The sequence below is a fragment of the Samsonia erythrinae genome (assembly GCF_004342665.1).
Taxonomy (GTDB): domain Bacteria; phylum Pseudomonadota; class Gammaproteobacteria; order Enterobacterales; family Enterobacteriaceae; genus Samsonia; species Samsonia erythrinae.
Window position 1 is genome coordinate 761,306 of the sequence record NZ_SMBY01000001.1, and the last position, 57,671, is coordinate 818,976.

Annotated in this window: 47 protein-coding genes and 1 other annotated feature (2 of these 48 running past the window's edge); of the genes, 23 read left to right on the forward strand and 24 right to left on the reverse strand. The window is 52.8% G+C overall.

Annotation, left to right across the window (positions count from 1 at the left end; all coding sequences use genetic code 11):
* From hcr to EDC54_RS03425, 3 genes are all read right to left on the reverse strand, one after another.
* Positions 1–402: the 5' portion of an NADH oxidoreductase gene (gene hcr / locus EDC54_RS03415; RefSeq protein ID WP_132453205.1), read on the reverse strand. 624 nt of this gene lie to the left of the window's left edge; 402 of the gene's 1,026 nt are visible here — the first part of the coding sequence; its start codon is at positions 400–402; its stop codon lies off the left edge, out of view.
* A gap of 134 nt (positions 403–536) precedes the next feature.
* Entirely contained in the window at positions 537–2,189 is a 1,653-nt protein-coding gene (gene hcp, locus EDC54_RS03420; RefSeq protein ID WP_132453207.1) for a hydroxylamine reductase, read from the reverse strand.
* Positions 2,190–2,379: 190 nt separating this feature from the next.
* Positions 2,380–3,279 (reverse strand): lysine exporter LysO family protein, encoded by a 900-nt coding sequence (locus EDC54_RS03425; RefSeq protein WP_132453209.1) that lies wholly within the window; start codon positions 3,277–3,279, stop codon positions 2,380–2,382.
* A gap of 284 nt (positions 3,280–3,563) precedes the next feature.
* Between EDC54_RS03425 and EDC54_RS03430 the strand changes: the two genes are divergently transcribed.
* Complete coding sequence (locus EDC54_RS03430; protein WP_132453211.1) at positions 3,564–5,228, forward strand: ATP-dependent endonuclease; 1,665 nt, start codon at positions 3,564–3,566, stop codon at positions 5,226–5,228.
* Between the two features lie 140 nt (positions 5,229–5,368).
* Here EDC54_RS03430 and cspD read toward each other — a convergent pair whose 3' ends face one another.
* A complete protein-coding gene (cspD, locus tag EDC54_RS03435; protein WP_132453213.1) occupies positions 5,369–5,590 on the reverse strand; it encodes a cold shock-like protein CspD in 222 nt (73 codons plus the stop codon).
* A gap of 418 nt (positions 5,591–6,008) precedes the next feature.
* Here cspD and clpS point away from each other — a divergent pair, with 418 nt between their 5' ends.
* The gene (gene clpS, locus EDC54_RS03445; RefSeq protein WP_132453215.1) at positions 6,009–6,329 is read left to right on the forward strand and encodes an ATP-dependent Clp protease adapter ClpS; all 321 of its coding nucleotides are present in this window, start codon (positions 6,009–6,011) and stop codon (positions 6,327–6,329) included.
* A gap of 29 nt (positions 6,330–6,358) precedes the next feature.
* Positions 6,359–8,632, forward strand: coding sequence for an ATP-dependent Clp protease ATP-binding subunit ClpA (gene clpA, locus EDC54_RS03450; RefSeq protein ID WP_132453217.1), 2,274 nt, complete (start codon positions 6,359–6,361; stop codon positions 8,630–8,632).
* 153 nt (positions 8,633–8,785) lie between these two features.
* Here the strand turns inward: clpA and infA are convergent, their stop codons facing one another.
* The 5 genes from infA to trxB all read right to left on the reverse strand — a co-directional run bounded on the left by infA (position 8,786) and on the right by trxB (position 14,519).
* On the reverse strand, positions 8,786–9,004 hold the full coding sequence (infA, locus tag EDC54_RS03455; protein WP_002211347.1) for a translation initiation factor IF-1: 219 nt from the start codon (positions 9,002–9,004) through the stop codon (positions 8,786–8,788).
* Between the two features lie 114 nt (positions 9,005–9,118).
* Positions 9,119–9,823, reverse strand: coding sequence for a leucyl/phenylalanyl-tRNA--protein transferase (gene aat / locus EDC54_RS03460; protein WP_132453219.1), 705 nt, complete (start codon positions 9,821–9,823; stop codon positions 9,119–9,121).
* Between the two features lie 27 nt (positions 9,824–9,850).
* On the reverse strand, positions 9,851–11,575 hold the full coding sequence (cydC, locus tag EDC54_RS03465; RefSeq protein ID WP_132453658.1) for a heme ABC transporter ATP-binding protein/permease CydC: 1,725 nt from the start codon (positions 11,573–11,575) through the stop codon (positions 9,851–9,853).
* Entirely contained in the window at positions 11,575–13,341 is a 1,767-nt protein-coding gene (cydD, locus tag EDC54_RS03470) for a heme ABC transporter permease/ATP-binding protein CydD (protein WP_132453221.1), read from the reverse strand. The genes cydC and cydD overlap by 1 nt, the downstream gene beginning before the upstream one ends.
* Before the next feature lie 218 nt (positions 13,342–13,559).
* On the reverse strand, positions 13,560–14,519 hold the full coding sequence (gene trxB / locus EDC54_RS03475) for a thioredoxin-disulfide reductase (RefSeq protein WP_132453223.1): 960 nt from the start codon (positions 14,517–14,519) through the stop codon (positions 13,560–13,562).
* Between the two features lie 576 nt (positions 14,520–15,095).
* Here trxB and lrp point away from each other — a divergent pair.
* The 6 genes from lrp (at position 15,096) to EDC54_RS03505 (ending at position 24,145) form a co-directional block, all read left to right on the forward strand.
* Positions 15,096–15,590, forward strand: coding sequence for a leucine-responsive transcriptional regulator Lrp (gene lrp, locus EDC54_RS03480; protein ID WP_132453225.1), 495 nt, complete (start codon positions 15,096–15,098; stop codon positions 15,588–15,590).
* Positions 15,591–15,706: 116 nt separating this feature from the next.
* Positions 15,707–19,123 (forward strand): DNA translocase FtsK 4TM domain-containing protein, encoded by a 3,417-nt coding sequence (locus tag EDC54_RS03485; RefSeq protein WP_132453227.1) that lies wholly within the window; start codon positions 15,707–15,709, stop codon positions 19,121–19,123.
* A 198-nt stretch (positions 19,124–19,321) separates the two neighbouring features.
* Positions 19,322–19,933, forward strand: a complete 612-nt coding sequence (gene lolA / locus EDC54_RS03490) for an outer membrane lipoprotein chaperone LolA (RefSeq protein ID WP_132453229.1) — start codon at positions 19,322–19,324, stop codon at positions 19,931–19,933.
* Between the two features lie 7 nt (positions 19,934–19,940).
* Positions 19,941–21,284, forward strand: coding sequence for a replication-associated recombination protein A (locus EDC54_RS03495; RefSeq protein WP_132453231.1), 1,344 nt, complete (start codon positions 19,941–19,943; stop codon positions 21,282–21,284).
* Positions 21,285–21,387: 103 nt separating this feature from the next.
* The gene (gene serS, locus EDC54_RS03500) at positions 21,388–22,683 is read left to right on the forward strand and encodes a serine--tRNA ligase (RefSeq protein WP_132453233.1); all 1,296 of its coding nucleotides are present in this window, start codon (positions 21,388–21,390) and stop codon (positions 22,681–22,683) included.
* Between the two features lie 307 nt (positions 22,684–22,990).
* On the forward strand, positions 22,991–24,145 hold the full coding sequence (locus EDC54_RS03505; protein ID WP_132453235.1) for an MFS transporter: 1,155 nt from the start codon (positions 22,991–22,993) through the stop codon (positions 24,143–24,145).
* Here the strand turns inward: EDC54_RS03505 and EDC54_RS03510 are convergent.
* Entirely contained in the window at positions 24,131–25,072 is a 942-nt protein-coding gene (locus EDC54_RS03510) for a LysR family transcriptional regulator (RefSeq protein WP_132453237.1), read from the reverse strand. The two genes, EDC54_RS03505 and EDC54_RS03510, sit on opposite strands and share 15 nt — an antisense overlap.
* 270 nt (positions 25,073–25,342) lie before the next feature.
* Here EDC54_RS03510 and EDC54_RS03515 point away from each other — a divergent pair, with 270 nt between their 5' ends.
* From EDC54_RS03515 to EDC54_RS03525, 3 genes are read left to right on the forward strand one after another with little or no spacing between them, the layout of a single operon-like run.
* On the forward strand, positions 25,343–26,638 hold the full coding sequence (locus EDC54_RS03515; RefSeq protein WP_132453239.1) for a cytosine permease: 1,296 nt from the start codon (positions 25,343–25,345) through the stop codon (positions 26,636–26,638).
* 47 nt (positions 26,639–26,685) lie between these two features.
* On the forward strand, positions 26,686–27,795 hold the full coding sequence (locus EDC54_RS03520) for a DUF917 domain-containing protein (protein WP_132453241.1): 1,110 nt from the start codon (positions 26,686–26,688) through the stop codon (positions 27,793–27,795).
* Positions 27,796–27,805: 10 nt separating this feature from the next.
* The gene (locus EDC54_RS03525) at positions 27,806–29,374 is read left to right on the forward strand and encodes a hydantoinase/oxoprolinase N-terminal domain-containing protein (protein ID WP_132453243.1); all 1,569 of its coding nucleotides are present in this window, start codon (positions 27,806–27,808) and stop codon (positions 29,372–29,374) included.
* A 62-nt stretch (positions 29,375–29,436) separates the two neighbouring features.
* On the opposite strand, the gene pflA is transcribed toward EDC54_RS03525, so the two are convergent.
* The 4 genes from pflA to ycaO form a co-directional block, all read right to left on the reverse strand.
* On the reverse strand, positions 29,437–30,177 hold the full coding sequence (gene pflA, locus EDC54_RS03530) for a pyruvate formate lyase 1-activating protein (RefSeq protein WP_132453245.1): 741 nt from the start codon (positions 30,175–30,177) through the stop codon (positions 29,437–29,439).
* Positions 30,178–30,440: 263 nt separating this feature from the next.
* The gene (pflB, locus tag EDC54_RS03535) at positions 30,441–32,723 is read right to left on the reverse strand and encodes a formate C-acetyltransferase (RefSeq protein WP_132453247.1); all 2,283 of its coding nucleotides are present in this window, start codon (positions 32,721–32,723) and stop codon (positions 30,441–30,443) included.
* Between the two features lie 57 nt (positions 32,724–32,780).
* On the reverse strand, positions 32,781–33,641 hold the full coding sequence (gene focA / locus EDC54_RS03540; RefSeq protein ID WP_132453249.1) for a formate transporter FocA: 861 nt from the start codon (positions 33,639–33,641) through the stop codon (positions 32,781–32,783).
* A gap of 432 nt (positions 33,642–34,073) precedes the next feature.
* The gene (gene ycaO, locus EDC54_RS03545) at positions 34,074–35,843 is read right to left on the reverse strand and encodes a 30S ribosomal protein S12 methylthiotransferase accessory factor YcaO (protein WP_132453251.1); all 1,770 of its coding nucleotides are present in this window, start codon (positions 35,841–35,843) and stop codon (positions 34,074–34,076) included.
* A gap of 324 nt (positions 35,844–36,167) precedes the next feature.
* Here ycaO and serC point away from each other — a divergent pair, with 324 nt between their 5' ends.
* The 5 genes from serC (at position 36,168) to ihfB (ending at position 41,666) form a co-directional block, all read left to right on the forward strand.
* The gene (serC, locus tag EDC54_RS03550) at positions 36,168–37,253 is read left to right on the forward strand and encodes a 3-phosphoserine/phosphohydroxythreonine transaminase (protein ID WP_132453253.1); all 1,086 of its coding nucleotides are present in this window, start codon (positions 36,168–36,170) and stop codon (positions 37,251–37,253) included.
* Between the two features lie 81 nt (positions 37,254–37,334).
* The gene (gene aroA / locus EDC54_RS03555; protein ID WP_132453255.1) at positions 37,335–38,624 is read left to right on the forward strand and encodes a 3-phosphoshikimate 1-carboxyvinyltransferase; all 1,290 of its coding nucleotides are present in this window, start codon (positions 37,335–37,337) and stop codon (positions 38,622–38,624) included.
* Between the two features lie 201 nt (positions 38,625–38,825).
* On the forward strand, positions 38,826–39,503 hold the full coding sequence (gene cmk / locus EDC54_RS03560; RefSeq protein ID WP_132453256.1) for a (d)CMP kinase: 678 nt from the start codon (positions 38,826–38,828) through the stop codon (positions 39,501–39,503).
* Between the two features lie 115 nt (positions 39,504–39,618).
* Entirely contained in the window at positions 39,619–41,292 is a 1,674-nt protein-coding gene (gene rpsA, locus EDC54_RS03565; RefSeq protein ID WP_132453258.1) for a 30S ribosomal protein S1, read from the forward strand.
* An 89-nt stretch (positions 41,293–41,381) separates the two neighbouring features.
* Positions 41,382–41,666: an integration host factor subunit beta gene (ihfB, locus tag EDC54_RS03570; protein ID WP_132453260.1), complete on the forward strand. Its 285-nt coding sequence runs from the start codon at positions 41,382–41,384 to the stop codon at positions 41,664–41,666.
* Positions 41,667–41,747: 81 nt separating this feature from the next.
* Here the strand turns inward: ihfB and hisIE are convergent, their stop codons facing one another.
* From hisIE to hisL, 9 genes are all read right to left on the reverse strand, one after another.
* Positions 41,748–42,383: a bifunctional phosphoribosyl-AMP cyclohydrolase/phosphoribosyl-ATP diphosphatase HisIE gene (hisIE, locus tag EDC54_RS03575; RefSeq protein ID WP_132453262.1), complete on the reverse strand. Its 636-nt coding sequence runs from the start codon at positions 42,381–42,383 to the stop codon at positions 41,748–41,750.
* Positions 42,377–43,153 (reverse strand): imidazole glycerol phosphate synthase subunit HisF, encoded by a 777-nt coding sequence (gene hisF / locus EDC54_RS03580; RefSeq protein ID WP_132453264.1) that lies wholly within the window; start codon positions 43,151–43,153, stop codon positions 42,377–42,379. Before hisF ends, hisIE begins: the two co-directional genes overlap by 7 nt.
* Positions 43,135–43,872 (reverse strand): 1-(5-phosphoribosyl)-5-[(5-phosphoribosylamino)methylideneamino]imidazole-4-carboxamide isomerase, encoded by a 738-nt coding sequence (hisA, locus tag EDC54_RS03585; protein ID WP_132453266.1) that lies wholly within the window; start codon positions 43,870–43,872, stop codon positions 43,135–43,137. The genes hisF and hisA overlap by 19 nt, the downstream gene beginning before the upstream one ends.
* A 6-nt stretch (positions 43,873–43,878) precedes the next feature.
* A complete protein-coding gene (hisH, locus tag EDC54_RS03590; RefSeq protein ID WP_132453268.1) occupies positions 43,879–44,469 on the reverse strand; it encodes an imidazole glycerol phosphate synthase subunit HisH in 591 nt (196 codons plus the stop codon).
* The gene (gene hisB / locus EDC54_RS03595; RefSeq protein WP_132453270.1) at positions 44,469–45,536 is read right to left on the reverse strand and encodes a bifunctional histidinol-phosphatase/imidazoleglycerol-phosphate dehydratase HisB; all 1,068 of its coding nucleotides are present in this window, start codon (positions 45,534–45,536) and stop codon (positions 44,469–44,471) included. The genes hisH and hisB overlap by 1 nt, the downstream gene beginning before the upstream one ends.
* Positions 45,537–45,551: 15 nt before the next feature.
* Positions 45,552–46,625, reverse strand: coding sequence for a histidinol-phosphate transaminase (hisC, locus tag EDC54_RS03600; RefSeq protein ID WP_132453272.1), 1,074 nt, complete (start codon positions 46,623–46,625; stop codon positions 45,552–45,554).
* A complete protein-coding gene (gene hisD / locus EDC54_RS03605) occupies positions 46,622–47,950 on the reverse strand; it encodes a histidinol dehydrogenase (protein ID WP_132453274.1) in 1,329 nt (442 codons plus the stop codon). Before hisD ends, hisC begins: the two co-directional genes overlap by 4 nt.
* A 5-nt stretch (positions 47,951–47,955) precedes the next feature.
* Entirely contained in the window at positions 47,956–48,855 is a 900-nt protein-coding gene (gene hisG, locus EDC54_RS03610; protein WP_132453276.1) for an ATP phosphoribosyltransferase, read from the reverse strand.
* 49 nt (positions 48,856–48,904) lie between these two features.
* Positions 48,905–49,026: a sequence feature (His leader region), on the reverse strand.
* A complete protein-coding gene (gene hisL, locus EDC54_RS03615; protein WP_106389040.1) occupies positions 49,002–49,049 on the reverse strand; it encodes a his operon leader peptide in 48 nt (15 codons plus the stop codon). It overlaps the preceding feature by 25 nt.
* A 270-nt stretch (positions 49,050–49,319) precedes the next feature.
* Between hisL and EDC54_RS03620 the strand changes: the two genes are divergently transcribed.
* The 3 genes from EDC54_RS03620 (at position 49,320) to EDC54_RS03635 (ending at position 53,133) form a co-directional block, all read left to right on the forward strand.
* The gene (locus tag EDC54_RS03620) at positions 49,320–50,147 is read left to right on the forward strand and encodes an SDR family oxidoreductase (protein ID WP_132453278.1); all 828 of its coding nucleotides are present in this window, start codon (positions 49,320–49,322) and stop codon (positions 50,145–50,147) included.
* Between the two features lie 225 nt (positions 50,148–50,372).
* Complete coding sequence (locus EDC54_RS03625) at positions 50,373–51,125, forward strand: flagellar brake protein (protein WP_132453660.1); 753 nt, start codon at positions 50,373–50,375, stop codon at positions 51,123–51,125.
* 649 nt (positions 51,126–51,774) lie between these two features.
* Positions 51,775–53,133, forward strand: coding sequence for an APC family permease (locus EDC54_RS03635; RefSeq protein ID WP_132453282.1), 1,359 nt, complete (start codon positions 51,775–51,777; stop codon positions 53,131–53,133).
* 128 nt (positions 53,134–53,261) lie between these two features.
* On the opposite strand, the gene sbcB is transcribed toward EDC54_RS03635, so the two are convergent.
* Entirely contained in the window at positions 53,262–54,689 is a 1,428-nt protein-coding gene (sbcB, locus tag EDC54_RS03640; protein ID WP_132453284.1) for an exodeoxyribonuclease I, read from the reverse strand.
* 264 nt (positions 54,690–54,953) lie between these two features.
* On the opposite strand from sbcB, the gene EDC54_RS03645 reads away from it, so the two are divergent.
* The 3 genes in view from EDC54_RS03645 to EDC54_RS03655 are tightly spaced (at most 21 nt apart) and all read left to right on the forward strand, a layout consistent with a single transcriptional unit that may run on beyond the window.
* A complete protein-coding gene (locus tag EDC54_RS03645; RefSeq protein ID WP_132453286.1) occupies positions 54,954–55,919 on the forward strand; it encodes a siderophore ABC transporter substrate-binding protein in 966 nt (321 codons plus the stop codon).
* A 21-nt stretch (positions 55,920–55,940) separates the two neighbouring features.
* Positions 55,941–56,903 carry an ABC transporter permease gene (locus EDC54_RS03650; protein WP_132453288.1) on the forward strand — a complete coding sequence of 321 codons (963 nt, stop codon included), beginning with the start codon at positions 55,941–55,943 and terminating at the stop codon, positions 56,901–56,903.
* A protein-coding gene (locus EDC54_RS03655) for an iron chelate uptake ABC transporter family permease subunit (RefSeq protein ID WP_132453290.1) crosses the window boundary here: on the forward strand, positions 56,890–57,671 show its 5' portion. The gene runs 226 nt beyond the window's last position; the window shows 782 of its 1,008 coding nt (coding positions 1–782); it begins with the start codon at positions 56,890–56,892; the stop codon falls past the right edge of the window. The genes EDC54_RS03650 and EDC54_RS03655 overlap by 14 nt, the downstream gene beginning before the upstream one ends.

Genomic DNA, 57,671 nt, shown 5'->3' on the forward strand with positions numbered 1-57,671 from the left:
TGACATAATGGGCGTGACGCCGCAGCCTGCCGCGGCCATCAGATAACGGTTGCTGACCGCGTTGGCGCAGGTAAATTCGCCCTGTGCGTCCGACAGCCACAGGTGGTCGCCGACTTTCAGCGTTTGCGTCAGCCAGCGGGAGCCGATACCGTCGTCCAGTCTTCTTACCGTTAAGGTAATAAAACGGCTGAGTCCCGGTGAGGACGAGAGCGTATAAGCCCGTAGCGTCTCCGCGCTGTTCGCAATGCTGACTAACGCATACTGCCCCGGTTGATACGGATAAAAATCATGGTTAATCAGTGAAATCGTCCAGACATCCGGCGTTTCCTGAGTAATCGAGTGTACCTGCATGCGATTAGGGCAAAGTGGTGTAGGCCCAGTTTGAGGTACTGGCATAGTCATAGCAGATCTCCATAACAAACGGATTCGACAAAACGCGTAAAGCACGTGCCCTGGCGCAGGGCACTGGCGAGGGCATCGGTGGCGATACCCTCACCGTGTGACGAGGAACGCGTTCCGTCGTCCGCCTTCATTCATCAAGCGGCCAGAATGGTGTTCATATCCTGTTCAACGGTTGTAATTGACCGTAAGCCGAATTTCTCATTCAGAATGGCGAGCAGGTTATCCGTCAGGAAGCCCGGCGCGGTTGGCCCGGTGTAGATATTTTTCACGCCAAGTGACAGCAGGGTGAGCAGGATGACGATCGCTTTTTGTTCAAACCAGGAGAGCACCAGACTGAGCGGCAGATCGTTCACGCCACAACCGAGTTTTTCCGCCAGCTTGACGGCCAGAATAATGGCGGAATAAGCGTCATTACACTGACCGACATCCAGCAGACGCGGCAGGCCTTCCAGCGTCCCGAAGTCCAGCTTGTTAAAACGGTATTTACCGCATGCCAGCGTCATGATCAGGCAGTCTTGCGGCACATTCAACGCGAAGTCGGTGAAGTAGCTACGTTCTTCACGGCTACCGTCGCAGCCGCCAACCAGGAAGACATGGCGCAGTTTCTGCTGTGCGACCAGATCGATCACGGTATCGGCGGCGCTCAGCAGGGTTTCCCGGCCAAAACCGACGGTGATCGTGTGCTCGATTTCGCTGTACGGGAAACCGGCCAAACGCTGCGCCTGTTCGATAACCGGAGTGAAATCGTCGCCTTCCAGATGGTTGACGCCCGGCCAGCCCACAATGCTGCGCGTCCAGATGCGATCGCCGTAGTTACCGACGTTGGGATCGATGATGCAGTTGGACGTCATGACGACGGGGCCGGGGAACTTGGCGAATTCGGTCTGCTGGTTCTGCCAGCCGCTGCCGTAGTTACCGACCAGATGTTTGAATTTTCCCAGTTCCGGATAACCGTGTGCCGGCAGCATCTCGCCGTGCGTATAGACATTGACGCCGGTGCCTTCGGTTTGCTCCAGCAGCAGGCGCAGGTCTTTTAGATCGTGGCCGGAAATCAGAATCGCCTTCCCGGCGACAGGGCGGACGTTAACCGTTGTCGGCTGCGGGTTGCCGTATGCGTCGGTTTCGCCACGGTCGAGGATCGCCATGACGTTGAAATTCATTTTGCCGATGCCCATGGCGTTGTTGAGCAGGGTATCCACATCGGATGGCTGCGTGCCCAGCCATGCCATGAACGCGTGATATTCAGCATAAATCGCATCATCATACTGGCCGAGAACGTGCGCGTGCTCCATATAAGCCGCCGCCCCTTTCAGGCCGTAAAGGCAGAGCATACGCAAACCGTGGATATCATCGCCGACGAGGGTTTTGTCGTTATCCAGCGCAAATTCCGCCGCCTGTTGTAATAACGTAGGAATATCGTTGCCAGCCAGTTGTAAGGCCGCCATGGGATGATCCACGCTGGCTGCCGCATCCTGCAGACGGCAGCGAACCGCCAGCGAATCACGCAGCGTAATGGCTTCCTGAGCATAACCAATAATGCGTTGAGAATCGAAATTCACGTTGGTCAACGTTGAAAAGAAGGCGCGTGGCGCGAAGCTGTCGATCTCGTGATCGATGATATCCAGTTCGCGCGCTTTCAGCGCCCAGGCTGAAAGTCCTTGCAGTACCGCTACCAGCAGATCTTGCAGATCGGACGTCTCAGCAGTCTTGCCGCACATGCCTTGCGCGTAAGCGCAGCCGTTTCCGGCAGGGGTACGAATCGTCTGTTCACATTGCACACAAAACATAATCACGTTCCTTTTTTTAAGTTGCATTTAAAATGCTTGTTTTAAGCATAGTGTCAGCCGAGGCAGGTAAAAAGGCTTTTTTAGTGCAACATTAGGTAAATTTGATTTAGCGCAATTTTGGTGATGGGCAATGAAAATCACTCTCAATCACTGCCCATAAATTAAGGAGAAAAAAGACGGGGCCGTACATTTATGAAGTAAATAATGCCATCAGAACGGGGGCGGCGAGGCTTAAGAGAAAACCATGCACAATTGCCGCAGGCACCATATCGACACCGGCACTGCGCTGCAAGACCGGCAGGGTGAAATCCATTGATGTCGCGCCGCAAAGACCCAGTGCGCACGAGCGATGACGTTGTGCCAGCGCCGGGATCAGCATAATCGCCAGGAGTTCACGCATCAGATCGTTGAAAAATGCCGCGCTGCCGAGAACGGGCCCAAGCGCATCGGTCAGCAGGATGCCGGACAGCGAATACCAGCCATAGCCGGATGCCATCGCCAGTCCGGTTTTCAGCGGTAGTTCCAGAATCCATGCGGCAAGCAGGCCGCCGCCGAGCGCGCTCATGCCGACAATGGTCGCAATCAGCAGACCGCGAGGAGAGAGGACGATCTGGCGTAGCGTCATACCGCTGTTGCGTAGCTGGACACCGACCAGAAATAATAGAAAGAGCAGCGCGTATTCGCTGCCTTGGCTGGCGTAAGTAAACCCCGGCCACTGCGTTAATCCCAGTAAAAAACCGCCGAGGACCACGCCGCAGAGCTTGAGCGATTCGAGGATCATGCGGAACCGGGAAAGCGGCATCGTTTCTTTATACGCACTGCGCCAGGGGCTGCGCTTTTCCCATAGCCACAGGGCGAAGGCGTTGGCCGCGATGATGCAGAGAGTAAATACGGCGGTATAGCGAAAAATCAGTAACAAATTACTGCTAAGATCGTCTAAAAAAGCCAGGCTTATCCCCATTAAAAACAGGATGACGTATACCATCCCATTCAGCATGTGGTTAATCCGCTGTAATGCTTTTTTGCCACGCAGCGGCACCAGATAGCCAATGATGAGGGGGAATAAAATAATGAATAATCCTGAATACATCACAGAATGGGTGTCCTTACGTGAGAATAACTGCTGTCGTCCGTATTCTAGGTGTATTGCCGTCGGTCAATGAAGTTTTTCTTCTTTGTTTCCACTATAACTAGCCTCAGGCGGGCAAAAAACGCACGCCGCAAGTTGATCGTATCGTGAGGTTCATCGGCGATGATGGGGGAAGAAAAAGAATCATCGATTAAAAATACGTTATCGTCGTGAGTCATGCACCGTTATGCGGGGCGACTCGACGGTGTCTGGTGACCCGCAGACCGCAACGATAGGAGAAAAGGATGCGTCTGGAGAGTGTCGAAATCCTGGGATTTCGCGGAATCAATCGTTTGTCGTTGACGCTGGATGAAAACAACGTACTCATTGGCGAGAACGCCTGGGGGAAATCGAGCCTGCTCGATGCATTCTCGTTACTGCTTGCCCCCACGCTACCGCTTTATCACTTTGATATGCAGGATTTTTATTTTACGCCCGGCGATGAAAATAGCCGGGAAAGACATCTTCAGATCATCTTCACGTTTTGCGAGACGGCACCGGGGCACCATCTGTCCCCGCGTTATCGATCGCTCGGCCCGGTTTGGGTGAAAGACGAGACGTCGCTAAGCCGCATTTTTTATCGGCTGGAAGGGGAAGTGGACGAAAGCCAGTCGGTGTTCACCTGGCGTAGCTTTCTGGACGCGGAAGGTCACCCGCTGCCGCTGGAGAATATTGACGCGCTGGCCAGAGAGGTGGTGCGCCTGCACCCGGTGCTGCGTTTGCGTGATGCGCGCTTTATGCGTCGCCTGCGCGCCGGAACGCTGTCGGCCACGTTAGATAACAGCAATGAAAAGCTGGCTCAGCAGTTTGAACAGCTTGTTCGCGAGCTGGCGCAAAATCCGCAGAAACTGACGGATAAAGAGCTGCGTCAAGGGCTGATCGCGATGAGACAACTGCTGGAACACTACTTTTCCGAGCAGAATGCCACGGGGAACGAGCGGCATCACCATCGCCATGCGAGGACGCACAACGGTAAGTCATGGCGATCGTTGGATAACATCAATCGCCTGATTGCCGATCCAAATAGCCGCAGTCGTCGAATTATCTTGCTGGGGCTGTTTTCCACGCTGTTGCAGGCGAAAGGATCGGTTACGTTGGATCCGCATGCGCGCCCGCTATTACTTATTGAAGATCCGGAAACCCGGCTGCATCCGATCATGCTGTCGGTTGCCTGGGGGCTGCTGATGCAGCTACCGCTCCAGAAAGTGACGACAACCAACTCCGGGGAGCTATTGTCGCTGGTGCCGATGGAGCAAGTGTGCCGTCTGGTACGGGAGTCCTCACGGGTGGCGACGTATCGGATTGGTCGTCAGGGCATGAATGCGGAAGACAGCCGACGTATCGGTTTTCACATTCGTCTGAATCGGCCTGCGTCACTCTTTGCCCGCTGTTGGCTGCTGGTGGAGGGGGAAACCGAAGTCTGGATGCTGAATGAACTGGCGCGTCAATGCGGCCATCATTTCGAGGCTGAAGGCGTGAAGGTGATTGAGTTTGCCCAGTCTGGCCTGCGACCCTTGCTGAAATTCGCGCGGCGTATGGGGATTGAGTGGCACGTACTGGTGGATGGCGATGACGCGGGGAAAAAATATGCCGCCACGGCGAGGAGCCAGTTAGACGAGCAGGGAGAGCGCGAACGCGATCATCTGACCGTCCTGCCGGCATCCGATATGGAGCACTACATGTATCGCACCGGATTCAGCCACGTCTACCATCGCATCGCACAGCTACCGGAAAAAGTGCCGCTATCGATGCATAAAGTGATTCTCAAAGCTATCCATCGTTCATCCAAGCCCGATTTGGCCATTGAAGTCGCGATGGAAGCCGCGACGTTGGGCAACGATGCCATCCCGCCGCTCATTCGCGGCATGTTTTCCCGCGTACTGTGGCTGGCGCGCGGACGGGCGGATTAGCAGCGAGGCAATCTGACGGGGAAGGTGCAGGGATTCATTGCCGCCGGAAATGAAAATGCCGTTCGTTGACGGAACGGCATTTTTACATTGTCTTAGTGTTTACCGGTTTTTTGAATCGCAATGTAGGAAATAGAAGAAGGTCAGGATAGGGCTTCGCCGCTCTGCGGGACGATCAGGCAGGCATGATTGCCCTTCGGCCCTTGATGAACATCAAACCTGACAACCTGTCCGGCTTTCAGCGTTCGGTAGCCATCCATCTGAATCGTTGAGTAGTGGGCGAAAATATCCTCCCCTCCGCCTTCAGGACAGATAAAACCAAACCCTTTGGCATTATTGAACCATTTAACAGTACCTGTCTCCATGCATTGACATCCTTCGCAAGAGTAGTCTTTTTAGTAAGGTGTGGTTATTTGGTTACTACGTGAATTGATTAAAACTCCACCAATTCACTCGTATACTTTAGTGAAATCGATCCCGGCGTCAAGCGATCCGCCACGCGGCAAGAGGGGGAGTTTGTCAAAGTTTGATGCAGATAACGCTATTGGTGAACCCGGGCGCGCATTGCGCCACCAAGATATCGGGCACAGGTCTTGAATTTTGCGTTCCGGGAACCATTTCAGTTACTGAGTGGTAAAATAAAAAGCGGACGTGCTACTGTAAATGCAGGGTTGCCCGTCATTTTTCACGTTGCATCCGCAGGTTTCCTGCCGCGTGAGATCTCTTGGGGATAAACAGACGGATATCGGGAAGCGCGGTATTCGTAAATGATGTGGATAGAGAATGGGAAACAACAGTACGTGGTCACAATCGGAAAGCCTGGCCGCCGATCGACAGAAAGAGAAATTGCAGCCGCCATCGATGTATAACGTGGTGTTGAATAACGATGATTACACCCCGATGGAATTTGTTATTGACGTTCTGCAAAAGTTCTTTTCTTATGATATTGAACGCGCCACGCAGCTTATGCTAACCGTGCATTATCAGGGAAAAGCGATTTGTGGCGTATTCAGTGCGGAAGTGGCTGAGACCAAAGTCGTACAAGTTAATCGTTATGCCAGAGAAAACGAGCACCCGCTGCTCTGTACGCTGGAAAAAGCCTGAAGTCAGGCGATTTATTGGGAGAGGTGCCTATGCTCAATCAAGAACTGGAACTCAGTCTCAACATGGCTTTCGCCAGAGCGCGTGAGCACCGACATGAGTTTATGACCGTGGAGCACCTGCTGTTGGCGCTGCTCAGTAATCCGGCCGCACGTGAAGCATTGGAAGCCTGTACGGTAGATTTAGCCGCCTTGCGTCAGGAATTGGAAGCGTTCATTGAACAAACTACGCCTACCTTGCCGCAGGGCGATGACGAACGGGAAACGCAGCCGACGCTTAGCTTCCAGCGCGTATTGCAACGTGCGGTCTTCCATGTGCAATCCTCAGGCCGTAGCGAGGTCTCTGGCGCGAACGTTCTGGTCGCGATTTTCAGCGAACAGGAATCTCAGGCGGCCTACCTGCTGCGCAAGCATGATGTCAGCCGTCTGGACGTCGTGAACTTTATCTCTCACGGCACGCGCAAAGAAGAGCCTTCTCAGTCATCGAATCCTGAAAGCCCCGCCAGTGAAGAACAGACTGGAGGGGAAGATCGTATGGAAAACTTCACCACCAATCTCAATCAGTTGGCTCGTGTCGGGGGCATTGATCCGCTCATTGGCCGCGATAAAGAACTGGAGCGCACGATTCAGGTGTTATGCCGCCGCCGTAAAAATAACCCGCTGCTGGTCGGCGAATCCGGCGTGGGTAAAACGGCGATTGCGGAAGGGTTGGCCTGGCGTATTGTGCAAGGGGACGTACCGGAAGTCATGGCGGAATGCACGCTGTATTCGCTGGATATCGGTGCGCTCTTGGCTGGCACCAAATACCGCGGCGACTTTGAAAAGCGTTTCAAGGCGCTGTTGAAGCAGTTGGAGCAGGATAAAAACAGCATTCTGTTTATTGATGAAATTCACACGATTATCGGCGCTGGCGCGGCGTCCGGTGGTCAGGTCGACGCGGCCAACCTGATTAAACCGCTGCTTTCCAGCGGCAAGATCCGCGTTATTGGTTCAACGACCTATCAGGAATTCAGCAATATCTTTGAAAAGGATCGGGCGCTGGCGCGTCGCTTCCAGAAGATTGATATTACTGAGCCGAGCGTGGATGAAACCGTACAAATTATTAATGGTCTGAAGCCGAAGTACGAGGCTCACCATGATGTTCGCTATACCTCGAAAGCTATTCGTGCGGCGGTAGAATTGTCGGTGAAATACATCAACGATCGCCATCTGCCGGATAAAGCTATTGATGTGATTGATGAAGCGGGCGCGCGTAGCCGTTTGGTGCCGGTCAGCAAACGCAAGAAAACCGTCAACGTGAACGACATCGAATCGGTTGTGGCGCGTATTGCCCGTATTCCAGAAAAAACCGTCTCCGCCAGCGATCGGGATGTGCTGAAAAACCTCAGCGATCGTCTGAAAATGCTGGTATTCGGGCAGGATAAAGCCATTGAAGCGCTGTCTGAATCCATCAAGATGAGCCGTGCGGGGTTGGGTCAGGAGCGCAAGCCGGTCGGTTCCTTCCTGTTTGCCGGCCCTACCGGCGTGGGTAAGACGGAAGTCACGCTACAGTTGGCAAAAGCGCTGGATATTGAACTGCTGCGTTTTGATATGTCTGAATACATGGAGCGCCACACGGTAAGCCGCCTGATTGGCGCGCCTCCCGGCTACGTCGGTTACGATCAGGGGGGCCTGCTGACTGATGCCGTTATTAAGCATCCCCATGCGGTGTTGCTGCTGGATGAGATTGAAAAAGCGCATCCGGATGTCTTTAACCTGCTGTTGCAGGTGATGGATAACGGCACGCTCACCGACAACAATGGCCGTAAAGCGGATTTCCGCAACGTCATTGTCGTTATGACGACCAATGCCGGCGTGCGGGAAACACAGCGTAAATCCATCGGTATCATCCATCAGGACAACAGCAGCGATGCGATGGAAGAGATCAAGAAGGTGTTTACGCCGGAATTCCGTAACCGTCTGGATGGGATCATCTGGTTCAATCACCTGTCGACCGACGTGATTCAGCAGGTTGTCGATAAGTTTATCGTGGAGCTTCAGGCACAGTTGGACGCGAAAGGCGTGTCGCTGGAAGTCAGTGACGAAGCGCGTAACTGGCTGGCGGAAAAAGGCTATGATAAAGCGATGGGAGCCAGACCCATGGCGCGGGTGATGCAGGAGAACCTCAAGAAACCGCTGGCTAACGAGCTGCTGTTTGGTTCGCTGGTGGATGGCGGTTCTGTCACGGTGGAACTGGATAAAGAGACGCAACAGCTGACGTATGGCTTTAAGAGCGCGCAGAAGCGTAAAACGGAAAGCGTTAATTAATCGATATCGTCGTTGTTATCTAAAAGGGATGCTGAGGCATCCCTTTTTTACATTTTGGCGCACGCCAAAAAACAAAAGCCCTTACCATGCAGGAAAGGGCTGGGAAGGAGTAACACCCTCATTTATCGCTGTTTTCAGCGAGGAGCGAACCGCTTAACGGCTGCGGAAGACAATGCGGCCTTTACTCAGGTCGTACGGGGTCAACTCTACAGTGACTTTGTCGCCCGTCAGGATGCGGATATAGTTTTTACGCATTTTACCGGAGATATGAGCGGTAACCACGTGCCCGTTTTCCAATTCAACGCGGAACATGGTGTTGGGCAGCGTATCAAGCACGGTGCCTTGCATTTCAATATTGTCTTCTTTGGCCATCGAATCCTCTAGGTCTAACTACCTTTATTTTTTAACCGCAAGATAATGCCGAAAAACCGCCATTATGTAAAGAAGCGTTCACGTTTGAGGCGCTATTTACCCGGTTTTATCTCTTTATAGCGTGGGCGCGGGGAGGGGTTGCGGCAGCCAGCACCCCTCAGCGGCGGGAATATCACGGTACTGAGCAAGCTGTTGCAGGAAGTGCTCTCGCGGAATCTCACAGACGCCGAGTGACGCAGTATGAGCGTTAATGACCTGACAATCAATCAGCTTACCCCCGTGGCGAGTGAAGTGCTGTTGAAATACCAGCAACGCGTATTTCGACGCGTTATCTGCGCGGCTGAACATGGATTCTCCACAAAATATGCTCCCTTGTTCAACGCCATAGAGCCCGCCAACCAGCGTCCCGTCCTGCCAGACTTCGACAGAATGGGCTTTTCCAGCCCGATGAAGCTGGCGATAGGCTGAAATAATGTCGGCGGTAATCCAGGTTCCGTCATGGTGTTCGTGAGCGCAGGCATGAATGACATCATCGAATACCTGGTTCAACGTCGCCTGAAAAGGGTGACGTTTCAGAAACTTTTTCATACTACGGCTGAGGTGGAGCGCGTCGGGAAACAGCACCGCACGTGGGTTGGGGGACCACCATAAGATCGGTTCGCCGGGAGAAAACCAGGGGAAAATGCCCTGCCGATAAGCGATATTTAATCTGTCCACCGCAAGATCGCCGCCAATGGCCAGCAGGCCATTGGGTTCATCCAGCGCCAGGCTGGGGTCGGGAAACTGAAGCGATTGCGAGGATAGTTGATAGAGATTCATCTTGTTAAAGGTTATTTCCCAGCGTATTCACGAAAGATGCTGGCGGAATTGCCAGTAACGCCCTTGCAGTGCCATTAGCGTTTCATGGCTGCCCTGTTCGATCACCTGTCCGTCGTCCATGATACAGATCCGGTCCAGCGCGTCTAACCCGTAGAGTCGATGAGTAATGACAATCAACGTCTTGTCGGCACAGTGTTGACGCAGCCGTTGCAGAATGCGTTTTTCGGTTTCCGCATCTAACCCTTCCGTGGGCTCATCCAACAGAACGAGTGGGGCGTCATGCAATAAAGCGCGCGCCAGCGCGATACGGCGCTGTTCGCCGCCGGAGAGTTGGCGCCCGCCTTCTCCCAGCCATGCGTTCAATCCCTCATTTTCCAGCAGTTTTTCCAACCCGACCTGCTGCAAAATCTCCGTCAGCTTTTCATCCTGTACGTGTGGGGCCGCCAACAGCAGATTATCGCGCAGCGTGGCGCTGAAAATATGAACGCGCTGCGGCACTACGCTCATCATGGCGCGCAGGTCTTCTTCCCGCCAGTCGCGCAGGGGATGGCCGTTGAGGGTAATCTCACCCTGTTCATAATTCCATGCGCGGGTCAGCAACTGTAATAGCGTCGATTTACCACACCCGGTACGCCCCAACAGCGCCAGATGCTCTCCTGGTTTAACGGATAGCGAAATATTTTTCAGCACGGGCTGTGGCTGGCCGGGATAGGTAAAACTGACATCCGACAACTCAAGTGAAGCGTTGGGCGTGGGGGAGGGGCCATGCTCCGGAAAAGTCACCTCGACGGGCTGACGAAGGATTTGATCGACGCGGGCCGCGGAAGCAATCACATGTCCCATATGCTGGAAGGCTACGGTAACCGGCGCCAGCGCTTCAAACGCGGCAAGCGCAGCGAAGACGAACAGCGCGATCAGCGCCCCTGGCTGGGGATTGCCGCCAACGCCATCCGCTGCTAACCACAGGATCAGGCTAACCGTCAGTCCAGTGGAGAGAATCATCACGGCCTGAGACAGGCCTGTCAGATTAGCCTGCTGCCGTTGACGCAGCAGCCAGTTGATTTCCACCAGCGCCAATTGCTGACGGAAACGCGCCAGCGCGCCAAAAACGGTTAATTCCGCCTGCCCTTGTAGCCAGGTGGTCAGTTGAAGACGATATTGCGCACGCAGCGCGGTCAAATCCTGTCCGATGCCGCTGCCGGCACGATAGAAGAGAACCGGCAGGCACAGCAGCAACAGTAGCATGATGACGCAAAGCGTCAGGGCCAGCGAGGCATCGATAAAACTCAGGCCATAGCAAACGATAAGAATGACGGCGAGTGCGCTGACCATCGGCGAGATAACACGTAAATAGAGATGATCGAGCGTGTCAACATCCGCGACGAGCCGATTGAGGAGTTCAGCCTGTCGGAACTGCGCCAATCCGCCGGGAGAGAGCGGCAAAATGCGCGAAAAAGTAAAAACGCGCAGGCGTTGCAGAACGCGAAACGTCGCATCGTGGCTGACGAGTCTTTCTCCATAACGTCCGGCGGTACGGGCGATGGCTGCCCCCCGGACGCCCGCAGCCGGCAGCATATAGTTGAACGTCAGTAGACCGACCAGACCGGCCAGCGCCGCACCGGCCAGGAACCATCCGGACAGGGCGAGCAGACCGATGCTGGACAATAACGTAGCGATAGCAAGGACAATGCCTAGACTTAAGCGCCAGAAATGCTGGCGATAGAGCGCCAGAAACGGTTTTAGCACCTTCATCATAGCGCCCCCTGTCGTTGTGCCAGCAGCGCGGCAAAAGGACCGGTTGCCGCGCGGAGTGTTTGGTCATCGCCCTGTTGAACTAACTGTCCTCCCTCCATTACCCAGATAGCATCATAGTCGGCGAGGTCGGTTAGCTGGTGTGTAACCAGTAGCGTTGTCTGGTGGCGGGCGGCTTCGTTCAGTGCGCTCATGACGCGCTCTTCGCTATGGGCATCCAGACTGGCGGACGGTTCATCCAGCAGCAGCAGGCGGCAAGGATGGATCAGCGCCCGGGCAACGGCAACGCGCTGTGCCTGCCCGACGGATAAACGGGCGGCGCCGTCGCCGATCGTCGTCTCCAGTCCTTGCGGCAACTGTGGCAGAAATTCGTGTACATAGGCGCGCTCAATCGCCCGTTGCAATTCCATCGGGCTGGCCTGCGGGTTGCCAAGCAGTATATTGCTGCGTAGCGTTTGTTCCGGTAAATGGGGGTTCTGACCGACCCAGCTCAGCTGGTTACGCCAGGATTCGGGCGATAGCGTATTGAGCTCCTGGCCGTTGACGGTTAGCGAACCACGGTAGGGCAGGAAACCCAGCAGCGTATTAAGAAGAGAGCTTTTCCCTGCGCCGCTGAGGCCAACCAGCGCGATGCGTTCACCGGCGCGGACCTCAAACGTTAGCGGCTGCGTCAGCGGCGTGCCATTCGGTGCGAGAACCACCAGATCTTCCGCCCGGATCGTAATCGCAGTGTCACTCTGGAATTCACGCGTGCCCAAGCCAACGCTTTCGCCTTCCTCGGTCAGAAAATTCACCAGCGATTCCGCCGCACCGATGGCTTGCGCTTTGGCATGATAAAAAGTGCCCAGATCGCGTAACGGCTGAAAGAATTCCGGCGCCAGAATCAGGACAAGAAAACCGGCGAAGAGCGTTACGCCCATATCATAATGACCAAAATCCAGCTCGCCAAGATAGGAAAAACCGAAGTAAACGGCGACCACGGCGATTGAAATTGACGCGAAGAATTCAAGGACGCCGGAAGAGAGGAAAGCCATGCGCAGGACTTCCATGGTCCGGCTGCGGAACGCCTCGGAAGCCTTGTGGATCTGAGAGACTTCAGCCTGGCCGCGATGAAACAGACGCAAGGTCTCCAGCCCGCGCAGACGGTCGAGAAAGTGTCCGCTCAGGCGTGCCAGCGCCAGAAAGTTGCGCCGGTTGGCATCTGCCGCGCCCATACCGACCAGCGCCATAAAGAGTGGGATCAGCGGCGCGGTCAGGAACAGAATCAGTCCTGCCGCCCAGTTAATCGGGAAAATCGAGATCAGAATCAGCAATGGAATGAGCGCCGCAAGATACATTTGCGGCAGGTAGCGAGAGTAGTAATCCTGCATGTCTTCGACCTGCTCAAGAATCATTGTCGCCCAACTACCGGCGGGTTTCCCCTGGATCCAGGCGGGCCCGAGCTGCTGTAATTTATCCAGCACCAGTTTGCGAATTTGCTGTCGAACAGCTTGTCCACAGCGAAACCCGACGCGTTCACGCAACAGGCTATTGAATGCCCGCAGAATAAACGTGGCGACAAGCAGCAGAAACTGCGGAAGTAGGGATTCCCGCGGCGTATGGTCGACGATCAGGGCGTGAAGCAAGGTGGCTAACAGCCATGCCTGCGCCACAATGAACAGACCACTCAGGAAACCGAGCAACAGTGAAAGCCGTAGCCAACGCTGCGCCAGCTTACTCTGCTGTTTCAGCCAGGCGGCGAGTTCTTGTTGTCGGTTTTTTTTCATCGGGTGGCCATTTATGTCGCAGAAATAGGTTTAATGGAAGATTACGTTTATATAACTGTTAGTTAACAAAATTATCTTCCCTTAGGCAGAATGCAGCCATGTTACCGCGACAGAAGCGTACTGCAAGTGAAAAGGAGAGGAGAAATCAGTGGGACGATCAATTTTTGTGTAGCGGCAGGGGAAAACGGAGCGGCGTTAGCCACTCCGTGAATAAAGCATTACGAGGTCGCCAGGCCGTCCAGATAGCGCTCGGCATCCAACGCAGCCATACACCCCGTTCCGGCGGAAGTAATCGCCTGACGGTAGATATGGTCCATCACGTCGCCGGCGGCAAAAACGCCGGGGATGCTGGTTTGCGTCGCATTACCATGAATTCCGGATTGTACCTTGATATAACCATTTTCCAACGCCAGTTGGTCGCCAAATACGGCCGTGTTCGGGCTGTGACCGATGGCGATAAAGACGCCGGCCAGTTCAAACTCTTCGGTCGCATCACTCTGGGTATCGCGCAGACGCACGCCCGTCACACCCATGTCATCCCCCAGCACTTCGTCCAATGTGCGGTTGGTGTGCAAGATAATGTTGCCGTTTTTGACTTTGTCCATCAGTCGGTCGATCAGAATTTTCTCTGAGCGGAAGGTATCGCGGCGGTGAATTAAATGCACTTCCGCAGCGATGTTGGACAAGTACAGCGCCTCTTCCACGGCGGTATTCCCACCGCCAACCACGGCCACTTTTTGATTGCGATAGAAAAAACCATCGCAGGTTGCACAGGCAGAAACCCCTTTGCCTTTAAACGCTTCTTCTGACGGCAGGCCAAGATAGCGAGCCGATGCGCCTGTGGCGATAATCAGAGCGTCGCAGGTGTACTCGTCGCTATCGCCGAATAAACGAAATGGACGGTTTTGCAAATCAACGCGCTGAATATGATCGAAAATGATTTCGGTATTGAATTTGGCGGCATGGGCGTGCATGCGCTCCATCAACAGCGGACCGGTTAAATCATCGGCATCGCCAGGCCAGTTTTCCACTTCGGTTGTGGTCGTCAACTGACCACCTTTTTCCATCCCGGTGATCAGTACCGGCTGTAAATTCGCCCGCGCAGCATAAACTGCGGCAGTATAGCCAGCAGGGCCTGAACCCAGAATCAATAACTTGTGATGTTTAACGGTGCTCATGCGTTCCTCATTTCATGTCATGACGGCGGACAATTTCCACTACGGAGCGTCGCGACGACAAACCATTTCTACGACAGACAATGCAAACGATTGTAAGGAAATTGCCGGAGTAAAAAAAGCATGTAGCAAAGGTGTTGGCTATTTGTGCAATTGCTCATTGTGATGGCGGGGATTAATCGCTGAAAGATCAGCCACATTTATAAGTAAAATGACTGAGATGGGTTCAGGAGAATCTTCTGCCTAATCCAATCTGGCAGTTTCTTCTGGTTTTCGTTGTTTTGCTTTGACAATCGGCTGTGCATTTGCGAAAACATACGGGTAAGAGGAAATTTTTTGTATGTGAACAGTTGAAAGCTCGGCTTTTATTCTTTCGTTCCTGGTCGGTCGGTCTTTGGACCACGGATATGGCGTTATTGTCTTCAATGGTCAATAAAATTTTGGGCGATACCGGTAGGAACGAGAAGGAATGACTTTTGATATACAAAATGTGCAGTGTGTCTTCTTTAAGGGTAACTCTGATACATGGGGTCTATCAGAGTAAGCGGGTGCAGGGAAAAGTGAAGAGAGACAATAATAATGGTGGACATTAAAAAACGGCCAGGAAAAGATCTCGATCGTATTGATCGTAACATCCTGAATGAATTGCAAAAAGATGGGCGTATTTCCAATGTAGAGCTTTCCAAACGGGTCGGGCTGTCGCCGACGCCTTGTCTGGAGCGTGTGCGTCGTCTGGAAAGACAAGGGTTCATTAATGGCTATACCGCACTGTTGAACCCGCATTACCTCGATGCATCGTTGCTGGTGTTTGTCGAAATAACGTTAAACCGCGGGGCGCCCGATGTGTTTGAACAGTTCAACTCCGCAGTGCAGAAGCTGGAAGAAATCCAGGAGTGCCATCTGGTTTCAGGGGATTTTGACTATCTGCTGAAAACGCGTGTACCGGATATGTCCGCTTATCGTAAGCTGCTGGGCGAAACGCTGTTGCGTCTGCCGGGCGTCAACGATACCCGTACCTATGTGGTCATGGAAGAGGTGAAGCAAAGTAACCGTCTGGTTATCAAGACCCGATGAACGTGTGGGTGCAAAACCCGATAAATTCAGCTACACTCCTGTGAATTTATACAGTTTCAGCGCCGGGGTTTTCTCGGCGCTTTGTCATAAACCTTTACAGGCCCCTGGAGAGACTCTTGAGCCAGGAATATACAGAAGATAAAGACGTTACCCTGAAAAAACTCAGCGGGACGCGTCGCTTGTTTGAAGCGATTTTGATCGTTGTGGCCCTTATCGCTGTTTATCTCAGTGTTGCGTTACTGAGCTTCAGTCCTTCCGATCCCAGTTGGTCACAGACGGCGTGGCATGAACCTATCCACAACCTTGGCGGCGTGGCGGGCGCCTGGCTGGCCGATACGTTGTTCTTTGTTTTCGGGGTATTGGCTTATGCCATCCCGCCGATCATGTTATCCCTTTGCTGGGCGGCTTTTCGTCACCGGGATAACCGCCAGACAATCGATTATTTTACTTTTTCACTTCGTCTGATCGGGGCATTGGCGCTAATCCTGACCTCGTGCGGACTGGCCGCGTTAAATATTGACGATCTCTACTATTTTGCGTCCGGCGGCGTGCTGGGAAGCCTGTTGAGCAGCTCAATGATCCCGCGTTTTAACAGTATGGGCGCAACATTGATCCTGCTGTGTGTCTGGGGTGCGGGGTTAACGTTGTTTACCGGCTGGTCATGGTTAACGATTGCCGAGAAAATCGGCGCCGGCGTGCTGGGCTGTCTGACGTTTATGTCAAATCGCTCGCGCCGTGATGAGGCGTACCGTGATGAAGAATATCGTGAAGCGGAGACGCGCGATGGGGCTCTCCCATTGAGCGAGCCGGACGCCGACGCGTCCGATGCGATACGGGCGCAACGACAACACGACGATGATGATGTTTTATTCTCCGCGCCTTCAGTTTCTGATGTCGTAAACGGCGTGGCGGAAGTCGACAAGGTTCAGGATGCCGTTGCTGAACATGCGCCGGTTTCTGCATCGCCGGCATCCTCTTCTACGATGCCAGCGACGGGCTCGGCATTACCTGATGTGGAAGCTCCTGTCCCATCGCCTGCTGTGACTTCGCCTACCGTGGCTTCCGCCATTGATTCGGCGCCGTCGCTGAATCCGCCGCTGTATTCGTTTGAAATTCCCGAATCGTTCCCTCCAACGTCGGATACCGTTCCGCCTCAGGCTCACGAGACTGATACTTACGCGCCTGATAGCAGCAGTTCGGCGCCGCCGATTGCGCCGTTTTCTCAATCTGCACACGATGCGGGCTTCAATGCAGGCAACACCTTTACGCCAGCGTTTAGCGCCGACGCGGATGATAACCCGCAGGTGAAGCGCGGTGTCGGTCCGGAACTGCCGCGCCCTAATCCCGTTCGTATTCCCACTCGCCGAGAACTGGCGTCGTATGGAATCAAACTGCCATCCCAGCGCTTGGCTGAGGAGCAGGCTAGGCAACAGGCGCAGAACGGCGACGCTGACACTGCATTGGAACGCGAGACATATCAGGAAGAAACCGCGGAAGATATCGCCCGGCAGGAGGCAGCGTTGCAACAGGCCTATCTGGCGCAGCAGCGTCAGCGCTATGGCGATGATTATCCGCTTCAGGAAGACGATGACGATGCGCTTTTGCAGGCTCAGCTAGCCAGAGAGTTTGCCGAACAGCAGCAGTCGCGTTATGGCGACAGTGAGGTTGACAATGGCGAAGAAATGCCGGCACAAATGGCGCCGCCAGATCCTGCCGTAACCCGTCCGCAGCCTTCCGCTCATTCCGGCGCGTTGCATAATGCTTTTTCTCCGACATCGTTCCACGCTGATAATGAGCGCGAGCCAGTTCCTGCTTACCTTGAGCCGATCTATTCGCCGCCGGTTTCTGAAGAGGCGCCCGATTTACCGCCCATGCGCGCAGGTGAACACGGGGAAGATGAATACACGCCGGCAGCGTTTGGCCAACAGGCGCCACCCGTTCCTGCTGAAAATACGCCCCGGGAAAATGCGGCGCCTGCTCATCATCCGGCAATGGACGGGCTGATTCACCCATTCCTGATACGCAATGAACAGCCGCTACAGAAACCCACGACGCCGCTGCCAACGCTGGATCTGCTGACTCCGCCGCCAGCCAGTGAAGCGCCCGTGGATAATTTCGCGCTGGAACAGACTGCGCGGCTGATTGAGGCTCGTCTTGCCGATTTCCGGGTAAAAGCGGATGTCGTCGATCATTCTCCTGGTCCGGTCATTACCCGCTTTGAACTGGATCTGGCGCCGGGCGTGAAAGCCGCGCGTATTTCGAATCTGTCGCGCGATCTGGCTCGTTCTCTGTCAGTCGTTGCAGTACGTATTGTCGAGGTCATCCCGGGGAAACCCTATGTCGGCCTGGAATTGCCGAATGCGCATCGTCAGACGGTGTATCTGCGGGAAGTGCTGGACTGCGACAAATTCCGCGATAACGCGTCGCCTCTGGCAATCGTGTTGGGCAAAGATATTGCCGGCGAACCCGTCGTTGCCGATCTGGCGAAGATGCCGCACCTGCTGGTCGCCGGTACGACAGGCTCCGGTAAGTCGGTCGGCGTGAATGCCATGATCATCAGCATGCTGTATAAAGCAACGCCGGAAGACGTCCGTTTCATTATGATCGACCCGAAAATGCTGGAACTTTCGGTGTACGAAGGCATCCCGCATTTGCTGACGGAGGTCGTGACCGACATGAAGGATGCGGCGAACGCGCTGCGCTGGTGTGTCGGTGAAATGGAGCGTCGCTACAAGCTGATGTCGGCGCTTGGGGTGCGTAATCTGGCGGGCTATAACGAGCGGGTGATGGCGGCGAATGCAATGGGTCGACCCATTCCCGATCCGTTTTGGAAGCCGGGCGATAGCATGGACATGACGCCGCCGGTGTTGGAAAAACTGCCTTATATTGTCGTCATGGTCGACGAATTTGCCGATCTCATGATGGCGGTGGGGAAAAAGGTCGAAGAGTTGATTGCCCGACTGGCGCAAAAGGCGAGGGCCGCTGGGATCCATCTGGTACTGGCCACACAGCGTCCTTCCGTTGATGTTATCACCGGTTTGATCAAAGCGAACATCCCGACGCGCATTGCGTTCACGGTTTCCAGTAAGATTGATTCGCGGACTATCCTTGATCAGGGTGGGGCTGAATCACTACTGGGGATGGGTGACATGTTGTATATGGCGCCTAACTCCTCAATCCCTGTCCGTGTTCATGGCGCATTTGTACGCGATGAAGAAGTACATGCTGTGGTTCAGGATTGGAAAGCGCGTGGTCGCCCCCAATATATCGATAATATTGTCAGTGGAGGGGATGATGCGGAAGGCGGTAGCCTTGGTCTTGATGGCGATGAGGAGCTCGATCCGTTATTCGATCAGGCTGTAGAGTTCGTCGTTGATAAACGTCGGGCGTCGATTTCCGGCGTACAACGCCAGTTCCGCATCGGCTATAACCGCGCCGCGCGAATAGTAGAACAAATGGAAGCGCAAGGTATTGTGAGCTCGCCGGGCCACAATGGCAATCGCGAGGTGTTAGCGCCACCGCCGATGGAATAACAGCATCGCGTGAGTTGAAAGGATTTCTGGATAAGGGCTGCGCAGGCAGCCCTTATGCAAAGAAGCGTAAACGTGGTGATAAGCAGATAATTCGTCTATCGCCGTCCGCACGGGGTCAGATAACATAGGCTCAATACCGAGAGCCGGAACCCGATGCGATAAGGCTCATTATATTAGTAAATTCAAAGGATTACGCATATGAGGAAATGGTTGGTTGTCAGTTGCCTGATTGCGGGCGTCACTTCAACCGCGGCTTATGCGGATGCGGCAAAAGATTTGCAGGGTCGTCTCAGTAAAGTGAACAGTTTCCATGCCAGTTTCAGCCAAACCGTTACCAGCGCCGATGGCGTTGCGGTGCAGGAAGGCGAGGGGGAACTGTGGCTGAAACGCCCTAATTTATTTAACTGGAAAACCACATCACCGGATGAGAGCGTGCTGATCTCTGACGGTAAAACGCTCTGGTTTTACAATCCGTTCGTCGAGCAAGTCACCGCGACCTGGTTGAAGGATGCGACAGGGAATACGCCGTTCATCCTCATTACCCGTAACGATGCCAGCGACTGGAAGAAGTATGATGTGCGGCAGAAGGGGGATGATTTTGAACTGACGCCGAAGACAGCGAGCGGCAATCTGAAGCAGTTTGCCATTAACGTGACGGCCAGCGGGACGATCAGGCAATTTACTGCCACCGAACAAGATGGGCAGCGCAGTACTTATGTGTTGAAAAATCAACAGAACGGCGCGGTAGATTCCACACGATTCACGTTCACACCGCCGCAAGGCGTCACACTGGACGATCAGCGTCAGTGAGGCAAAAGTGAGTAATTTGTCGCTTGATTTTTCGCATAACGAATTTCAACCGCTGGCTGCCCGCATGCGGCCAGCGACACTGGCGCAGTATATTGGTCAACAACACCTGCTCGGTGCCGGTAAACCGTTACCACGCGCGATCGAAGCGGGGCAATTGCACTCAATGATTCTCTGGGGGCCGCCCGGAACAGGAAAAACCACGCTGGCAGAACTGATTGCCCATTATGGTCAGGCCGATGTGGAACGAATTTCAGCGGTGACATCCGGTGTTAAAGAGATTCGTGAAGCGATCGAACGCGCGCGACAGAATCGCCATGCCGGGCGGCGCACCATTTTGTTTGTCGATGAAGTTCACCGCTTCAATAAAAGCCAGCAGGATGCCTTTCTGCCGCATATTGAAGACGGGACGATCACCTTCATCGGCGCGACGACGGAAAATCCTTCTTTTGAACTTAATGCCGCGTTGCTGTCGCGCGCTCGCGTTTATCTGTTGAAGGCGCTGACGACAGAAGACATTGAACAGGTCTTGCAGCAGGCGATGAACGACAGTGAACGTGGGTATGGTGGGCAAAACATTGTGCTGTCTGCTGAAACTGGACGGATGTTGGCTGAACTGGTTAATGGCGACGCCAGACGGGCGCTGAACAGTCTGGAAATGATGGCGGATATGGCTGAAGTCGATGCTCAGGGGCAGCGCGTATTGACGCCGGCGCTTCTTAAAGAGGTTGCCGGCGAACGCAGCGCCCGTTTTGATAACAAAGGCGATCGCTATTACGACTTGATTTCCGCGTTGCATAAATCCGTGCGAGGTTCCGCGCCGGACGCGGCGCTGTACTGGTACGCGCGTATTATCACCGCCGGCGGCGACCCACTGTATGTCGCCCGACGTTTGCTGGCGATTGCTTCGGAAGATGTCGGCAATGCCGATCCGCGGGCAATGCAGATCGCGATTGCGGCCTGGGATTGCTTTACCCGCGTTGGTCCGGCAGAAGGGGAGCGCGCTATCGCGCAGGCGATTATTTATCTCGCCTGCGCGCCTAAGAGCAATGCGGTGTATAGCGCATTTAAGGCGGCGATGCAGGATGCACGAGAGAAACCGGATTATGATGTCCCTGAGCATTTACGCAATGCGCCTACCCGTTTGATGAAAGAAATGGGGCTTGGGGCGGAGTACCGTTATGCTCACAATGAACCTCATGCCTATGCGGCGGGAGAGAACTATTTTCCGCCGGAAATGGCTGATACGCATTATTATTTACCCACATCTCGCGGCCTTGAGGGGAAAATTGGCGAAAAGCTCGCCTGGCTCGCCGCTCAGGATCAAAATAGCCCGACAAAACGCTATCGTTGAACTAAGCGTTGCGGTAAGGTTATCGGGATATTTTCTGAAGCCGGCAGCATAATGCGCCGTGTACGCCAACATTTCATTTGATAATCATAAGCACAGGATTAGCATGCTCGATCCCAATTTACTGCGCAATGAGCTAGACGCAGTCGCCGAAAAGTTACTGGCTCGCAGAGGCTTTAAGCTCGATGTTGAAACCCTGCGTAAGCAGGAGGAACGTCGTAAAGTATTGCAGGTAGAAACCGAGAACCTGCAAGCGGAGCGTAACGCCCGATCGAAAGAGATTGGGGCTGCGAAAGCACGCGGTGAAGATATCGAGCCTTTGCGTCGTGAAGTTAATCTCTTAGGCGAAAAGCTGGATGCCGCAAAAGCGGAACTGGAGCGCTTGCAGAATGACATTCGCGATTTAGCACTGACGATCCCTAACCTGCCGGACGACTCGGTGCCGCTCGGTAAGGATGAAACACAGAACAAAGAAGTGGCCCGTTGGGGTGAACCGCGCAAGTATGATTTCCCCGTGCGCGATCACGTAGAGCTTGGTGAAATGGCCGCAGGGCTGGATTTTGCCGCAGCGGTGAAATTAACCGGCGCACGTTTTGTGGTGATGAAAGGACAAATTGCCCGTCTGCACCGTGCGCTGACGCAGTTTATGCTGGATTTGCACACCCAACAGCATGGCTATCAGGAAGCCTACGTCCCCTATCTGGTGAACCACGCCACACTGTATGGAACAGGACAACTGCCTAAGTTTGGTGAAGATTTGTTCCACACCAAGCCCTTGAGTGAAGAAGCCGAAAGCAGCAACTATGCGTTGATTCCTACTGCGGAGGTTCCGCTAACCAATCTGGTGCGCGATGAGATTCTGGACGAGGGGGCATTACCGCTGAAAATGACGGCGCATACGCCTTGCTTCCGCTCTGAGGCTGGTTCCTACGGTCGCGATACGCGTGGGCTGATCCGTATGCACCAGTTTGACAAGGTTGAATTGGTACAAATCGTCCGTCCTGAAGATTCCATGCAGGCACTGGAAGAATTAACGACCCATGCTGAAACCGTTCTGCAACTGCTGAAATTGCCTTATCGCAAAGTGCTGTTGTGTACAGGCGATATGGGTTTTGGCTCCTGTAAAACCTATGATCTGGATGTCTGGCTTCCGGCACAGGATACTTACCGTGAGATTTCGTCTTGTTCGAACATGTGGGATTTTCAAGCGCGCCGTATGCAGGCCCGTTGCCGCAGCAAATCGGATAAGAAAACCCGGCTGGTTCATACCCTGAATGGTTCTGGTCTTGCTGTTGGCCGCACGCTGGTCGCGGTTTTAGAAAATTATCAGCAGGCTGACGGTCGTATTGAAATACCGGAAGTGCTGCGTCCGTATATGGGCGGGCTGGAATTTATTGGCTGATCTTGTTTATCTGCATAAAGCGCCTGAGGGCGCTTTTTTTACGCCGTTCGTTCGGTAATATTTTTTCATCGTAAAGATGAGGAATTACGTCAGACGCTACGGGGTATTTAAGCTTGAATTGGTTAAAAATCAGTTGAATAGCCATTTTATCCTTTCAGCCCCCATCAGCGTCATATTGTGATTGATTAATTCTTTCAATCCATGATTTGGCAAGTGACTTTTAGCGCGTTCTACCCCGATTGACTTTTGTACACACAGTGGCATGATGCGCTCACTTTTCCCCTGTTGTTTGGTTATCCACTTCACTATGTCTGCTTATTCTCGCCCAGTGCTGCTGTTGCTCTGCGGGCTTTTGTTGCTGACGATTTGTATTGCGGTATTAAATACGTTGGTTCCCCTTTGGCTGAGCAATCAGTCTCTTCCTGTCTGGCTGGTCGGCCTTGTGGGTTCATCCTATTTCGGCGGTAATCTGGCCGGCACGCTGATAGCGGGTAAATTAATCAGACGTTATGGATTCAACCGGAGTTATTATTTTGCGGCGTTGCTCTTTGGTGTCGCGCTCGCTGGCCTCAGTATGTCAGCGGACATCATTAACTGGTTATTTTGGCGTTTTCTCGCCGGGGTCGGCTGCGCATTAATTTGGGTTTCTGTCGAAAGCGCATTGCTATGCAGCGGCACCTCTGCGCAGAGAGGACAACTGCTGGCCGCTTATATGACCGCTTATTACCTCGGTAGCGTGGTCGGACAACTCCTGCTCGGCGTGTTACCCACCGCGCTGTTAAGTGTGTTGCCGTGGATGGTCGCGCTGGTGATTCTGGCAATACTGCCGCTGGTGTTTACGCGTCTTCCCACCCCGCCAGAGCAGCAGGAAAAACATGTCAACTTGTGGAAAATGCTGACATATCGCAGCGCGCGTTTGGGTGTGCATGGGTGTGTGATTTCCGGTGCGATTTTAGGTTCGCTGTATGGCTTAATGCCTTTGTATCTTTCCCATCAGGGCATGAATGACGCGCAAGTCGGTTACTGGATGGCGTTGCTGATTAGCGCGGGTATTATCGGCCAATTGCCTGTTGGACGTATGGCCGATCGTTACGGGCGGCTATTAGTATTGCGGGTACTGGTCTTTATCGTGATTGTCGGCAGCCTTGCTATGTTGAGTATCAGCCATTATGCCATGGCGCCCTCGCTGTTCCTGCTGGGATGCGCGGGATTCACGCTTTACCCGGTTGCGATGTCTTGGGCATGCGAAAAAGTGCGCCCTGACGAACTGGTGGCGATGAATCAGGCATTGCTCCTCAGCTATACGGTTGGCAGTCTGTGTGGGCCAAGCGTTGCGGCAGTGTTGATGCAGAGCTACTCCGATCGGTTACTGTTTGTGCTGATCGCTGTTGTTGCCATGTTCTACCTGATGTTGCTGCTCAGAAAAGCCGATCATCACCCGACGCCGTTAGCCGCGGCTTAGGTTAGCTTCATCAATGCTGGCTAACGACGTTTTTCCAGCCTCTACCATGTTATTCCACAGCGCTTCGGCGACCGGGCTAAGGCGCTGTTTCGCATTACGCGCCAGATAAAAAATGCTGGTCAGTTTTAAATTCTCTGGCGCGATTGCCGCGAGTTTTCCCTTTTTAATCCAAGGCTCAGCGTAGTGATCCGGAAGAAAGCCGACGTGTGTGCCTGCTAGCAAAAGTAGTAAACTTCCTTCTACGTTCCATGCGGTATTTTGCAAGCCTTTTTTTGCTACCGGGCCTAATTGCTTACTAATTTCGTGCAGCGCATGACCGCCAATCAACAACCTGTTCGGATTTAATGTGCCCGCTTTCCACTCTTTTTCTATCCTGGCTGCATTTTCAGAACTGGAATAAAAATAACTTTTCTCAACAAAGACAGGTTGAAAATAGATGTCGGGCGGGACATCATCAGGTAAAACGCTTAGGATGATATCGATGTGGCCGTTTTTTAAGCGCTCAATCAGTGGCGTGTAATCTCCAATTTCTAGTTCTACAGCAACGTCAGCGCTCTGATCGTATAACTTCCCAATAGCGGTAGAAATGACGTTTTGATGGTGGGTGACGGTATTATCCAGACAACCAAGGCGAACTTCACCAATGAGTTGGTGTTTTATTCTTGCTAATCGATTTGCAAAATCATCCAGCGTAGCTATAACGGACTTGGCTTCTTGATAGACAATCTCACCTTCGGTTGTTAAGGCAAATCCACCGCGTCCGCGTTCGCACAAAACGAGTCCGAGGGTATCTTCAAGGCGTGATAGGTAGTGGCTTAGCACCGGCTGGCTCAATCCTGTTGCCGTCTGTGCGTTAGTAATGCCTTGTTTTTCAACAATTTTACAAAAAAGTTTCAACCAACGAATTTCTAATTTATCTAAACGCATAGCATTCCCTTCGCATACATTACATATCTGAATGTTAACATCAAAATATATCTGTATTAATAGATATGAATTCCATTTATCTTACTATCAGCCACATAGTAATGTGGTTGCCACTCAAAGGCGTGGTTTATGTGTCACATCAGGGTCTCTCATAAGCGCAATAGTATCGTCAGCTTGCTGGCGATACTATTGTTCTATACGTCACCAGACAACCTCTATAAAATATCACAATAGACGATAATTATTTGCTGCTTATTTAATGGGGAAGATATGTCTCAAGGGAATGTTGTACCTGAAAAAACACAACAGACTAAGAAAATATATGATTACGAGTATGAACGTGTTCCTGTTTCGGCTCGAAAAAATTGGTATGTCATTGCCTTAATATGGCTTGCGATGGGCATTGACATTTCTGGTCTGTTTCTTGGTGCTTTCTTAAGCGGTGGATTACCTTTTTCTCAGGCTGTTAGCGCCACACTTATCGGTTCTGCTTTTTTAGGCGTTTTGGCAGCATTATGTGCTAACGTCGGCTATGGATGTGGATTATCGACAACGTTGCTGAGTATTTCTGTTTTTGGACGGTTAGGTGGAAAGATCATCGGGATTTTCTCTGCCGTTTCACTTGTTGGATGGTTTGCTTTTCAACTCGATTTCTTTGGCGTAATGCTGCAAAAATCGCTACTACATTATCAAGTCGAACCGGGCCGCTTCCTGGTTTTAGTTTTTGGTATGATATTAATGACGTCTACCGCCATTTGGGGAGTAAGAGCATTAGGGAAATTGAGTGTATTCAGTGTGCCGTTGATGTTGATGTTGATAATTACAGGTTTGATTTTATCTGCAAAGAATCATGCTGACATCCCGCTTCCAATAATTAAAACCCCTATCAGTATGGGGAACGCTATCTCTTATGTTGTTTCTATCTGGATCTTATCCGTAGTGATGTCGCCGGATATTGCTCGTTATGCCAAAACACGCAAAGATGCGTTGCTCGGCGCGGGATTAGGGTTCTTTTTAGGGAATAGCTCAACGATACTGGTTGCACTTATTTTGACGTATTTGGTAGGTACAGAGGATTTGGTTGAGGTGTTTTTCAGCATTGGTTTAGGCATGTCGGCTATTGTGATACTTATTTTTGCTCAGTGGACTACAAATAGTACCAATCTTGTTTCAGCCTCTTTGGGATTGTCTGCCGTCATTAGATCGTTCTCTCGGCCAATATTGGTTGTTCTAATGGCTATTGCGGGGTTAGGACTCGCTTATAACGGTATGATCAATAATTTTACCCAATTCTTATCGCTGCTCGGTGTACTGATTTCACCTATCGCTGGCGTTTATCTCGTTGAGTATTATTTTATTAAATCCTCTCGCTTGAAGAACAATGTTTCCGATGCCCCATTCTTGAATGTGGCAGCCGCTATATCCTGGTTATTCGGCAGTATTGTGAGCCTATTAACTTCCCCTGATTTTTTCGATTTATTTACGATAAGCTCGATTTCTGCTCTGGATGGCGTCGTTGTCAGCATGGCGATTTATATCGGTACACATAAACTTTTCCACAACTAGTGGATTGAACTCGTTTGCAGGGGCTTCCCACCTTAGGCAAAGAAAGTATGACACGTTATATAGATGTACAAACAATTGATGATATCGCTTTAGGGGCTGCTGTCCTTGGTACAGGAGGGGGTGGAGATCCATATATAGGCACTTTGATGGTGAAAAATGCGTTAAAAGATGTTGCTGAGGTGCTTATATTAGGTTTAGACGAAATTAAAGATGATGATGTGTTTGTGTCTTGCAGCATGATAGGCGCAACGACGGTAGTTGTAGAAAAAATTATGTCATCGAGCCAGTTTGTTTTGGCATTTGATGAGATGGAAAGGGTTCTTAATCGACCAGTCACGGCAACATTTCCAATCGAAATCGGCGGTATCAATTCGCTAATACCGCTAGTGGTTGCGGCAAAAAAAGGCCTGCCGATCATCGACTGCGATGCCATGGGGCGGGCCTTCCCCGAAGCGCAAATGGTGACATTCTTTCTGGACGGTCTAAACTCCGCACCAAATACGCTGGCGGATGAAAAAGGCAATGCCGTTATCCTTAACCCCATTGATGGCGTGTGGTCAGAGCGGCTGGCCAGAGGGATTGCAGAGCAAATGGGGGCCGCGTGCGCCATGTGTGATTATCCGTTGCGCGGTCGTCAACTTAAACGCAGCGCTATCAAAGGGACGCTTACGCTAGCCCAGGATGTAGGCAAAACGTTGCGGCAGGCACGCCGTTCGGGAAGCCAGCCTGTCCAGGCTCTGCTTTCGGTACTTAATGGCTACGTCATTGCATCAGGCACGATTGTTGACGTTGAACGCCGCACTACCGGGGCTTTTGTGCGGGGTAAGGCTGTGCTGAATGGCATGGGGAATGACAAAGGCGAATCGTTTACCGTGCTGTTTCAGAATGAACTCCTGCTGGCTTACCGCTCATCACAGACAGCAACACCAACGCAGGATAATCTGCTGGCCGTTGTCCCGGATTTGATCTCCATATTAGACAGTGAAACCGGGCATCCGATTATTACGGAACATTTACGTTACGGGCAGAGAGTTGATGTGATTGCCTATCCGTGTAATGACAAATGGCGGACGCCGAAAGGGATTGACGTTGCGGGGCCAGGGTATTTTGGCTACCCGGTGGAGTTTGTGCCGATAGAACAGCTTGTCAATCGTTAAGGTCTTGCCGATGTTACAAAAAAATGATTACCGGCTCGGAATTGATGTCGGGGGCACAAACACGGATGCAGCCATTTTAGATGCTAATCTGCGCTGTATCGCGACGGCCAAATTTCCAACCAGTCTCGATATCTATAGCGGCATTGAGCGCGTGATTGCCAGCGTATTGGCCTCTTCGGGTATCGCACCACAGGACATTCGTTATGCCATGCTGGGAACCACGCATTGCACCAATGCTATCGTTGAACGAAAAGGGCTGGATCGCGTAGGGTTATTGCGCCTGAGTTTGCCGAGCAGCGATAGTGTCCCGCCGCTGTTTGGTTGGAATGCCGAATGGCAGCAAACATTGGGTGAACATTTTTATCAGCTTCACGGCGGATATGAATTTGATGGACGAGAAATTCATCCGGTGCTGCGTGAAGAAGTGCTGGTCGCCTGCGATAAGATGCGCGGCCATGTCGATAGCATCGCGATCTGCGGCGTATTTTCTCCGGTAAATAATGCGCAGGAATGTCTGGTGGCTCAGTGGGTGAAGGCAGCCTTGCCTGATGTGACGTTATCTCTGTCACACAGGATCGGTAACACGGGGCTGTTGGAAAGAGAAAATGCGACAATCCTCAATGCCGCCTTGCATCGCACCGCAAACCGTTTTGTCCGTGGTTTTACTCAGGCACTAAACCGTCATGGTATTCAGGCTACACCGTTTTTTGGCCAGAATGACGGCACGTTGATGTCTGAGAGCATGGTGAAGCAGTACCCCATTCTGACGATGGCCTGCGGGCCAACAAACTCTATCCGCGGTGCGTGTCACCTGTCGGGGTTAGACAATGCCCTGATCGTGGATGTCGGTGGTACGACGACGGATATTGGCGTGTTGGTGAATGGCTTCCCGCGGGAATCGGCAATTGCCGTCGAAGTTGGGGGTGTGCGCACAAATTTCAGAATGCCGGATATCGTCTCTATTGGCATTGGCGGCGGAACCTGCGTGCGGCAGTCTCCAACCGGCAATATCGCGCTTGGGCCGGATAGCGTTGGCTACCGCCTGCTGGAACAGGGGCTCAGCTTTGGGGGAACAACGTTGACGCTCAGCGACGTTATGCTGCAACTCTATCGTGAGCGTTGGCCATCGACACTTTCCCAGCCGCTCCCTGAACTGGACAAGGCGTTCTGTCAGCAGGTATATCGTCAAATGATCGATAAGGTGGAAGATGCTATCGATCGGATTAAATCATCCGGCGCGCCTATCCCTGCGGTTCTGGTTGGCGGCGGGAGTATTTTACTGCCTGATTCGCTCTCCGGTATCAGTCAGGTTGTGCGCCCACAAAATTTCGATGCGGCAAACGCCGTTGGCGTCGCGCTTGGGAAGGTGGGCGCACAAATTGAGCGAGTGGTTAAAATGCCGGGTAGCGATCGTGAAAAGATAAAAAACGAATTGCAGCAGCAAACCGTTTGTCTGGCGGAAAAAACGGGCGCGGTGCCGGGTAGCGTTGAAATCGTCGACTATCAGGAAATACCGTTGGCTTATCTGCCGGGGAATGCGGTACAGGTGAAAATCAAGGCGGCGGGGGATCTTGCCTAGCATAATGTTCGGTTTCGGCGGGTAAGTAACGCGCTTAGGGCGCTACTTACCGCGTCGGAAATTTAATACATTACCTTGTGGCCGTATCCTTCAAGGATGGCTTTAATGCGGTCCATCGTATCGGCTTTCGGTGGCTTGACGCCGTCCAGCTTGTACTCTTCTCCCATTGCGATCCACTTATGCTTACCAAGTTCATGGTAGGGGAGAAGTTCGATTTTCTCGATATTCTTCATATCCTTCGTGAATTCGCCCAGTTTATGGGCGGATTCATCGTCATCGGACCAACCCGGTACGACAACATAACGTATCCAGGTGCGTTGGTTGCGTTTGGCCAGATAGCGGGCGAAATCCAGGGTGCGATGGTTGGATACGCCGACCAGATTCTGGTGAATGTCTTCGTTCATTTGCTTCAGGTCGAGCATCACTAAGTCGCTGACGTCCAACAGTTCGTCAATGACAGGATCGTAACGCCGAACAAAGCCATTGGTATCCAGGCAGGTGTTAATGCCTTCCGCCTGACAGGCGCGGAACCAGTCGCGTACGAACTCGGCCTGAAGAATGGCCTCGCCGCCGGATGCGGTCACGCCGCCTCCTGATGCATTCATAAAGTGGCGATAGGTCACGACTTCTTTCATGAGCTCTTCTACCGTGATTTCCTTACCGCCGTGCGTATCCCAGGTGTCACGGTTGTGACAATACAGGCAACGCATCAGGCAGCCTTGGAAAAAGACAATAAAGCGGATGCCCGGGCCATCGACTGTACCGCAAGATTCAAAGGAGTGGATGCGACCGATTACTGACATTGCGAGGTTTTCTCCAAATTTGACCGAACAATAGCGGCCTTTATGAGCGCAGTCATGAGAAAGCGGGTGCGTTCTGACAACGATTTCTGACAGAGAAACACCGTGTGACAGATGCTGCGTCGAATCTGTTTTGCCAGCCATCCACACGATAAGGGCTGCATAGCGGGCTGGCAAAACAGGTTAACAACCTGGACCGAGAGGTGAGAAAAAGGCCCCACCAATGTGGAGCCTCTATTTTACGTCTTTTCAGACAGTCATGGAAATTACATTGACTTGGTGAAAGTACGAGTAATGACGTCTTGCTGTTGCTCTTTCGTCAGAGAGTTGAAACGCACAGCGTAGCCGGATACACGGATAGTCAACTGCGGATATTTTTCCGGGTTTTCCATCGCATCAAGCAGCATTTCACGGTTCATGACGTTCACGTTCAGATGTTGGCCGCCTTCGATGTTGGCTTCGTGATGGAAGTAACCATCCATCAGGCCAGCAAGGTTAGCTTTACGTACGCTGTCGTCTTTACCAAGCGCGTTTGGCACGATGGAGAAGGTATAAGAAATACCGTCTTTCGCGTAAGCAAACGGCAGTTTGGCAACCGACGTCAAAGAGGCAACGGCACCTTTCTGGTCACGGCCGTGCATCGGGTTAGCACCAGGTCCAAATGGCGCGCCGGCACGACGACCGTCTGGCGTATTACCCGTTTTCTTACCATAAACTACGTTAGACGTGATGGTCAGGACAGACTGTGTCGGCGTTGCACCACGGTAGGTATTCAGTTTCTGAATTTTCTTCATGAAACGTTCAACCAGATCGCAGGCCAGTTCATCCACGCGTGCGTCGTTGTTACCAAATTGCGGATATTCGCCTTCGATATCAAAGTCGATAGCCAGACCGTCTTCATCACGAATCGGTTTCACTTTGGCATATTTGATGGCAGACAGGGAGTCAGCGGCAACAGACAGACCCGCGATACCACATGCCATGGTGCGGAACACGTCACGATCGTGCAGAGCCATCAGCGATGCTTCGTAGCTGTACTTGTCGTGCATGTAGTGGATGATGTTCAGCGCGGTGACATACTGTTTAGCCAGCCAATCCATGAAGTGATCCATGCGCTCCATCACTTCATCAAAGTTCAGGAGGTCGCCTTTGATCGGTTCTGATTTCGGGCCAACCTGCATTTTCAGTTTTTCGTCCACGCCGCCGTTGATTGCGTACAGCATGGTTTTCGCCAGGTTTGCGCGGGCGCCGAAGAACTGCATTTGCTTACCAACAACCATTGGGCTGACGCAACACGCAATCGCGTAGTCATCGTTGTTGAAGTCAGGACGCATCAGATCGTCATTCTCATATTGCAGAGAAGAGGTATCGATGGAAACTTTAGCCGCAAAGTTTTTGAAGTTTTGAGGCAGTTTTTCAGACCACAGGATGGTCATGTTCGGTTCCGGAGACGGTCCCATGGTGTACAGGGTGTTCAGGAAGCGGAAACTGTTTTTGCTCACCAGCGTGCGGCCATCAAGACCCATACCCGCCAGAGATTCCGTAGCCCAGATCGGGTCACCAGAGAACAGTTCATCATATTCCGGCGTACGCAGGAAACGCACCATACGCAGCTTCATGACCAGGTGGTCAATGAGCTCCTGAGCGTCTTCTTCCGTGATTTTCCCTGCTTTCAGATCGCGTTCAATGTAGATGTCAAGGAAGGTCGAAACACGACCAAATGACATTGCCGCGCCGTTCTGTGATTTCACAGCAGCCAGATAGCCGAAGTAGGTCCACTGAACGGCTTCCTGAGCAGTGGTTGCCGGGCCAGAAATATCACAGCCGTATTTTGCGGCCATTTCTTTAATCTGGTTCAGCGCATGATGCTGATCGGCAATTTCTTCACGCAGACGGATAGTCGCTTCCAGATCTTCGCCGTTTTCCAGTTTGCTCTGCAAAGAGGTGAACTGGGCGAACTTGTCTTTCATCAGGTAGTCGATACCGTACAGCGCAACGCGACGATAGTCACCGATGATACGACCACGACCATAAGCATCCGGCAGACCGGTCAGAACACCCGATTTACGACAACGCAGGATGTCTGGCGTATAAACGTCGAACACGCCCTGGTTATGCGTTTTGCGGTATTCAGTGAAGATTTTTTTCAGTTGCGGGTCTAACTCACGGCCATAAACTTTGCAGGAGCCTTCGACCATTTTGATACCGCCAAACGGAATCAGCGCACGTTTCAGCGGCGCATCAGTTTGGAGACCAACAATTTTTTCCAGATTTTTGTTGATGTATCCTGCATCGTGAGAGGTGATAGTTGAAGCAACGTTGGTATCAAAATCAACAGGGGCGTGAGTGCGGTTTTCCTGTTTGATGCCTTCCATAACGCTGTCCCACAGCGCAGAGGTCGCTTTGGTCGCGCCAGCCAGGAAAGACTCGTCACCTTCATACGGCGTGTAGTTTTTCTGGATAAAGTCACGTACGTTAACATTATCCTGCCATTCACCTTTGCTAAAGCCTTGCCATGCATTGGCCAATTTTTCATTCAGCTCGGTCATTTTACACCTACCTTTGATATGGATTTCTTCAAATCCGACATTGCGGCCGATTGCACCTTAGTGGTGCTTGTCTCCACCGCGCAAATAAATTACCCAATATGTTAAACCGACCATAATGCCGCCGCCGATGATGTTCCCCAGGGTAACGGGGATCAGATTATCGGTAATAAAGTGGCTGACGGTTAAATGTTCAAAATGCGATGGCATGATGCCAATGGCATCCCAGAATTCAGGGGACGCGAAATTTTTGATAACGATGCCCATAGGAATCATGAACATGTTGGCGATACTGTGTTCAAAGCCGCTGGCAACGAACATGGCGACAGGCAGGATCATCGCAAACATTTTGTCAGTAAGCGTACGACCGGAATAGCTCATCCACACGGCCAGACAGACCATTAGGTTGGCTAAAATACCCAGACTGAGAGCTTCGACAAAGGTGTGTTCAAGTTTATGTTCCGCCGTTTGCAGAACATTAAGCCCCCACGCACCGTTTGCGACCATATGTTCCCCAGAGAACCAGATAAGTCCAACGAAGAAAAGCGCGCCAATCAGGTTACCGACATACACATTGACCCAATTACAGGCTAGCTGCTTCCAGGTGATACGTCCACTGGCCTTGGCAATCACTGTGAGGACGGTAGACGTAAATAAATCTGCGCCGCAAACGACAACCAGCATGAGGCCGAGGGAGAAGCAGATGCCGCCGATCAATTTCGCGATACCGAAAGGGATCGAAGCGGTGCCCGTAGTGGCGGTAATATAAAAAACGAAGGCGATTGAAATAAATACACCCGCGGTGATCGCTAAATAAAACGTCGTCCAGGGTTGTTTAGTCGCTTTGTAGACACCGGCGTCTTCAGCCACTTTCGCCATGGCAGCCGGTAGTAATAGAGTAAAAGGGTTGTCAGCTTTCACACTAACTCTCACTTAGAAATTATCAGCGTTGATATACTAACAAAGCAGTATACGGCAAAATTTGACGTGGATCATGCTACCAGAATTTAACAGAGGGCTGGAAGGGGTGAAATGCCGCTGTTTTTTCATTAACTAAATGAATTATAAGTGAAAAAATATTTTAAATTTTATAAAAAGAGTTGAATTTCGGATGTTTAACCTACCGATTTGGCGTTAATAAAAATCATGCCTTGTAGAATTTCAGTACGACTTTATCGACGTAATTTAATTAAATTTTCACCGTTCAATAACAATGTTCTGATTGTGGTTTAAAGATAAATAAAAATATTACCGCCTGAGAATAAAATAGCCCTTACAAATTAAAGAGCTATTATGATCAATTATTTGTAATGCGCTGATGATATTAAATAAAAAGCCGCAAGGCCGTATTATTCAGGCATTATTTTCCTGCCAGTAGCGACGTTTGGCCTGCTGTAGTTTTTCATAGGCCGCCAGCAGCGCCTGAAGGGCCGGTAAAGAGGCAAACGTTTCATCGACGCTAAACAGCCCGTAAAAACAGTTTTCGCCAGCGATCGCAGCACTGGCGGCATCGACCGCTTCAAGGCCATACATTTTGGTCAGGGCATCGTAATACTCCGCTGGCTCGCGCTCAGGCTCCTGCGCCAGCAACAGCAGGGTTTGCAGGCAACGGTAGTAGTTGCTGCGCTGTGGCGTGAAGACGGAATCATTGAAGTCCTGGGTCCATTCCGTCCAGCTTAAGGCCTGATCGAGATCGCCCCCTGCCAGCGCCAGCATTGCTTTCAATTCACCGACGCGCAATGTAAACCAACCATTGTCTTTACCGGTGGCGATGCCGAGTAGTTCGCGTATGCGGGTAAAGTCATCCAGACCTTCGTCGTCCAACTGTTGCAGCAACGCCAGATAGTCTTGTTTTTCCCACGCGCTGTCGGGTAAAGCCAGCAATGTGTCGCGCAAATGAGCGCCCATATTGTTATTGGCCAGCAGGAGATCATCGGCAGGGTAGATATCCGACATGCCCGGCACGATGATGCGGCAGGCGTAAACGGATAGATGCTGATAGTCGGCAATATACACTTCTTTGTCTTCTTGCTTGAAGATCGCCATCAACGTAGCGAATTCTTCTTCCGTCGAGCCTGAAAAGCGCCAGTCGGCAAACTCATAGTCCGCGGTTTTCTTGAACATGTCCCAGGAGATCAGACCGCTGGAATCAATAAAGTGGGTTTCCAGATTCGCGTGTTCGGCAACCTCTTCATCGTCGAACGTGGGCGGCGTGAAAACATCCAAATCCTTCAGACTACGTCCTTGCAACAGCTCGGTAACGGTACGCTCCAGCGCCACGCCAAAATCTGGGTGTGCGCCGAAGGAAGCGAAACAGGTTCCGTTGGTCGGGTTGAATAGCACTACGCAGATAACCGGGTATTTCCCCCCCAGTGAGGCATCGTAAGCGAAGATCGGAAAGCCTTCTTTTTCCAGTGTGGCAATCGCCTCAACCACGCCGGGATAGCGATTGAGCACCGCCTGAGGAATTTCCGGCAGGCTAATGGATTCCGCGATAATGCGGTTCTTAATGTAGCGCTCGAACACTTCGGATAACCCCTGAACGCGGGCTTCATTGGCGGTGTTGCCGGCGGACATGCCATTGGAAACGTACAGATTCCCGATGATGTTCATTGGAATGTAGACCGTTTGCTGGTCGGACTGACGGGTAAACGGCAGCGCGCAAATGCCGCGCTCAGCATGACCAGATTGCAGATCGATCAGATCGCTGGCGCCCAGCTCTTGTTCGGGATCGTAAAATTGCTTCAGGCGTTGATCCAAAATGCCTTCAGGGAGTGCGTTATCTTCCGGGATAGGGAACCATTTTTCGTTGGGATAGTGAACAAAATCCCCTTTGGCTATCGTTTTGCCAAGGTAGAAATCGGCGAAAAAATAGTTGGTGGACAGACGTTCAAAATATTCGCCTAACGCAGAAGCCAGCGCCGCTTTTTTACTGGCGCCCTTACCGTTAGTGAAGCACAGCGGGCAGTCGCGATCCCGAATATGGACAGACCAGACATTCGGCACTGGGTTAAGCCACGACGCTTCTTCGATGTTAAACCCCAGGTCCTGGAGCTGCTGTTGAAAACGGGCGATGGAGTCTTCCAGGGCGGCGTCTTTGCCTGGGATAAACGTTTGTGTCATGGTGTTCACTTTTGTCGAGATTAACGGAAGCGGCATAATACGGATTTTTCCGTCTGGACTCTATTGATTCATCATCCACCGACCGCAAAGTGGGAACCGGATTCGCAACCTGGCGTTTTACCGAGTGAAAGCGCAATAAGCGTTGCAGCCGCGATTGTCGAGTGATAAAACCGATAGCAGGGTAAACGTAGTGTGGTTATGGCGACGATTCCGCTATAACCATAATCTTGTAACAGCGATGTTTTTATCATCACCGTGGCGATAAAAAGGATTTATCGCCACGGTGATAAAAACAACCGCTATTTTCAGATGTGGTGAGGGGAAATGACTCAGGTTTTTAATTTTAGCGCCGGGCCAGCGATGCTGCCGGTTGAAGTTTTACGACGTGCTGAACAGGAATTATGTAACTGGCATGGCCTGGGGACATCGGTCATGGAAATCAGTCACCGCAGTAAAGAATTTATGCAGGTTGCAGCGGAATCCGAACAGGATCTGCGCGACTTACTGAAAATCCCCTCCAACTACAAAGTGCTTTTTTGCCACGGCGGCGCGCGTGCGCAGTTTGCGGCGGTGCCATTAAATTTGTTGGGTGACCATTCAACGGCGGATTACATTGATGGCGGGTATTGGGCGCACAGTGCAATTAAGGAAGCTGAAAAATATTGCACGCCTAACGTTATTGACGTTAAAACCCGAGCAGACGGGCTGCGCGCGATTAAACCGATGCGCGAATGGCAGTTGTCCGAGGATGCCGCATTTGTCCACTATTGCCCGAATGAAACCATTGACGGTCTTGCGATTGAAGAAGAACCGGATTTCGGTGACAAGATCGTAGTCGCTGACTACTCTTCCAGCATTCTCTCGCGCCGTATTGACGTAAGTCGCTATGGCGTAATCTACGCCGGCGCGCAGAAGAATATCGGCCCTGCTGGCCTGACGCTGGTTATCGTGCGTGAGGATTTGCTGGGTAAAGCGCGTCGTGAGCTGCCATCGATTCTGGATTATCAGATTCTGGCGGATAACGATTCGATGTTTAACACACCGCCGACGTTTGCCTGGTATCTGTCCGGCATGGTGTTCAAGTGGTTGAAAGAGCAGGGCGGTCTGGCTGAGATGGAAAAGCGTAATCAGGAGAAAGCCGACCTGTTGTATCACGCGATTGACGCGAGTGATTTTTACCGCAATGACGTCGCGGTGGCGAACCGTTCGCGCATGAACGTCCCGTTCCTGCTGGTGGATCCCGCGCTGGATAACGTCTTCCTGGAAGAGTCGGTCGCGGCGGGTCTGCATGCGCTGAAAGGCCATCGCGTGGTAGGCGGCATGCGCGCTTCCATCTACAACGCCATGCCGTTGGAAGGCGTGAAAGCGCTGACTGAATTTATGGCCGACTTCGCGCGTCGCCACGGTTAATCAACATCGATCCTACCGTTTGTTTTGCTAACCCCGGGCAGTCCGGGGTTTTTATGTCCACGTTTAAAGAATAGGCTTCACATGCAGGAATCCCTTACCCTACATCCCATCAAGCGGGTTAACGGCACCCTCAATTTGCCGGGATCAAAAAGTGTCTCTAACCGTGCGCTTTTGCTTGCGGCGCTGTCAGTGGGAAAAACCCGGCTGACTAATTTGCTGGACAGCGATGATGTCCGCCATATGCTCAATGCCTTAACGGCGCTGGGGGTGGAATATGATCTGTCATCCGATCGGACGGTGTGTGAGATTACCGGTCTGGGCGGGATGTTTACGGCAGCGCAGCCGCTGACGCTGTTTTTAGGGAATGCCGGTACGGCGATGCGTCCGCTGGCCGCCGCCTTGTGCCTGACGGATGGCGATATCGTGCTGACGGGCGAGCCGCGGATGAAAGAGCGGCCAATCGGGCATTTGGTCGATGCATTGCGTCAGGGCGGAGCGAAGATTGACTATCTCGAACAGGAAAATTATCCGCCACTACGTCTGCACGGTGGTTTTAAAGGCGGCGATATCAGTGTGGACGGAAGTGTATCCAGCCAGTTCCTGACGGCGCTATTGATGACGGCGCCGCTGGCGGCGCAAGATACGCAGATTAGCATTCAGGGCGATCTGGTTTCTAAACCGTATATTGATATTACGCTGCATATGATGAAAGCGTTCGGCATTGACGTACGCAATGAGAACTATCAGCGCTTCTTTGTCTCGGGGCGTCAGCAATATCGCTCGCCGGGTGATTATCTGGTGGAAGGCGACGCGTCATCGGCCTCTTATTTTCTGGCGGCGGCCGCAATTAAAGGCGGCACAATACGTGTCACCGGCGTGGGCCGTCATAGCGTTCAGGGTGATATCCGCTTTGCCGATGTACTGGAAAAGATGGGCGCGAAAGTTCGCTGGGGGGACGATTACATTGAATGTGAGCGTGGCGAGCTGCACGCGATCGATATGGACATGAATCATATCCCGGATGCGGCAATGACGATTGCGACAGCGGCGCTCTTTGCGCAAGGGGGCACGACCACGCTGAGAAATATCTATAACTGGCGCGTAAAAGAGACCGATCGTCTGGCGGCGATGGCGACGGAACTGCGTAAAGTCGGCGCAGAAGTAGAGGAAGGTCACGATTATATTCGCATTACGCCGCCGCGCCGTCTGAACGCCGCAGACATCGGGACTTATAACGATCATCGCATGGCCATGTGTTTCTCGCTGGTGGCGCTGTCGGATACCCCGGTGACGATTTTGGATCCGAAATGTACGGCTAAAACGTTCCCGGATTATTTCGAACAGCTGGCGCGACTTAGCGAACCGGCTTAATGACTCGTAAGGCACGCAATGCGTGCCTTTTTCTTACGCGGCGCGCCGTTTCTATCAATGGCGTCGCGCGTTCAGAGAATCTCTTATTTTGCTGCCATGCCGGCATTGGATTAACCTTTCTCCGTATTTGATGCGTATAATGAATCTCCGTGATGCCGGAAAACGGCGTGAGCGGAATTTTCAGTGTTAAAGGAGAGAGAAATGACGGTGATGGCACCGGTAATTACGGTTGACGGACCGAGCGGCGCAGGCAAAGGCACCTTGTGTAAGGCGTTGGCTGAGGCTTTACAATGGAACCTGCTGGACTCAGGGGCCATCTATCGCGTTCTGGCGCTGGCGGCGCTACACCATCATGTGGATATCGGCTCGGAAGAAGCGCTGGTTCCCCTTGCTTCTCATCTCGATGTGCGTTTTGTGGCGGAAGACGGGCAGTTGAAGGTCATTCTGGAAGGTGAAGATGTCAGCCATGAAATCCGCACTGAAACGGTAGGCAATACGGCATCTCAGGCGGCGGCTTTTCCCCGCGTTCGTGAGGCGCTGTTGCGACGGCAACGCGCGTTTCGGGAGGCGCCGGGGTTGATTGCCGATGGCCGAGATATGGGAACCGTGGTGTTTCCTGATGCGCCAGTGAAGATATTCCTGGATGCCAGCGCGGAAGAACGTGCGCAACGTCGCATGCTACAGTTGCAGGCGAAAGGCTTTAGTGTTAACTTTGAACGTCTTTTGTCTGAGATAAAAGAAAGGGACGAGCGCGATCGCAACCGTCCTGTTGCTCCGTTAGTGCCAGCGGCAAACGCGCTGATACTGGATTCAACGGAGATGACAATCGACGAAGTGATTGCGCGTGCGTTGGCGTATTCCCGCGAAATTTTGGCGTAATCGCAGCATTCTGAATTTTTACCTCGCTGTAAGGATGTACAGAGAGGCATGTTAAACAACCCCATCGAGCAGGATGCCAGATGGACGTTAAAATGAAACCCTTAAGATTATCAACATGACTGAATCTTTTGCTCAACTCTTTGAAGAATCCCTGAAAGAAATCGAAACCCGCCCTGGTTCCATCGTTCGCGGCGTTGTTGTTGCTATTGATAAAGATGTCGTACTGGTTGACGCCGGTCTGAAATCTGAATCTGCCATTCCGGTAGAGCAATTCAAAAATGCGCAAGGCGAACTGGAAATTCAGGTCGGCGATGAAGTAGACGTTGCCCTGGACGCTGTTGAAGATGGCTTCGGTGAAACCCTGCTGTCTCGCGAAAAAGCTAAGCGTCATGAAGCATGGCTGATGCTGGAAAAAGCTTATGAAGAAGCTGCAACGGTTACCGGTGTTATCAACGGTAAAGTTAAAGGCGGTTTCACTGTTGAGTTGAACGGCATCCGTGCGTTCCTGCCAGGTTCACTGGTAGACGTTCGTCCGGTTCGCGACACGCTGCATCTGGAAGGCAAAGAGCTTGAGTTCAAAGTGATCAAGCTGGATCAGAAACGCAACAACGTTGTCGTTTCCCGCCGTGCGGTTATCGAATCTGAAAACAGCGCTGAGCGCGATCAACTGCTGGAAAACCTGCAGGAAGGCATGGAAGTTAAAGGTATCGTTAAGAACCTTACTGACTACGGTGCATTCGTTGATCTGGGCGGTGTTGATGGTCTGCTGCATATCACGGATATGGCTTGGAAACGCGTTAAGCATCCGAGCGAAATCGTCAATGTGGGCGACGAAATCACTGTTAAAGTGCTGAAATTCGACCGCGAACGTACTCGTGTGTCTCTGGGTCTGAAACAGCTGGGCGAAGATCCATGGGTCGCTATCGCTAAGCGTTACCCGGAAAGCACGCGTCTGACTGGCCGCGTAACGAACCTGACTGACTACGGCTGCTTCGTTGAAATCGAAGAAGGCGTTGAAGGTCTGGTACACGTTTCCGAAATGGATTGGACTAACAAGAACATCCATCCGTCCAAAGTTGTTAACGTTGGCGACGTAGTGGAAGTTATGGTTCTGGATATTGACGAAGAACGTCGTCGTATCTCTCTGGGCCTGAAACAGTGCAAGTCCAACCCGTGGCAGCAGTTTGCTGAAACCCACAACAAGGGCGACCGTGTTGAAGGTAAAATCAAGTCTATCACTGACTTCGGTATCTTCATCGGTCTGGACGGCGGCATCGACGGTCTGGTGCACCTGTCTGACATCTCCTGGAACGTGGCTGGCGAAGAAGCCGTACGCGAATACAAGAAAGGTGATGAAATTGCCGCTGTTGTCCTGCAGGTTGACGCAGAACGTGAGCGTATCTCCCTGGGCGTAAAACAACTGGCTGAAGACCCGTTCAATAACTACCTGTCTGTCAACAAGAAAGGTGCTATTGTTACTGGTAAAGTTACAGCCGTTGACGCGAAAGGTGCTACAGTTGAATTAGCAGATGGCGTAGAAGGTTACCTGCGTGCTTCTGAAGCTTCTCGCGACCGCGTTGAAGACGCTACGCTGGTATTAAACGTTGGCGACAGCGTTGAAGCGAAATATACCGGTGTTGATCGTAAGAACCGCGTTGTTAGCCTGTCTGTTCGTGCGAAAGACGAAGCTGACGAAAAAGATGCCATTGCCACTGTCAACAACAAGCAAGAAGAAGGCAACTTCTCCAATGCGATGGCAGAAGCATTCAAAGCGGCTAAAGGCGAGTAATCACAACGGTAGAGTGAGCAACATTCGTTGTTCACTCTTGTAACGGTAGTCAGTTATCCTGATTTGGTAGCCACGTATTTGGAGGAGCTATGACTAAGTCTGAACTCATTGAAAGGCTTGCTGGACAGCAATCTCATATCCCGGCCAAAGTGGTTGAGGATGCAGTGAAAGAAATGCTTGAACAAATGGCTTCTACGTTAGCCGAAGGCGATCGTATTGAAATCCGTGGGTTTGGCAGTTTTTCGCTTCACTACCGTGCACCGCGTGTGGGTCGTAACCCGAAAACCGGAGAGAAAGTGGAACTGGAAGGCAAGTACGTTCCCCACTTTAAACCGGGCAAAGAGTTGCGCGATCGCGCCAATATCTACGGCTAATCATTTTCGTAGCGATTAAGCTGGCGCGCAAAAGTAAATGGCACCTTTTAGGTGCCATTTTTGCTATGTGTGACCGGTGCTTTATGATTTATTATGGCGTTCTTTCAAACGGTTGATGATCGTCGCCAGCTCTAAATCCTGATCCTGTAGCAGCACCAGCAGGTGATACATCAAATCCGCCGCTTCGTTGGTTAGCTCTTCTCGGTCATGTACCGTTGCCGCGAGCGCGGTTTCTAACCCTTCCTCACCGACTTTCTGCGCTATGCGCTTGGTGCCGCTGGCATATAGACGCGCGGTGTAAGAGCTGTCTGGATCGGCCTGTTTGCGCTCAGCCAGCAGTTGCTCTAGCTGATAGAGGAAACCCCAATCGCTGATTGCCGGTGAGAAACAGCTGCTGTTGCCGAGATGACAGGTTGGCCCGATAGGATTAACCAGAATCAGCAACGTGTCGTTATCGCAGTCCGGTGTGATGGCGACGACATTCAGGAAATGACCGGATGATTCGCCTTTTGTCCATAGGCGCTGCTTGGTGCGTGAGAAAAACGTCACCTTGCCGCTTTCTTCGGTTGCCTGCAATGCCGCCTGATTCATGTAACCGAGCATCAGTACTTCACCGGATACGGCATGTTGTACGATGACGGGGAGCATCCCGCCCGTTTTGTTCCAATCGAGTTGGTTGCGTTGCTCGTCGTTTAAAAATCGTTGTTCGCTTAACACACCCGGATCTCCACACCCTGTTGCTTAAGATATTGTTTCAGCTCGCCAATATTAATGACCTGCTTGTGAAACACCGATGCCGCCAGCGCGCCGTCAACCTGAGCGGTTTGGAACGCATCCAGAAAGTGCGCCATCGTCCCCGCGCCGCCGGAAGCAATCAGCGGAACGTGACAGACGGCGCGTACCAGATTGAGCTGGTGTAAATCATAGCCGTTGCGCACACCATCCTGATTCATCATGTTCAGGACAATCTCACCCGCGCCGCGTTTTTGCACTTCCTCTACCCAGTCCAGCGTTTCCCAGGTGGTGACTTTAGTGCGCGCTTCATCGCCGGTGTATTGATTCACATGATACCGACCGGTAGCCGCATCATGCCAGGTATCGATGCCGACGACGATACACTGCACGCCATAACGATCGGCCAGACGGCTAATTAACGTCGGGTCGGCCAAAGCCGGTGAGTTGATGGAGATTTTATCCGCGCCAAAAGAGAGGATCTGTCCCGCTTCTTCCATGCTTTTGATTCCCCCGGCGACGCAGAAGGGAATGTCGATCACTTCCGCCACGCGAGAAACCCAGCTTTTATCGACGACGCGCCCATCGGAAGAGGCGGTGATATCATAAAAGACCAGCTCATCGGCACCTTCCTGCGCATAACGCTGCGCCAGAGGCACGATATCGCCGATGATTTCGTGGTTGCGAAACTGTACGCCTTTGACGACCTGACCATCGCGCACGTCCAGACAGGGGATTATCCGTTTTGCCAGCATGAAATAGCCTCCGCGACGTTAAATTTACCGTCCAGCAATGCGCGCCCAACGATGACGCCTTGCACGCCGCTGCCGCGTAAATCTGCGATATCGGAGAGCGAGCCAATGCCGCCGGATGCCTGAAAAGCGATCTGGGGATAGCGTTGGCTGACTTCACGATAGAGTGCGACGTTGGTCCCGCCCAGCGTACCGTCGCGGGAAATATCCGTGCACAGAACGTGTTTCAGACCGAACGGCAGATATTGTTCGATGATTTGTTCAAGCGTCGCGTCTGAGTTTTCCTGCCAGCCGCTGATGGCGACAAATTTCATACCGTCGGCGTTGATACGCACGTCCAGCGCCAGCACCAGCGCTTCGGGGCCGTAGCGGGTGAACCAGCGTTGAACGCGTTCTGGCTGGGTAACGGCGGTGGAGCCGATGACAACACGGCTGGCGCCAGCATTCAGTAGCGCTTCAACGTCCTGTTCGGTGCGGATGCCGCCGCCGATCTGTACCGGTACGCTAACCCCTGCCAGCAGGGACGTTAACAGCGGGATCTGGCGAGCGGACGGATCTTTCGCCCCGGTCAAATCGACCAGATGCAGCACGCCTGCTCCCTGTTGCTGATAATCTTGCAGGCGGGGAAGCGGGTCGCGACCATATTGGCGCTGCTGACCATAATCACCCTGATGCAGACGAACAACCTGTCCGTCGATCAGGTCTAATGCGGGAATAATCATGACGATCTACATCTCCAGAAAGTTTTTCAGCAGCTGCGCGCCCGCAGCACCAGAGCGTTCGGGGTGGAACTGCACGCCAAAGAAGTTCTCTTTTTCCACCGCGGCGGTAAAAGCAGCGCCGTAATTGACTTGCGCGATAGTGTTTTCACACACCGGCATCGCGTAGCTGTGGACGAAATAAAAGTAGGCGCCGTCGTCAATGCCACGGAATAAGCGGTGCCCGGCTTGTGGAATGACCTGATTCCAGCCCATGTGAGGCAGGGGCAAGCCGTCCGTGACCATCTTTTCCACCGGCGCGTTAATCATTCCCAACGTGGGCACGCCGCCGCTTTCGGCGCTGCACGTTCCCAATAACTGCATGCCGAGGCAAATTCCCAGAACGGGTTGGGTACAGGCCTTGATTAGCGCGATCAGGTCCCGTTCCTGCAACTGGTTCATTGCGGCCTGTGCGGTACCGACGCCGGGAAGAAACAGTTTGTCCGCTTGCAGAACAATGTCGGCATCGCGGCTGATCGTGGGGGCATACCCCAGTCGCTGCACCGCATAGGCCACCGATGACAGGTTTGCGCAGCCGGTATCCAGAATGACCACCTTCATCAGAGCACTCCTTTTGAGCTCGGCAACGTATCGCCTTCGACGCGGATCGCCTGACGCAGCGTGCGTCCAAACGCCTTAAACAGGCTTTCGACCCGGTGGTGGTCGTTACGCCCCTTGGTTTTCAGATGCAGGGTGCAGGCCATGGAATAAGACAGCGAACGGAAGAAGTGCTCCACCATTTCCGTACTCAAATCGCCGACGCGCTGATAGCTGAATTCGGCTTTGTATTCCAGATGCGGGCGGCCAGAGATATCCAGCGCGCAGCGCGCCAGACACTCATCCATTGGCAGGACGAAACCAAAACGGCCAATGCCGCGTTTGTCGCCCAACGCTTTGTTCAGCGCTTCGCCCAGCGCCAGACCGGTGTCTTCCACTGTGTGGTGATCGTCAATGTACAGATCGCCTTTCACTTCAATATTCATGCGGAACCCGCCGTGGGTGGCGATTTGATCCAGCATGTGGTCGAAGAAACCGACGCCGGTGTTGATCTTGCTGCCGCCTTCCTGATCCAGCCAGACGTTCACATCAATCGCGGTTTCACGCGTGACGCGGTTAACGTGCGCATGGCGGTTACGCTTGGTTAGCTGATGAGTGATGGTTTGCCAGTTGAGTCCGTCGCGCTGATAGCGCAGGCCGGTAATTCCCATGTTTTGCGCCAGTTGGAGGTCGGTCTCGCGATCGCCGATGACATAGCTCTGCGCAGCATCCATCAGGCCGTGGTTTAAATACGTGGTCACCAGCTCGGTTTTGGGTTTACGGCAGGCGCAGTTGTCCGCAGGTAAATGCGGACAGATTAGCACCTGCTCGAAACGGATCCCCTGCGACGTCAGAATTTGCATCATCAGGTTATGCGGCGGATCGAACGTTTCCTGAGGGAAGCTTGCCGTTCCCAGCCCGTCCTGATTCGTAATCATCACCAGCGTATAGCCCGCTTTTTGCAACGCCAGCAGCGAGGGAATGACATCTGGTTCCAGCGCCAGTTTATCCAGACGGTCAACCTGAAAATCCTCAGGTGGTTCAGCAATCAGTGTTCCGTCACGGTCGATAAAGAGGTATTTCTGGCCCACGGTGGCTCCTTAATATTAAGCGTTGATCCCCGGCAAGGATTGTAATGCAGCAACAACGCGCTCACATTCGTTGCGGTTGCCGATAGTGATACGCAAACAGCCTGCAAGGCCCGGCTGCTTATTTTGGTCGCGTAAGATAATGCCCTGATCCCACAGCGTTTTGAAGACGGTTGCGGAAGCGGTAAAGCGAACCAGCAAATAGTTGCTCACGCTGGGGAAAATGGCTTCGACACAGGGCAGGTTTTTTAAGGCGTCGTGAAGCCAGAGGCGGTTGGCGGTAATGTCTGCCACGTTTGCTTTCATTTTTGCTATGCCTTCGCGGCTTAATGCCTGCGCGGCAATATCCGCCACCGGAGTGGATAAGGGATAAGGCGCAATCACTTTTAGCAGGAGTTGAATGACATCGGGGTTGGCCAACGTAAAGCCACAGCGCAGGCCGGCAAGTGAAAACGCTTTGGATAACGTGCGCAAAATCACCAGATGTGGAAACTCGTTGAGCCAATTCGCGGTGGAGGCCTGTAGGCGAAACTCGATATAAGCCTCATCAATCACGACCAGCGCTTTTCCCTGGGCCATCGCCAGAACCTGACGCAAATCATCCGGCGCGAGCAGGTTGCCGGTTGGGTTATTGGGGCTGCAAAGATAAATAATTTTCGCGCCGTCTAACTGGGCACGGATTGAGTCAAGGTCTAACTGCCAGTCTGTTTTGCTGGCAGCCGTGCGGCGTTCGACGCCAAAGGTTTCGGCGCTGACGGCATACATGCCGTAGGTCGGCGGACAAAACAAAATGGCGTCTTTACCCGGTTCGCAGAAGGCGCGGATCAGCAATTCGATCCCTTCATCGGCGCCGCGGCTGACCAACACCTGTTCCGGTTGCACGCCGGCATAGTCCGCGTAGCGGTTGATGACCTGCGTGGGCTGGCATTCCGGGTAACGGTTCAGCGTTTGCAGCGTGAGCTGAAATTCCGGCGCCTGAGGATATTCATTGGCATTCAGCCAGACATCCCCTTGACCGCCGAGACGGCGTGCGGACTGGTACGGCGTTAATGCGCGAACGTTGGCGCGAGCCAGTTCTTCAATGCTGCTCATGCTTGCTCCTTGAGTGCGGCGACACGCAGGGTAACGGCGTTTTTGTGGGCGGTAAGCTGTTCGGCCTGCGCCAGTGTTTCTATGGTCGGCGCCAGTTGCAGTAAGCCCTGCGGCGTCAGTTGCTGAACTGTCATGCGTTTCTGGAAATCAGCCAGACCTAAACTGGAATAGGTTGAGGTATAGCCATAGGTTGGTAAGACATGGTTGGTTCCTGAGGCGTAATCACCCGCGGATTCCGGTGACCAGTCACCCAGAAAGACCGAGCCGGCGCTGGTGATGCTATCGACCAACGACGCAGCATCGCGCGTCTGGATGATCAGGTGTTCCGGACCATACTGATTGCTGATTTCAACGCACTGCGCCAAATCATGTGCGACGATGACACGACTGCTGGCGAGCGCCTGACGCGCAATCTCTGCTCGGGACAACTGCGCAAGCTGTTGCTCGACTTCGTCCGCGACGGCTTTTGCCATCGCGGGATCAGGTGTAAGCAGGATCACCTGTGAATCCGGGCCGTGCTCGGCCTGGGATAAAAGGTCGGATGCCACAAACGCCGGCGTCGCGCCGCTATCGGCGATCACCAGCACTTCAGAGGGACCTGCTGGCATATCAATCGCCGCGCCGTCAAGCTGTTGGCTAACCTGACGTTTGGCTTCCGTGACGTAGGCATTGCCGGGACCGAAAATTTTATCCACTTTCGTCACGCTTTCTGTGCCGAAGGCCATCGCCGCGATGGCTTGCGCGCCGCCGAGCTGAAACACCTCCTGAATGCCACACAGCTGTGCGGCGTACAGAATTTCATCGGCAATCGGGGGAGGAGAACACAGCACGACGCGTTGGCAGCCCGCGATGCGCGCAGGTGTTCCCAGCATTAAAACGGTTGACGGCAGAGGCGCAGAACCGCCGGGAATATACAGACCGACGGTGGCGATGGGGCGGGTAAGCTGCTGGCAGCGAACCCCCGGCTGCGTTTCGACATCGACGGTTGGCTGTTTTTGCGCGCGATGAAATGTCTCAATATTGCGCACGGCGATCGCCATCGCCTGCTTTACCTCGTCCGTCAGACGGGCGGACGCAGCGGCGATCTCGGCTTCGGTGACGCGAATGGCGTTGACCTTCACCTTATCGAACTGTGCGCTGTAGTCGCGCAGGGCGCTATCGCCGCGGCTTTTGACGTTTGCCAGAATGTCACTGACGACCGCGGTAATACGCTCGGAGGCGGAAATTGCCGGTCGGGTCAATAACCGGCGTTGCTCTTCCGGGGAGGAACGCTGCCAGTCGACCACGGTACTGAAGCTGCCGGTGTTTTTGAAGTTGGCGCTCATCGTCATCACTCCATCATTTTTTCAATGGGCAGCACCAGAATGGAACTGGCGCCGAGCAACTTCAGTTTTTCCATGGTTTCCCAGAACAACGTTTCGCTGCTGACCATGTGCATGGCAACGCGGCTTTGCTCTCCGGCCAGCGGAAGGATGGTAGGGCGCTCCGCCCCCGGCAGTAGCGCAATGATCTCATCCAGCCGCTCGCTGGGCGCGTGCAGCATGATGTATTTTGATTCGCGAGCCTGAATGACGCCCTGCATACGCGTCAGTAGTTTATCGATTAACTGCTGCTTCTCGGCGGGCATTTCGCCGTCGCGTTGAATCAGACAGGCTTTAGAGCGGTAAATCACTTCCACTTCGCGTAAGCCATTGGCTTCCAGCGTCGCTCCTGTTGACACGAGGTCGCAGATGGCATCGGCCAGACCGGCGCGTGGCGCGACTTCGACAGAGCCATTGAGCAGGCAGGATTTGAAATTAACGGATTGTCTGTCGAGATATTGTTTGAGCAGGTGAGGATACGAGGTGGCGATACGTTTATTTTGCAGGCATTGCGGGCCGGTATAGGCTTCATCCAGCGGCATTGCCAGCGACAGGCGGCACGCGCCGAAATCCAGACGACGCAGCGTGAAGTAACGCGGGTCTTCGCCCTGAGCGCGACGGCTGAGCAGTTCTTCTTCCAGTACATTTTCGCCGATGATGCCCAAATCGACTACGCCATCCATGACCAGACCGGGGATATCGTCATCGCGCACGCGCAGAATATCTATCGGCATATTTTCCGCGAACGCGATCAGGCGCTGTTGCTGTAAGTTGATTTTGATACCACAGCGCGCCAGCAGTTCGCGTGAATCGTCGCTCAGGCGACCTGACTTCTGCATTGCTATCCGTAAACGTGTTTTATCCAGCATGGAAACCTCATTACCCGTCAAATTTGCATGGCGCTAAAAAACAGCGCATATAAAAAAACCCTCGGAAGACGATCTTCCGAGGGCTCTCTTTGTGTTCTGCGCCACTGGAAGATCTGAACGTCTTCCAGCACCAATCGCCTGAAAGACTAGTCAGGGTGATGGTGATGATGGTGGTTAAACAGAACGCGTGTCATAAAATGTCTCTTGGTTGTTCCAATAGTTAAGGCGATGGCGTTGCCTGTTAACTAACCTAAACTATGTGCGGGCCGTTGTGCAACACTTTTTTAGCGGATGTGGGACGCTGATTCCGGTGAAGAGGCGTTGGCGCCTTCGTGCCGCAGATAATCGCAGAATACGAGCAGACCGGGCGAAATCGAATAGGCGCTGTAGCGATGGGCGTAAAAGCCGTTTACTCTGTATGCGAGTGTCGTGTTGATTACAGGCTCCTTGCGGGGGAACGGCTGATGAAAAAAGTATCGATTGTTGGATTGGGCTGGTTGGGAATGCCGTTGGCACTGGCGCTGAATGGGCTCGGCTATCAGGTGACGGGAAGTAAAACCACTCAGGACGGCGTTGAAGCGGCGCGGATGAGTGGGATCGAATGTTATCAGCTGGTGCTGACGCCAGAACTGGCGTGTGAGGCTGAAGCGCTCCGTACGCTGCTACAGGTTGACGTATTGATTGTGACGCTACCGGCCAGTCGTACGGCGGAAGGGGGGGAAGGCTATACGCAAGCCGTACAGCAGTTAGTGAATATGGCGCGTGTATTCCACGTGCCGCGTATTATTTTCACCAGTTCAACCTCCGTTTATGGCGATGACAGTGGTGTCGTAAAAGAAAATTCGCCGCTGCGTCCGACGACGAGCGCAGGGAAAACGTTGGCGTCTCTTGAACAGTGGCTACAGAATTTACCCGATACCTCCGTCGATGTGTTGCGTCTTGCGGGACTGGTGGGCGGCGAACGCCATCCCGGGCGTTTTCTGGCGGGGAAGACTAACCTGCCGCACGGTAATCATGGCGTAAATCTGGTGCATCAAGAGGATGTGTTGTCGGCGATTTTGTTACTGCTTAAGCGACCGAGCGGCGGGCATGTTTATAATCTGTGCGCGCCGCGGCATCCCGCCAGACAAGATTTTTATCCTGAACAAGCTCGTCGGCTTAACCTGGTTCCGCCGCAGTTTGCGCCGCTTACCGATCATCGTGAAGGTCGGATTGTCGATGGGCAGCGCATCTGCCATGAGCTTGGGTTCGAGTATCAATATCCTGACCCTGATATGATGCTACTGAACTGAACGAGCCGGTTTTTGCCATTCGGCTGGTGATATCGTCCGGTGTGTTCCACTAAAGTTGTTGAGAAATTTGCCGATATCGTCTGCGTTAATTTATATCATGCGATCTCAGGCACTCCTCGGTATTGTTTTCAAAAGTAGCCACCGCGGTGAAAACGCGCGATACCTGCTGATTGAAAGGTCACGAGGGGACATGCATTAATATAAGCCATTGATACAGTGGTGGAGATAGAAGCGGTGACTGAAAATATAAAAGAGCAGTTTGTTAAGCGCAACAAACTGGCTATTTGCGCAACGTTGCGTGAGTTAAAAAAGAATGATACTGCTCTGATGGTTCATCATTCTCAGGGGCAGTTCATCAGTAAAATTCTTGATGTGATGCCCGACGATGACCAATTTGTTTTCGATTTAGGTGGCGTAGAACGTGAAAACAGTCGTGCGCTCTATGCTGGGGCGCTGTCTTTTATTGCGGAGCCCGCGGGCGCAAAAGTCGAGTTTAAAGCGGTTATTGCAAAAACGATAGATTATAAAGGGCTGCCTGCGTTTGTCGCACAGCTTCCCGAGTCGCTTTACCTGATTCAGCGTCGTACCTATTTCCGTATTAATACGCCGCTGTGGCCGCCGTTGACATGCCGCGGCGAACTGCCGGATGAAAGTTCGTTCCTGTTTAACATCAAGGATCTTTCACTGGGAGGATTAAGCCTGTACACCGATCGTGATACCACAGGGTTGCTGACGAATGGCGACATGATAAAAGGTGTCGAGATGGATCTTGCCGACCACGGTTTCTTCTGTGTTGATTTGCAATTCGTGGGGCAAACGACGGTGAAGGTCGTCGATAATAAAGGCGAAGTGAAAATGACTCAGCGCCTGAGTTTCAAATTTCCTTCTTTGAGTGCTGTTCAGGAGCGGGATCTTCAGCAGGTTATTTTTGAATTGGAAAGTTTACAAAACGAAAAGAAAAAGCGGTTTCAGGAGTGATAATTTTTAGCGTGATATTTCGCGTTGGCTTCACACATTGCAGCTTAATAATTTAATAAACAAATAGTTATCTTATCATTTATCTACGCAGAATCCCCTTGCGCGTGGGGCAAGGTGTTTCCGTGTTGAAGAGCGCAAGCCAGCGCGGATTCAATTGGAAAGATGATGGTGATAATTAAATTGTTTCCAGCGCGTTCAGAGTCTTGTCAGATGCCGGCGTCTGGTGCAGAATACGCGCCTTACAAAATAACCGACGTTTAATAGCGTCGGTTATTTTTTTACATTTATGCTCGTGATACTTCGGTTTGCAGAGACGTAGTGTGGTTTATTTTTTGCGCTCTGTGGCCTAAGTTAATGGGTATAGGGTCTTTAACGAAAGAGGCCGGACAACGATCCGGATAGATAATTTTGTGTGTGCCTGCGAGCACAGTGAGGAAAGGAAAAATGGGGCAATCATTCGTACCGGTGCCCGCCGGTTGGTGCTGTATAGACATTGGTTATGGCGCGACACAGTCGCAAGTTATCTCTGGTGCTGTTTCAGCCACCTTTTCTCGTTGTGATGCAGGTGATCTCTGTATCCATTCTCTGATTTCCCAGGCGCTGATATGTGATTACGCTGTTTCAGGCCGGGTTCACGGGGGGGCGCGTCATGTCTGATATTAACGCCTCTGTAAAACGCACTCAGTTAAAGAGAACGCTCACGCTATGGCCGGTCGTTATGATGGGGTTGGCGTACATGCAGCCGATGACCATTTTCGACACATTTGGCATCGTGTCTGGCCTGACTGACGGCCATGTCGCGACCGCTTACGCCTTTGCGCTGGCGGGTATTCTGTTTACGGCACTAAGCTATGGCAAATTGGTAAGACGTTTCCCGTCTGCCGGCTCTGCCTATACCTATGCGCAAAAGGCCATCAGTCCGCACGTTGGATTTATGGTTGGTTGGTCGTCGCTGTTGGACTATCTGTTCATGCCGATGATCAATATCCTGCTGGCGAAAATCTATCTGGAAGCGATATTCCCCGGCGTGCCGTCATGGATTTTTGTGGCGGTGCTGGTCGGTCTGATGACGCTGTTTAACCTGCGTGGCATCAATCTGGTCGCGAATCTGAACTCGATTATCGTCGTGGTACAGGTTGCCATCATGGCCGTGTTCCTCGGGCTGGTGATCCATGGCGTGTATCAGGGCGAAGGGGCGGGAACGCTGACCAGTATGCGTCCGTTCTGGTCTGAAAACGCCCATGTGGTGCCGATGATAACCGGGGCAACGATCCTTTGCTTCTCATTCCTGGGCTTTGACGGTATTAGTTCTTTATCGGAAGAAACGCAGGATGCCAGCCGGGTGATCCCGAAAGCCATTTTCCTGACTGCGCTGATTGGCGGCGTGATCTTTATCGCCGTGTCATATTTCCTACAACTGTATTTTCCGGATATTTCGCGTTTTAAAGATCCGGATGCGTCTCAGCCGGAAATTATGCTGTATGTGGCCGGTAAATTCTTCCAGTCCATCATTCTGGTGTTTTCCTGCGTGACGGTGCTGGCATCCGGTATGGCTGCCCATGCGGGCGTGTCTCGCCTGATGTATGTGATGGGGCGTGATGGCGTATTCCCGGAACGCTTTTTCGGCTTTGTTCATCCGAAGTGGCGCACGCCGTCCCTGAACGTTTTGCTGGTCGGCGCGATTGCGTTGTCTGCTGTTTCGTTCGATCTGGTAACGGCAACCGCGCTGATTAACTTCGGGGCGTTGGTGGCGTTCACGTTTGTGAACCTGTCGGTTATCTCGCAGTTCTATATCCGCGAGCGCCGTAATCGCACGCTGAAAGACACCATCAACTTCCTTGTGCTGCCGGTGATGGGGGCGTTGACGGTTGGGGCGCTGTGGGTGAATCTGGAAGCCAGCTCTATGACGTTGGGTCTGGTTTGGGCGACGATCGGTCTGCTGTATCTGGCATTTGTGACGCGTAGCTTCCGCCAGCCGGTGCCGCAATGCCGCGAAGAGTTGATATAACGATTTGATTTCGATTGCATAAAATAGGAAAAGCGGAGCATGTTGGCTCCGCTTTTTTTTAGCGACGATACTTGCTCGCCCATTATTGTGACAACGTCACCTGAAAACACTTTGCATGTTTTTCGGTCTTATCCCACCAGCTCCTGTGCGTAGGCGTAAAGCGCTTTAAGCAGAGCCTGCTTCTCTTTATCGTTCTCATGAAGCTGATACAAATCGTTTAGCGCGGAAAGATAGGCCTGTAAGCGCTCCGGCGTAAATATTTTCCGACGATGCTGAAGCCAGCGCTGCTGTTCGCGGTCATCCAGCGTGCCGGGAAAATTGCGGGCGCGATAGCGAAAGAACAACGGCTCCAGACGATGATCGGCGAAGGTGAGATCCAGCGCCGGGAGATTCTGCGGGGCGGTTTGCTGAATGATCTTCATCGCAGTGCGGTCGGCATCGCCAAAGAAACCGTCATAAAGCCGCAAATCGACATCGTCAGGAACGGCGAACGCCGGTGCTTCAGCAAACAGCGCCACGACTTTTTCCCTGACGACAGGGTTGCTGCGCAGCAATGCCAGATTATCCAGACAGCGTTGGCGGTCAATGCCCAGCCTTGCCGCGTCTTCCGGGCGTAATGTAGCGGCGGGCGCCAATACCGGGCATTTATTGACGTGAACCAGCTTGAGTGGCACGGCGCTCTGATCGACGGCCAATTCATCCCGGCGCGTATACAATCGCTCACGTAATGCTTCGCTGTCCAGCTCCAGCAGCGGCGTCATGTCCCCCGCCAGATCGCACACGATCACCGCGTTACGATTATCCGGGTGCCAGGCCAGCGGCACCACCCAACTGGTATTGCCTCGCGCCGCGCCGAACATACCGGAGACGTGAACAAGCGGCTTCATGTTCGGGATATCGATTAATGCGGCGATTTTGTTTTTGTTGCGCAGTTGGAACAGGTAGTCAAATAGCTTGGGCTGCGCCTGCTTGAACTGTTTTGCCATGGCGATGGTGGCATAAACGTCGGACATCGCATCGTGTGCCTGTTCATGCGAAATGCCGTTTGCTTTCGTCAGGTGCTCAAGACGAAAACTCGGCAGCCCATCATCGTTTTCGGGCCAGACGATGCCTTCCGGCCGCAGGGCGTAGCAGGCCCGTAACGCATCCAGCAGATCCCAACGGGAATTACCGTTCTGCCAACTGTAAGCGTAAGGATCGTAGAAGTTGCGATAGAAAATATTACGACTGACTTCATCATCAAAACGAATGTTGTTGTAACCCATGATGCAGGTGCCGGGCACGCTGAACGCGTCGTGGATCTGACGGGCGAATTCTGCTTCATTTACCCCGTTGGCCAATGCGACCTGTGGCGTAATTCCGGTGATCATCACCGCTTCCGGTTCCGGCAGATAATCATCGGCGGGGCGGCAATAAATCACCAGCGGCTCGCCGATGATATTGAAGTCCATATCGGTACGAACGCCGGCGAACTGCGCAGGACGATCGCGCGCCGGGTGTTTCCCGAAGGTTTCATAGTCGTGAACAAAGAAAGTGGGTTGTGTTTTATCGGCCATATTATGCAGTTAGCTACGTGTACGCGCTGAGCCTGACGTCAAAAAAACAGGCTGGGAAACCGCAAGGATATCATCAAATCCGCTTCTCTGTGGTGCTTTCCTGGCTGACATCAATCGGCAGGCAGACATAATCACTAGGCATGAGTGTGTCCGTTCGGTTACAATTTTCGCATTAATGCGAATGATAATTAAATTCTTTATTGCCCTCGAAATTGCTCCACTAGGCAATATCCGGCAACAAACCACGAAATGGAGAACAGACTTATGCGGTTAAATGCGGTGCGATTAAATGCGGCGTTTGCAGTCAAGGCGACATTGCTGGCATCGATGTTTGTCCTGGCCGGGTGCGATCAACAGGCGCCGTCTTCAGACGGCAACCACACGATAAGCATTGAGCATGCGCAGGGAACCACTCAGGTTCCGCAGCCGCCGAAAAACGTCATCGTCTTCGATCCCGCCGTTCTGGATACGCTGGATGCGCTGAACGTAGAAGGGATTGCCGGCGTCCCGAAAAGCAGTACGCCGCTGCCTGCGTTTTTATCGAAATACGCCAGCGACCGTTATCTGAACGCGGGGACGCTGTTTGAACCTGCCTATGAAGCGCTTAGCAGCGCCAAGCCCGACCTGATTATCGCCGGTGGGCGCACGCGGGATGCCTACGAAAAACTGAGCGGTATTGCCCCTACGATCTCGATGGATGTAGATGAACACCAGTTCATGACGAGCTTTACCCAGCGTGTCGAACAGTTGGGTACGATCTTTGGTAAAGAAGAAGAGGCGAAAAAACAGCTGGAGGCGTTCAAACAGCAGATCGCTCAAACGCGCGCGAAAACGGATAACGTGGGAAATGCGCTGGTTCTGATGATCAGCGGCGGCAAAATGTCAGCCTACGGCCCGCAATCACGCTTTGGTTTTGTGTTTGACGAATTGGGCTTCAAACCGGCGACCACGTTTCCTGAATCCGGGCGTCACGGCAACGTCGTAACGTCAGAGTTTTTGCTGAGTGTAAACCCGGAATGGCTATTCATTCTCGATCGTGACAGCGCGATAGGCCGTTCAGGGGGGGAATCCGCACGGCAGGTGCTGGACAACCCACTGATTCATAAAACCGATGCCTGGAAAAATAATCACGTGGTTTATCTGGATTCCGCATCGCTGTATATCGCCGGGGGACTGCAAAGCTACAACAACCTCGTGAGTACCGTTAATGATGCATTAGATAAGAAATAACGGCGAGTGACGGCGCAATCAATGAAGTCTTTTTACTCTTCGCTGGGCCTTCTGTTTCTGCTCGGTATGGTCGTTGTCAGCCTGTTTGTCGGGGCGGGGCCGTTGAGTTTACAGGCGGTCTGGAACGACCCGGAAATGCGCGATATTTTCTTTATCAGCCGCGTCCCGCGTACACTGGCGCTGTTGCTGGCGGGCAGCGCCATGAGCGTTGCCGGTCTCATTATGCAGTTGTTGACGCAAAACCGTTTTGTCGAACCCTCCTTGGCGGGCACCACGCAGTCGGCCAGCTTAGGCTTGCTGGTGGTGATGATCGCCGTACCCGGCGCGACGGTTTTCACCAAAATGGTGGTGGCGAGCCTGTTCGCCTTGGGCGGGACCTTTCTGTTCATGCTGCTGTTACGCCGCGTAGTGCTGAAATCCGCGCTGGTGGTACCGCTGGTCGGCATTATGCTGGGGGCGGTGATCAGCGCAATCACCACCTTCGGCGCAATGTATTTTGATCTGTTGCAGGCGCTGGGCAGTTGGGAATCAGGGGATTTCTCCGGTGTTTTGCAGGGGCGTTACGAACTGCTCTGGCTGGTTGGCGTGTTGACGCTGATCGCCTGCTGGGTTGCTGACCGTTTTACGGTGGCGGGAATGGGGCGTGAATTCTCCGTCAATGTCGGCCTGAACTACCGTCAGGTGATGATGATGGGGTTGACCATTATTGCGATCGTCAGCGGCGTGGTCGTGGTGGTGGTTGGTAGCCTGCCTTTTATCGGGCTGATCGTGCCGAACCTGATCAGCATGATGCTGGGTGACAACGTGCGTAAAACGATGCCCTGGGTCTGCCTGTTTGGCGGCGGGTTGGTACTGTGCTGCGACATCATCAGCCGCGTGATTCGCTACCCGTTTGAGATCCCGGTGAGCGTGATCCTTGGCGTCATCGGTGCCGTCGTGTTCCTTCTTCTATTGTTAAGTCAGAAACGTCATGTCAGTCAATGAACGTAATTCGGTGCTGATCGGCGTCGTCAGCGAAAAACGCGCCGGCCCATCGCCTGTCAAACGGCTACGATGGCTAGCTGCCGTGGCTGTCGCGGTTATGGTGCTGTTTATGACTTTGAATCTCGGCAGCAACCTCAGTTATATCCTGACGCACCGTGGGCTGATGCTCACGACGATGCTGCTGGTGGCGTTTGCCGCCAGCGCCTCGACCGTGCTGTTCCAGACGGTGACGAACAACCGCGTGTTGACGCCGTCGATTATGGGGTTTGAGGCTCTGTTTATCCTGATTCAGACGTCGCTGGTGTTTGTTTTCGGCATCGGTGGCATTCCCGGCCTCGGCATTGAGGGGAAGTTTCTGCTTGAGACGCTGATGCTGATCCTGTTCTCCGCGCTGCTGTATCGCTGGCTGTTTACCGGCAGCCGCAATAACCTGCATCTGGTCTTGCTGGTCGGCATTATCTGCGGCACGCTGTTTCGCAGTATGGCGGGTCTGATGCAGCGTCTGCTGACCCCCAGCGAATTTGCCATCGTGCAAGGTCGAATGTTTGCGACCTTTACCCGCAGCGTTCCCGAACTGGTCGCGCTGTCAGTGGGGATTACGCTGGTGGTGGCCGTGGTGATCTGGCGGATGCGTTTTCGGTTTGATGTGCTGGCGCTGGGGCGCAATCACGCAATTAATCTGGGTATCGACTACACGCGCAGCGTGACGGTCATTTTGCTGTTGGTTTCCGTGCTGGTGGCCATTTCGACGGCGCTGGTTGGCCCGCT

Excerpts from the sequence above, each read along its gene's own strand:
- hcp (WP_132453207.1), bottom strand. The coding sequence starts at position 2,189 with ATGTTTTGTGTGCAATGTGAACAGACGATTCGTACCCCTGCCGGAAAC.
- EDC54_RS03425 (WP_132453209.1), bottom strand. The coding sequence starts at position 3,279 with ATGTATTCAGGATTATTCATTATTTTATTCCCCCTCATCATTGGCTAT.
- EDC54_RS03430 (WP_132453211.1), top strand. The coding sequence starts at position 3,564 with ATGCGTCTGGAGAGTGTCGAAATCCTGGGATTTCGCGGAATCAATCGT.
- cspD (WP_132453213.1), bottom strand. The coding sequence starts at position 5,590 with ATGGAGACAGGTACTGTTAAATGGTTCAATAATGCCAAAGGGTTTGGT.
- clpS (WP_132453215.1), top strand. The coding sequence starts at position 6,009 with ATGGGAAACAACAGTACGTGGTCACAATCGGAAAGCCTGGCCGCCGAT.
- clpA (WP_132453217.1), top strand. The coding sequence starts at position 6,359 with ATGCTCAATCAAGAACTGGAACTCAGTCTCAACATGGCTTTCGCCAGA.
- infA (WP_002211347.1), bottom strand. The coding sequence starts at position 9,004 with ATGGCCAAAGAAGACAATATTGAAATGCAAGGCACCGTGCTTGATACG.
- aat (WP_132453219.1), bottom strand. The coding sequence starts at position 9,823 with ATGAATCTCTATCAACTATCCTCGCAATCGCTTCAGTTTCCCGACCCC.
- cydC (WP_132453658.1), bottom strand. The coding sequence starts at position 11,575 with ATGAAGGTGCTAAAACCGTTTCTGGCGCTCTATCGCCAGCATTTCTGG.
- cydD (WP_132453221.1), bottom strand. The coding sequence starts at position 13,341 with ATGAAAAAAAACCGACAACAAGAACTCGCCGCCTGGCTGAAACAGCAG.
- trxB (WP_132453223.1), bottom strand. The coding sequence starts at position 14,519 with ATGAGCACCGTTAAACATCACAAGTTATTGATTCTGGGTTCAGGCCCT.
- lrp (WP_132453225.1), top strand. The coding sequence starts at position 15,096 with ATGGTGGACATTAAAAAACGGCCAGGAAAAGATCTCGATCGTATTGAT.
- lolA (WP_132453229.1), top strand. The coding sequence starts at position 19,322 with ATGAGGAAATGGTTGGTTGTCAGTTGCCTGATTGCGGGCGTCACTTCA.
- serS (WP_132453233.1), top strand. The coding sequence starts at position 21,388 with ATGCTCGATCCCAATTTACTGCGCAATGAGCTAGACGCAGTCGCCGAA.
- EDC54_RS03505 (WP_132453235.1), top strand. The coding sequence starts at position 22,991 with ATGTCTGCTTATTCTCGCCCAGTGCTGCTGTTGCTCTGCGGGCTTTTG.
- EDC54_RS03510 (WP_132453237.1), bottom strand. The coding sequence starts at position 25,072 with ATGCGTTTAGATAAATTAGAAATTCGTTGGTTGAAACTTTTTTGTAAA.
- EDC54_RS03515 (WP_132453239.1), top strand. The coding sequence starts at position 25,343 with ATGTCTCAAGGGAATGTTGTACCTGAAAAAACACAACAGACTAAGAAA.
- EDC54_RS03520 (WP_132453241.1), top strand. The coding sequence starts at position 26,686 with ATGACACGTTATATAGATGTACAAACAATTGATGATATCGCTTTAGGG.
- EDC54_RS03525 (WP_132453243.1), top strand. The coding sequence starts at position 27,806 with ATGTTACAAAAAAATGATTACCGGCTCGGAATTGATGTCGGGGGCACA.
- pflA (WP_132453245.1), bottom strand. The coding sequence starts at position 30,177 with ATGTCAGTAATCGGTCGCATCCACTCCTTTGAATCTTGCGGTACAGTC.
- pflB (WP_132453247.1), bottom strand. The coding sequence starts at position 32,723 with ATGACCGAGCTGAATGAAAAATTGGCCAATGCATGGCAAGGCTTTAGC.
- ycaO (WP_132453251.1), bottom strand. The coding sequence starts at position 35,843 with ATGACACAAACGTTTATCCCAGGCAAAGACGCCGCCCTGGAAGACTCC.
- serC (WP_132453253.1), top strand. The coding sequence starts at position 36,168 with ATGACTCAGGTTTTTAATTTTAGCGCCGGGCCAGCGATGCTGCCGGTT.
- aroA (WP_132453255.1), top strand. The coding sequence starts at position 37,335 with ATGCAGGAATCCCTTACCCTACATCCCATCAAGCGGGTTAACGGCACC.
- cmk (WP_132453256.1), top strand. The coding sequence starts at position 38,826 with ATGACGGTGATGGCACCGGTAATTACGGTTGACGGACCGAGCGGCGCA.
- rpsA (WP_132453258.1), top strand. The coding sequence starts at position 39,619 with ATGACTGAATCTTTTGCTCAACTCTTTGAAGAATCCCTGAAAGAAATC.
- ihfB (WP_132453260.1), top strand. The coding sequence starts at position 41,382 with ATGACTAAGTCTGAACTCATTGAAAGGCTTGCTGGACAGCAATCTCAT.
- hisF (WP_132453264.1), bottom strand. The coding sequence starts at position 43,153 with ATGCTGGCAAAACGGATAATCCCCTGTCTGGACGTGCGCGATGGTCAG.
- hisA (WP_132453266.1), bottom strand. The coding sequence starts at position 43,872 with ATGATTATTCCCGCATTAGACCTGATCGACGGACAGGTTGTTCGTCTG.
- hisH (WP_132453268.1), bottom strand. The coding sequence starts at position 44,469 with ATGAAGGTGGTCATTCTGGATACCGGCTGCGCAAACCTGTCATCGGTG.
- hisC (WP_132453272.1), bottom strand. The coding sequence starts at position 46,625 with ATGAGCAGCATTGAAGAACTGGCTCGCGCCAACGTTCGCGCATTAACG.
- hisD (WP_132453274.1), bottom strand. The coding sequence starts at position 47,950 with ATGAGCGCCAACTTCAAAAACACCGGCAGCTTCAGTACCGTGGTCGAC.
- hisG (WP_132453276.1), bottom strand. The coding sequence starts at position 48,855 with ATGCTGGATAAAACACGTTTACGGATAGCAATGCAGAAGTCAGGTCGC.
- EDC54_RS03620 (WP_132453278.1), top strand. The coding sequence starts at position 49,320 with ATGAAAAAAGTATCGATTGTTGGATTGGGCTGGTTGGGAATGCCGTTG.
- EDC54_RS03635 (WP_132453282.1), top strand. The coding sequence starts at position 51,775 with ATGTCTGATATTAACGCCTCTGTAAAACGCACTCAGTTAAAGAGAACG.
- sbcB (WP_132453284.1), bottom strand. The coding sequence starts at position 54,689 with ATGGCCGATAAAACACAACCCACTTTCTTTGTTCACGACTATGAAACC.
- EDC54_RS03645 (WP_132453286.1), top strand. The coding sequence starts at position 54,954 with ATGCGGTTAAATGCGGTGCGATTAAATGCGGCGTTTGCAGTCAAGGCG.
- EDC54_RS03650 (WP_132453288.1), top strand. The coding sequence starts at position 55,941 with ATGAAGTCTTTTTACTCTTCGCTGGGCCTTCTGTTTCTGCTCGGTATG.